The sequence below is a fragment of the Colwellia sp. C1TZA3 genome, assembly GCF_007954265.1.
Lineage (GTDB): Bacteria > Pseudomonadota > Gammaproteobacteria > Enterobacterales > Alteromonadaceae > Cognaticolwellia.
In genome coordinates this window covers 1-57,671 of record NZ_VOLS01000023.1, presented here as the reverse complement: position 1 = coordinate 57,671, position 57,671 = coordinate 1, and the positions used below count along the sequence as shown (strand labels likewise).

Annotated in this window: 38 protein-coding genes and 1 pseudogene (1 of these 39 running past the window's edge); 20 read left to right on the top strand and 19 right to left on the bottom strand. The window is 38.7% G+C overall.

Annotated features, from left to right (window positions below):
- The 8 genes from ESZ39_RS08860 to ESZ39_RS08825 form a co-directional block, all read right to left on the bottom strand.
- Positions 1 to 638 carry the beginning of a M14 metallopeptidase family protein gene (locus ESZ39_RS08860; protein ID WP_146879555.1) on the bottom strand. Its footprint begins 2,068 nt before the window's first position, so only the first 638 of its 2,706 coding nucleotides appear in the window; it begins with the start codon at positions 636 to 638; its stop codon lies off the left edge, out of view.
- 512 nt (positions 639 to 1,150) lie between these two features.
- On the bottom strand, positions 1,151 to 2,740 hold the full coding sequence (locus ESZ39_RS08855; protein ID WP_146879554.1) for a glycogen synthase: 1,590 nt from the start codon (positions 2,738 to 2,740) through the stop codon (positions 1,151 to 1,153).
- A 257-nt stretch (positions 2,741 to 2,997) separates the two neighbouring features.
- Entirely contained in the window at positions 2,998 to 4,659 is a 1,662-nt protein-coding gene (locus ESZ39_RS08850; protein ID WP_146879553.1) for an alpha-D-glucose phosphate-specific phosphoglucomutase, read from the bottom strand.
- A 550-nt stretch (positions 4,660 to 5,209) separates the two neighbouring features.
- Positions 5,210 to 7,453: a 1,4-alpha-glucan branching protein GlgB gene (gene glgB, locus ESZ39_RS08845; protein WP_146879552.1), complete on the bottom strand. Its 2,244-nt coding sequence runs from the start codon at positions 7,451 to 7,453 to the stop codon at positions 5,210 to 5,212.
- Between the two features lie 404 nt (positions 7,454 to 7,857).
- Positions 7,858 to 9,129 (bottom strand): glucose-1-phosphate adenylyltransferase, encoded by a 1,272-nt coding sequence (gene glgC, locus ESZ39_RS08840; protein WP_146879551.1) that lies wholly within the window; start codon positions 9,127 to 9,129, stop codon positions 7,858 to 7,860.
- 70 nt (positions 9,130 to 9,199) lie between these two features.
- A complete protein-coding gene (locus ESZ39_RS08835) occupies positions 9,200 to 11,665 on the bottom strand; it encodes a glycogen/starch/alpha-glucan phosphorylase (RefSeq protein ID WP_411266868.1) in 2,466 nt (821 codons plus the stop codon).
- Between the two features lie 19 nt (positions 11,666 to 11,684).
- Positions 11,685 to 13,769: a glycogen debranching protein GlgX gene (gene glgX, locus ESZ39_RS08830; protein ID WP_146879550.1), complete on the bottom strand. Its 2,085-nt coding sequence runs from the start codon at positions 13,767 to 13,769 to the stop codon at positions 11,685 to 11,687.
- A 304-nt stretch (positions 13,770 to 14,073) separates the two neighbouring features.
- Complete coding sequence (locus tag ESZ39_RS08825; protein WP_146879549.1) at positions 14,074 to 14,370, bottom strand: isoamylase early set domain-containing protein; 297 nt, start codon at positions 14,368 to 14,370, stop codon at positions 14,074 to 14,076.
- A gap of 207 nt (positions 14,371 to 14,577) precedes the next feature.
- Here ESZ39_RS08825 and malQ point away from each other — a divergent pair, with 207 nt between their 5' ends.
- Positions 14,578 to 16,776 carry a 4-alpha-glucanotransferase gene (gene malQ / locus ESZ39_RS08820; RefSeq protein ID WP_146879548.1) on the top strand — a complete coding sequence of 733 codons (2,199 nt, stop codon included), beginning with the start codon at positions 14,578 to 14,580 and terminating at the stop codon, positions 16,774 to 16,776.
- Positions 16,777 to 16,864: 88 nt separating this feature from the next.
- On the opposite strand, the gene ESZ39_RS08815 is transcribed toward malQ, so the two are convergent.
- Positions 16,865 to 17,563, bottom strand: coding sequence for a FadR/GntR family transcriptional regulator (locus ESZ39_RS08815; protein ID WP_146879547.1), 699 nt, complete (start codon positions 17,561 to 17,563; stop codon positions 16,865 to 16,867).
- A gap of 148 nt (positions 17,564 to 17,711) precedes the next feature.
- Here ESZ39_RS08815 and ESZ39_RS08810 point away from each other — a divergent pair, with 148 nt between their 5' ends.
- The 5 genes from ESZ39_RS08810 (at position 17,712) to ESZ39_RS08790 (ending at position 22,008) form a co-directional block, all read left to right on the top strand.
- Complete coding sequence (locus tag ESZ39_RS08810) at positions 17,712 to 18,479, top strand: SDR family NAD(P)-dependent oxidoreductase (RefSeq protein ID WP_146879546.1); 768 nt, start codon at positions 17,712 to 17,714, stop codon at positions 18,477 to 18,479.
- The gene (locus ESZ39_RS08805) at positions 18,480 to 19,439 is read left to right on the top strand and encodes a 2-dehydro-3-deoxygalactonokinase (protein WP_146879545.1); all 960 of its coding nucleotides are present in this window, start codon (positions 18,480 to 18,482) and stop codon (positions 19,437 to 19,439) included.
- A gap of 31 nt (positions 19,440 to 19,470) precedes the next feature.
- Positions 19,471 to 20,103 carry a 2-dehydro-3-deoxy-6-phosphogalactonate aldolase gene (locus tag ESZ39_RS08800; protein ID WP_146879544.1) on the top strand — a complete coding sequence of 211 codons (633 nt, stop codon included), beginning with the start codon at positions 19,471 to 19,473 and terminating at the stop codon, positions 20,101 to 20,103.
- Complete coding sequence (locus ESZ39_RS08795) at positions 20,093 to 20,992, top strand: SMP-30/gluconolactonase/LRE family protein (protein WP_146879543.1); 900 nt, start codon at positions 20,093 to 20,095, stop codon at positions 20,990 to 20,992. The genes ESZ39_RS08800 and ESZ39_RS08795 overlap by 11 nt, the downstream gene beginning before the upstream one ends.
- Positions 20,993 to 21,117: 125 nt before the next feature.
- Positions 21,118 to 22,008: an aldose 1-epimerase gene (locus tag ESZ39_RS08790; protein WP_146879542.1), complete on the top strand. Its 891-nt coding sequence runs from the start codon at positions 21,118 to 21,120 to the stop codon at positions 22,006 to 22,008.
- Positions 22,009 to 22,243: 235 nt separating this feature from the next.
- Here ESZ39_RS08790 and ESZ39_RS08785 read toward each other — a convergent pair whose 3' ends face one another.
- Positions 22,244 to 24,382 carry an alpha-galactosidase gene (locus ESZ39_RS08785; protein WP_146879541.1) on the bottom strand — a complete coding sequence of 713 codons (2,139 nt, stop codon included), beginning with the start codon at positions 24,380 to 24,382 and terminating at the stop codon, positions 22,244 to 22,246.
- 221 nt (positions 24,383 to 24,603) lie between these two features.
- On the opposite strand from ESZ39_RS08785, the gene ESZ39_RS08780 reads away from it, so the two are divergent.
- Positions 24,604 to 26,568 carry a beta-galactosidase gene (locus tag ESZ39_RS08780; protein WP_146879540.1) on the top strand — a complete coding sequence of 655 codons (1,965 nt, stop codon included), beginning with the start codon at positions 24,604 to 24,606 and terminating at the stop codon, positions 26,566 to 26,568.
- 71 nt (positions 26,569 to 26,639) lie between these two features.
- Complete coding sequence (locus tag ESZ39_RS08775; RefSeq protein ID WP_223270306.1) at positions 26,640 to 28,103, top strand: SLC5 family protein; 1,464 nt, start codon at positions 26,640 to 26,642, stop codon at positions 28,101 to 28,103.
- 98 nt (positions 28,104 to 28,201) lie between these two features.
- On the opposite strand, the gene ESZ39_RS08770 is transcribed toward ESZ39_RS08775, so the two are convergent.
- The 4 genes from ESZ39_RS08770 to glpK form a co-directional block, all read right to left on the bottom strand.
- Positions 28,202 to 28,948, bottom strand: a complete 747-nt coding sequence (locus tag ESZ39_RS08770; protein WP_146879539.1) for a SapC family protein — start codon at positions 28,946 to 28,948, stop codon at positions 28,202 to 28,204.
- 9 nt (positions 28,949 to 28,957) lie between these two features.
- Positions 28,958 to 30,478 (bottom strand): tryptophan halogenase family protein, encoded by a 1,521-nt coding sequence (locus tag ESZ39_RS08765; RefSeq protein WP_146879538.1) that lies wholly within the window; start codon positions 30,476 to 30,478, stop codon positions 28,958 to 28,960.
- Between the two features lie 207 nt (positions 30,479 to 30,685).
- A complete protein-coding gene (locus ESZ39_RS08760) occupies positions 30,686 to 33,430 on the bottom strand; it encodes a TonB-dependent receptor (protein ID WP_146879537.1) in 2,745 nt (914 codons plus the stop codon).
- Positions 33,431 to 34,007: 577 nt separating this feature from the next.
- Positions 34,008 to 35,486 (bottom strand): glycerol kinase GlpK, encoded by a 1,479-nt coding sequence (glpK, locus tag ESZ39_RS08755; protein ID WP_146879536.1) that lies wholly within the window; start codon positions 35,484 to 35,486, stop codon positions 34,008 to 34,010.
- A 175-nt stretch (positions 35,487 to 35,661) separates the two neighbouring features.
- Here glpK and ESZ39_RS08750 point away from each other — a divergent pair, with 175 nt between their 5' ends.
- From ESZ39_RS08750 to ESZ39_RS08715, 8 genes and pseudogenes are all read left to right on the top strand, one after another.
- A complete protein-coding gene (locus ESZ39_RS08750) occupies positions 35,662 to 36,420 on the top strand; it encodes a DeoR/GlpR family transcriptional regulator (protein ID WP_146879535.1) in 759 nt (252 codons plus the stop codon).
- A 182-nt stretch (positions 36,421 to 36,602) separates the two neighbouring features.
- Positions 36,603 to 38,135, top strand: coding sequence for a glycerol-3-phosphate dehydrogenase (glpD, locus tag ESZ39_RS08745; RefSeq protein ID WP_146879534.1), 1,533 nt, complete (start codon positions 36,603 to 36,605; stop codon positions 38,133 to 38,135).
- Positions 38,136 to 38,438: 303 nt separating this feature from the next.
- On the top strand, positions 38,439 to 39,449 hold the full coding sequence (galE, locus tag ESZ39_RS08740; RefSeq protein WP_146879533.1) for a UDP-glucose 4-epimerase GalE: 1,011 nt from the start codon (positions 38,439 to 38,441) through the stop codon (positions 39,447 to 39,449).
- Positions 39,450 to 39,453: 4 nt separating this feature from the next.
- Entirely contained in the window at positions 39,454 to 40,509 is a 1,056-nt protein-coding gene (locus ESZ39_RS08735; RefSeq protein ID WP_146879532.1) for a UDP-glucose--hexose-1-phosphate uridylyltransferase, read from the top strand.
- Positions 40,499 to 41,647, top strand: a complete 1,149-nt coding sequence (gene galK, locus ESZ39_RS08730) for a galactokinase (RefSeq protein ID WP_146879531.1) — start codon at positions 40,499 to 40,501, stop codon at positions 41,645 to 41,647. Before ESZ39_RS08735 ends, galK begins: the two co-directional genes overlap by 11 nt.
- Positions 41,648 to 41,777: 130 nt before the next feature.
- Positions 41,778 to 42,761 (top strand): Gfo/Idh/MocA family protein, encoded by a 984-nt coding sequence (locus ESZ39_RS08725; protein WP_146879530.1) that lies wholly within the window; start codon positions 41,778 to 41,780, stop codon positions 42,759 to 42,761.
- A 99-nt stretch (positions 42,762 to 42,860) separates the two neighbouring features.
- Entirely contained in the window at positions 42,861 to 44,204 is a 1,344-nt protein-coding gene (locus ESZ39_RS08720) for an alpha/beta hydrolase family protein (protein ID WP_146879529.1), read from the top strand.
- 893 nt (positions 44,205 to 45,097) lie between these two features.
- Positions 45,098 to 45,457, top strand: a pseudogene (locus tag ESZ39_RS08715) (IS1595 family transposase); the annotation flags it as partial.
- Between the two features lie 201 nt (positions 45,458 to 45,658).
- Here the strand turns inward: ESZ39_RS08715 and ESZ39_RS08710 are convergent.
- The 3 genes from ESZ39_RS08710 to ESZ39_RS08700 form a co-directional block, all read right to left on the bottom strand.
- Entirely contained in the window at positions 45,659 to 46,150 is a 492-nt protein-coding gene (locus ESZ39_RS08710) for a hypothetical protein (RefSeq protein WP_146879527.1), read from the bottom strand.
- Between the two features lie 637 nt (positions 46,151 to 46,787).
- A complete protein-coding gene (locus ESZ39_RS08705) occupies positions 46,788 to 48,206 on the bottom strand; it encodes an aldehyde dehydrogenase family protein (RefSeq protein ID WP_146879526.1) in 1,419 nt (472 codons plus the stop codon).
- Positions 48,207 to 49,112: 906 nt separating this feature from the next.
- Positions 49,113 to 50,294, bottom strand: coding sequence for an acyl-CoA dehydrogenase (locus ESZ39_RS08700; RefSeq protein WP_146879525.1), 1,182 nt, complete (start codon positions 50,292 to 50,294; stop codon positions 49,113 to 49,115).
- Positions 50,295 to 50,424: 130 nt separating this feature from the next.
- On the opposite strand from ESZ39_RS08700, the gene ESZ39_RS08695 reads away from it, so the two are divergent.
- Entirely contained in the window at positions 50,425 to 51,306 is an 882-nt protein-coding gene (locus ESZ39_RS08695; RefSeq protein WP_146879524.1) for a LysR family transcriptional regulator, read from the top strand.
- Between the two features lie 704 nt (positions 51,307 to 52,010).
- Here the strand turns inward: ESZ39_RS08695 and ESZ39_RS08690 are convergent.
- Positions 52,011 to 52,844, bottom strand: coding sequence for a mechanosensitive ion channel family protein (locus ESZ39_RS08690; RefSeq protein ID WP_146879523.1), 834 nt, complete (start codon positions 52,842 to 52,844; stop codon positions 52,011 to 52,013).
- Between the two features lie 645 nt (positions 52,845 to 53,489).
- Between ESZ39_RS08690 and ESZ39_RS08685 the strand changes: the two genes are divergently transcribed.
- The 3 genes from ESZ39_RS08685 to ESZ39_RS08675 all read left to right on the top strand — a co-directional run bounded on the left by ESZ39_RS08685 (position 53,490) and on the right by ESZ39_RS08675 (position 56,563).
- Complete coding sequence (locus ESZ39_RS08685; RefSeq protein ID WP_146879522.1) at positions 53,490 to 54,554, top strand: C4-dicarboxylate TRAP transporter substrate-binding protein; 1,065 nt, start codon at positions 53,490 to 53,492, stop codon at positions 54,552 to 54,554.
- 134 nt (positions 54,555 to 54,688) lie between these two features.
- Entirely contained in the window at positions 54,689 to 55,219 is a 531-nt protein-coding gene (locus ESZ39_RS08680) for a TRAP transporter small permease (RefSeq protein WP_146879521.1), read from the top strand.
- Between the two features lie 3 nt (positions 55,220 to 55,222).
- On the top strand, positions 55,223 to 56,563 hold the full coding sequence (locus ESZ39_RS08675; protein ID WP_146879520.1) for a TRAP transporter large permease: 1,341 nt from the start codon (positions 55,223 to 55,225) through the stop codon (positions 56,561 to 56,563).
- A gap of 482 nt (positions 56,564 to 57,045) precedes the next feature.
- Here the strand turns inward: ESZ39_RS08675 and ESZ39_RS08670 are convergent, their stop codons facing one another.
- The gene (locus tag ESZ39_RS08670; protein WP_223270305.1) at positions 57,046 to 57,612 is read right to left on the bottom strand and encodes a hypothetical protein; all 567 of its coding nucleotides are present in this window, start codon (positions 57,610 to 57,612) and stop codon (positions 57,046 to 57,048) included.
- Positions 57,613 to 57,671 lie beyond the last annotated feature (59 nt).

Sequence of the window (57,671 nt, the reverse complement as noted above, 5' to 3'; positions counted from 1 at the left end):
TGCTCAGCGCTTAACCTATCCGCACTGTGTTGCATGCCCACCGTGGCGTAATAACGACTGGTAAATCGGCTGCGCCCGTCTGGGTTTTGTAAAGGGTCAATAAAAACGATGGTGTTTTTTAATATTTTACGATTAGTCGCTTCATTGGGCGCAGCTAATAAATGATAGGCGGTCATCATTGCCGCATCTGTGCTACTAATTTCATTGCCATGAACGCCATAACCTAACCATACTGAGGAAGGTAGTTGAGCGATTAACTGTTTAGCCGCCTTTTTATCTGTAATGCGTGGATCAGAGAGCTTTTGCATTTTATCGGCAAAGTCATCGAGATTATCAACAACATCACTTTTACCGATGGCGGCATAAATAAGCTTACGCCCTTCCCATGTACGGCCGTATTCAAACAGTTTAATCTGCGTTGGCGCCGCTCGTTCAAGCGCTTCAAAGTAGCGCAACATATCACCATAGTTAGTAATTTTTTCGCCCACGTCATAACCTAAAACGTCTGAAAAAGTAGGAATTGAGCGGTCATATTCACTGCCAGGCCACATCTGCTGAGCACTATTGGCTAAAAGTGTAAACGAGCAAACAAAGCTGATAAGAAGTGAAAGCAGTAATGGTGAGCATTTTTTTAGCATATTATTTCTCGGGCATGAGTCCTGAATTAAAATCAGAAGTTAAGTTTTGGTGACTTAACTAAAATACTACGCCAAAAAATAACCTAAGTACTCAATTTATCGATGAAATTTATAAAATATCAGCTGAATGCCCTTCTCGCTCCACAGCACAGTCCTAAAACTAAAACATTGAAATATTTGGCTGATAGCCACTCCATTAAACGCTGGCCACTTAGAGAGCTGAGTGGTGCGGGTATAATACCCATTCCACACCACTTCAGTTTTCAGTTTTCAGTTTTCAGTTTTCAGTTTTCAGTTTTCAGTTTTCAGTTTCTACACTAAGCGAGTAAGTCAGCTCAAGGGGCAACAATATGGCTTAATCACTATATAATACCAATCCCATTAAGTTATTGCTCACTTGTACTCGTTAAAATAGCTCAAGGCTGTGTTGCTCTCACTCCCAATAGCCAGCTATTGCTCAATCGAGCGCCTTACCTTGAGTTATTTTTCTTGCGCACTACAAGATCACAAACTTAATGGAACTGGTATAAATGTTTAACGTAGTCATGTGCAACGTCACTCCATAAATACCTTGACTTTAAGGCATTAGTTGCGATTTTAGCCCACTTTTTTGGACTTATTTGTTTGGTTGCTAATGTCGATTTAAAACAGCTGAGCATATTTTCAGCTTGTTGTAGCGGGTTATCGCCATTGAAGGTAAAGCCGTTTATATCATCAGTTATCGTGTCACTCAAACCACCCACGCTGTGCGCTAAACATGGCTGTCCTGCTCTCATTGCCAACATTTGACTGATACCACAAGGTTCAAATGAGCTTGGCATTAAAAATAAATCGCCAGAATTGTACATACTATTCGATAACGCTTCTGAATAACCTTTTAAGAAAATAAAATTACTATGCTTCGAGGCTAACTGTGCTAAAAATGCTTCTAGCTCATTATCGCCACTGCCTAATAGGATAAAAACGCCGTCATCAGACAATAGTGTTAGCAACTGTTCTAAGGCCGTTTCGCCATTGGCCATCACTTGTTGAAAAAGCCGCACTTTTTGATCGGTAATACGTCCAACCGACGTTAATACTAAAGGCTGTTTTTTATACTTTTTCACGGCAAGTTGTTTTAACCGCGTTATTGCGATTAAACGCGCGTTATCAACTAAAGGTTTATCAGCTAACCACTTCATCACCTCTTGATCACAAAGCGTTATTAAGTCAGTTAATTTAAGGCGACCACTGACTTTTTCTGGGTATTCACAACCATTTAATATACCGTGCAACCGGCCTGTTTTAGCGGCATGGCGTAAATCATTTTCTAAACCTTCACCACCAAAATATCCATGTTGGTCATTGCTAGGTAATAATATTTCTTTCGCGTAAGTAGGTGAAACTGCATGGACTTTATCTGATAGATTAATACCAGAACGCATCGGGTTATAACAGTTATAATATCTAGGGTCGTTGATTTGGCTTTCATCAAAAGCTAAGTCAGGAAACCAAGACTTTAGCGATGATTCATCACCATCAATCGGTCTAATACCTTGCAGGGCTATATTGTGAATAGTATAAACAGTTTTAATGGCTTTTAATGCTTGATATTGAGGATCGTAAGCGCGCAATACTGACACCATAGCGGTATGCCAGTCGTGTAAGTGTATTACATCAATTTTACCAAAAACATCACTAATAATAGCCTTAGCGACCGCGGCGCTAAATAATGCAAACTTACTAGCATCAGAGGCAAAAGGTCGATTACTGGGGTCATCACAATAAATTTTACCTATACCGCCGATAGCAAACAAAGGATGTTCAATCACCCATTGGCTGACTTTTTTTGCTGATGTGTCTAGTAAAGTGGTTGGCGAAGGTGTTAGTGAAATTTTAAAAATATCAACAGTTTGTACTTGTCCACCAAACATAACCTCTAATGAAGTCACCTGTTGAGCGCCTGCAAGCTTAGAAAAGCTGCCATAACCCGGCATGACTACATCAAGCTCTTGACCAATTTTAGCTAAGGCGAGCGGAATATCTCGAACTACGTCACCAATACCACCAACCTTGCCACGCGGTAATGCATCATTTTCTGCCGCCGCCATTAATATTTTCATTTCAATACCTTTCACTTTTTCTTATATTATTGATTATTTTCTTGAGCGCTCTACTTAAGAGCATACCTAAAAACTATGCTTAATTTCTATACTTAAGTTCTATGCTTAGCTTAAAGACTATGTTTAAAAAATATGTTTAAGAATTATACCTAAAAAATGTACCTAAAAAATATACCTAAAAGATATACCTAAAAGATAAGCCAAAGAACTGATTGTAGTCCTCAGCTTATTTCTTTATCGAGATCACATTATAAGCCTTATGTGATCACATCAGGCTGTTCTCTGCCGGTAAATTGTTTAATACCTGCTACCGTTTCTGCCACTTGAATTAACTCACTCAGGGCTTGCTGTGTTTCTTGTGCTAACAGCGTTGGGTCTTGCTGGTAACAATCTAAGTAAACCCTTAAGGTTGCCCCTTGCGTACCGGTACCTGAAAGCCTAAAAACAATACGGCCGCCATTTTCTAAATAAAGTCGAACACCTTGCGCGCTAGTTTTACTGTTATCAACGGGATCAATATATTGAAAGTCATCCGCAGAGGCTATTTTAATGCCTGCAATAACTTGACCTGGTAACAACGCTAGTTTTGCTTTTAATTGACCGATCATTTCCTCTGCACTGGCACTGTCAACCGCTTCATAATCATGGCGAGTAAAATAATCACGGCCATATTGCAACCAATGGTTTTTAACAATTTCACTGACCGGCTGTTTTTTTACTGCCATTAAGTTTAGCCAAAACAATACCGCCCAAATACCATCTTTTTCTCTAATATGGTCAGATCCCGTACCAAAACTTTCTTCACCGCATAAGGTGATTTTGCCGGCATCTAATAAATTACCAAAAAATTTCCAGCCAGTAGGTGTTTCATAACAGGGTATATTCATCGCTTTTGCTACTCGATCAACCGCTCTACTGGTTGGCATTGAACGAGCAACACCAGCAATACCTTTCGCATAAGCCGGTATCAAATTAGCATTAGCGGTTAATATCGCTAAACTGTCGCAAGGATTAATATAAAAAGCCTTACCCAACACCATATTACGATCGCCATCACCATCTGAAGCTGCGCCAAAATCAAAGGGGTCATCACCATAGAGTAAAGCAACAAGCTCATGAGCATGCACTAGATTAGGATCTGGATGACCACCACCAAAGTCAGTTAATGGCACACCATTAATGACAGAGCCGGCTGGTGCACCTAAGCGTTTTTCAAATATTTCTTTGGCATAAGGGCCATTAACCGCATGCATAGCATCGAAACACAAACGAAAGTCGCCTTGTCTCAGCAAGCCTCTCATTGCTGTAAAATCAAACATCGACGCCATCAAATCGGCATAATCATTAACGGGATCAATAATATCGATTTTACACTGTGCTATTTGTACTGTGCCTAATTGGTCCAGTTCAACGTCATCAGCGTCAATACTCAGGTATTGTTCCATAGATAAGGTTTGTTTAAATATTGCCTCAGTTAACTTTTCGGGAGCAGGTCCACCATTTTCTCCGTTGAATTTAATCCCAAAGTCTTCATCTGGTCCTCCGGGGTTATGGCTAGCCGATAAAATAATACCACCACAGGCTTTATTTTTTCTGATCACACAAGAGGCTGCCGGTGTTGATAAAATACCGCCCTGACCGACTAAAATATGAGTAAAGCCATTGGCAACCGCCATGCGAATAATCACCTGAATCGCTTCGCGGTTATAAAATCGTCCATCACCGCCTAAGACCAGTTTTTGTCCGGTACAAGGCGCAATGGTATTAAATACTGCTTGTACAAAGTTTTCTAAGTAGCCGGTTTGCTGAAATTGCGTAACTTTTTTTCTTAAGCCTGAAGTACCTGGTTTTTGATCGGTAAATGCTTGAGTCTTTACTTGCTTGGTTTGCTTAGCTTGCTTGCTTTGCTCAGTTGTCATAACTTACCCTTAAAAATAATATGCCATGTGCTTGAATCACCTGTAGGTCAGGCTTTGCTCATCAGGTTATTTGCCTGCATCACAATTGACGGACTGAAGTCCGACCTGCAAAAGACCTGCAAAAAATTGCCTGTCTATCGCGTTAATCACCGGCTATAAAGTTGACGGACTGAAGTCCGACCTACAAAAGATCTGCAAAAAAATTGCCTGTCTATCGCGTTAATCACCGGCTATAAGGTTGACGGACTGAAGTCCGACCTACAAAAGACCTGCAAAAAAATTGCCTGTCTATCGCGTTAATCGCCCGCTATAAAGTTGACGGATTGAAGTCCGACCTACAAAAGATCTGCAAAAAATTGTCTGTCTATCGCGTTAATCGCCGGCTATAAGGTTGACGGACTGAAGTCCGACCTACAAAAGATCTGCAAAAAATTGTCTGTCCATCGCGTTAATCGCCGGCTATAAAGTTGACGGACTGAAGTCCGACCTACAAAAGATCTGCAAAAGACCTGCAAAAATCTGCAAAAACCTGCAAAATAACTATCTTGATTTATTCATTTGCTTGCCATTGAAAAATCATGGTGGCTAAAGGAGGAACAGACAGGATAAGCAAATTATCTTGTCCCGCATACGGCTCATTGACCGAGTTGACACCACCACCATTACCGATATTACTGCCGCCATAGATGCTGCTGTCAGTATTTAAACATTCTCGATAAAAACCTGACAAAGGTACACCAACATAAAAATTTTCGTAACTGGTTGGTGTCAAATTAACAACCACCAAAGCGGGTGCCGTACCTGCTTGCCCTTTTCTTAAATAAATCAATATTGATTGTTTATTATTTTGTGAGTCTAGCCATTCAAAGCCACTACCATCACAATCAAGCTCGTGTAATGCTGGAATGCTTTTATAAGTGCGGTTAAGATCTTTTATTAGCGTTTGTACGCCTTTATGGTTGCTCTGTTCAAGCAAATGCCAATCTAAACTTTGATCATGATTCCATTCGTCACGTTGAGCAAATTCACAGCCCATAAACAATAGTTTTTTCCCCGGATGAGTCCACATAAAGCCGTAGTATGCCCTCAAATTGGCGAATTTTTGCCAATCATCGCCCGGCATTTTATTAAGCAATGAGCCTTTACCATGCACGACTTCGTCATGACTGATCGGTAAAACAAAGTTTTCACTAAAACTGTAAACTAAACCGAAGGTCATTTCGCTGTGGTGGTGTTGACGATGAATGGGATCACGTGCCATAAAGTTTAACGTGTCGTTCATCCAGCCCATGTTCCATTTAAAGCCAAAGCCTAAGCCACCACCGTCAACCGGTTTAGATACACCAGGCCAAGCGGTTGATTCTTCAGCAATCATCATAACACCGGGATGTTTTGCATAAGAGCGAGTATTAACTTGTTGTAATAATTCAATGGCTTCTAAGTTTTCTCGACCACCATGAACGTTTGGTAGCCACTCTCCCGCTGCCCGGCTGTAATCTAAATACAGCATAGAGGCAACGGCATCAACACGTAAGCCATCAATATGGAATTGATCTAACCAATAAATAGCGTTACTGATCAAGTAGCTTTGTACTTCTGCACGACCGTAGTTATAAATAAGGGTCTGCCAATCGGGATGGAAACCTTTGCGAACATCTTCGTGTTCATAAAGACAAGTACCATCAAATTTACCCGTACCATGTTCATCGGTCGGAAAGTGTCCTGGCACCCAATCAAGTAGCAAACCAATACCCGCGCGGTGACAACAATCGACAAAAAATTTAAAGTCTTCCGCACTACCAAAACGTGCGGTAGGTGCGAAAAGTCCAATCGGTTGATAACCCCATGAACCGTCAAAAGGGTATTCACTTACTGGCATTAGTTGCAGATGGGTAAAGCCCATTTCTACAACATACGGTACTAATTGCTCGGCTAATTCACGGTAAGTTAAATAACTTGGCGCGTGAGTGTTATCAGCATTATTTTCTGCGTTTCTTTTCCAAGAACCTAAATGCACTTCGTAAATAGCAACCGCTCCATTATAATGATTTGATGAGCTGTCGCGTTCATTTATCCACTGCTCGTCTTGCCATTGATAGTCACTGTTTTGAATAACTTTAGACGCAGTTCCGGGGGCAAGTTGCATAGAAAAAGTATAGGGATCGGCTTTTAAAGCTTGAATTTCACCGTTTCTATCGGCTATTTCATATTTATAACTGGCGCTAGCAGTAACATTGGGGAGAAATATTTCCCAAACGCCTGAGCCTGGATGTTTGCGCATGACGTGGCGTCGACCATCCCAAAAGTTAAAATCCCCCACCACAGAAACACGAGACGCGTCAGGAGCCCATAAAACAAAATGCGTTCCTTGAGCATTATTGACAGTAATTTCATGAGAGCCCATCCATTGATAGGTTTGCTCGTGCGTACCTTCACAAAAAAGGTATAAGTCTTGAGGCTTTAATAAGGAAGGATAACGATATGGGTCATCAACAATCACGCTTTCATTTTTATAGTGAACGCGTAAACGGTAATCAAATATATTTCTTCTTCGCCCTAGTTTTCCTTCAAAAAGTCCAGCTTGATCAACTATATTTAGCGTTGCCACCAATTTATTGTTTTTGCTATCTATTACCTCGACACTCATTGCCTCAGGTAAAAAAGCTCGTACAATTAATCCACTTACTGTTGGGTGGTTATGCATGCCTAAGACAGAAAAAATATTTTGATGCTGCACATTAACTATGGCTTTAACTGTTTCGTTATCTAACAAGCTTTTTGCTAGGTTATTCATTACGTCTTCCTAGTATATCGTTAACTCTTTGTGTCATTACTTTTTAACAACTTGAATTTAAATTAAAATATCAAAAAAGGTGTCAAACATAACCCATCAAAAGAAAACCCTAAATATTCACTTACAATAATTCAGTACAAACTGACCTTTGTAAACTGCTATAAAAGTTAAGTAAAATTGATAATAACGGGTAATTTCATCCATGTTAGAAATTACCCGTAAAATGAATAATGCTTATTATACCAATCCCATTAAGTTATTGCTCACTTGTACTAGTTAAAATAGCGCAAGGCTGTGTTGCTCTCAATCCCAATAGCCAGCTATTGCTCAATCGAGCGCCTTACCTTGAGTTATTTTTCCTGCGCACAACAAGATCACAAACTTAATGGAACTGGTATTACTCACTAGTCAGCGTGCTTCTCTAGTTTTTCAAGCATATCTCTAGTAACTAAAACCACACCTTTGCTAGTAACCCTGAAGCCCTTAGCCCGGTCATCGTCATGATTTATACCAATTTCCATGCCTTCTGGAATAACGCAACTGCGATCGATAATAGCTTTTTTAATTTTACTGTTACGATTAATAATCACCCCAGGTAAAATAACTGATTCATCAATATCACAGTAAGAATTAACTCTTACTTTTGAAAATAACAAAGAGCGTTTCACTGTAGAACCAGAGACAACAACGCCGCCAGATACTGTAGAGTCAATGGCTATACCACGACGGTTATCTTGGTCAAATACAAATTTAGCCGGTGCTGTTTGTTCTTGAAAAGTCCAGATAGGCCAATTTTCATCGTACATATTAAGTTGCGGCTCAGGAGCCACTAATTCCATATTAGCTTCCCAGAAAGAGTCTAAAGTACCCACATCACGCCAGTAGGGTTGCTTCTCGCTATCAGGGTCTTTAAATGGAAAAGCAAATACCCGATGAGACTCAATTATTTTAGGAATAATGTCATTACCAAAATCACCACTTGAGCCTTCTGCCGCCGCATCTTTCTCTAGTTGTTCAAATAAGAACTCAGTATTAAAAACATAATTGCCCATTGACGCTAAGGTAATGCCGGGTTTACCGGGTACTTCAGATGGATTGGCCGGTTTTTCATCAAATCGACAAACACGACTCTCTTCATCAACAGTCATGACACCGAACTGACCCGCAGCCTCTTCAACAGAGGTTTCAATACAACAAACGGTCATATCAGCGCCATTAGCAACATGCTGAGCGAGTAGTGGACCGTAATCCATGCGATAAACGTGATCACCTGATAAAATCATGACATATTTTGGTAATTCATGTCTGATGATATCGATGTTTTGAAAAACAGCGTCTGCCGTACCTAAATACCAACCATCACCCTTTTGTTGTGATGCCGGTAAAATTTCAATTGATTCACCTAATTCTTTTTTAAAGTGTCCCCAACCACGGCTAATATGACGAATTAGCGAGTGCGATTTATATTGAGTAGCAATACCTACACGCCTAATACCTGAGTTAATACAGTTTGATAAAGGAAAATCGATGATCCTAAATTTACCACCAAAAAACGTTGCCGGTTTCGCTCTTCTGTCTGTTAATTCATAGAGTCGTGAACCTCGGCCCCCCGCCAAAACCAACGCATAAGTTTCTTTTGTTAAACTACTTATTCTTCTTTCTACATAATTAGGCATAACGTATCCTATCCTTTATCAACATTTGTTAACGTTCAATAAATAGCGTTTTACTTTTTATAGTAAATTACTAAAGCTTCCATATTTCATCTCGATACTGCCTGATCGTATGATCGCTCGAAAACACACCGCTGGCTGCCGTGTTTAAAATACTCATTTTGGTCCACAACGTTTGGTTTTGATAAGCTTTATCAACACGGCGTTGTGCTTGAAAATAGCTATCAAAATCATAAGCTGTTAACCACATATCATCTGGGTCACGAATAGTATTTATGATTGAATCAAAAATACAGGGTTCAAATAAATTAAAGTGACCACTTTCTAACAAGTGCATTACTGCCGATAACGTTGCAGAATTGGCGATAATTTCATTAGGTTGATAATTTTCTCGAATGCCTGAAATTTCATGCGCTTGAGCGCCAAACAAGAAAAAGTTATCCGCGCCAACGGCATCTCTAATTTCAATATTTGCCCCATCTAACGTACCAATGGTCAGCGCACCATTCATCATGAACTTCATGTTTCCCGTACCCGATGCTTCTTTACCCGCCGTTGATATTTGCTCAGATAAATCAGTCGCTGGGCAAATAATTTCCATCGCAGAAACATTGTAATTTGGCACGAAAGCCACTTTTAAGAATTTCGCTGCTTTAGGGTCTAAATTAATGGTGTCAGCGACATTATTAATCAGTTTAATAATCTCTTTCGCCATAACATAGCCTGGCGCTGCTTTACCGCCAATGAGTACACAACGCGGTGTAATATCTGCTGTATCGCCTTTGCGAATACGATCGTACAGACCAATAACATGCAAAATATTCAGGAGTTGACGTTTGTATTCATGAATGCGTTTAACTTGCACATCAAACATCATATCAAGGTTAAATTTGACACCTGTTGCTTGCTCAACATAGTCAGCTAAAACGGCTTTGTTGGCCTTTTTACTTTCTCGCCATTGTTTTTGAAAGGCTTTTTCTTCAGCAAATTTAGCTAATTGATCGACATTGGAAAAATCAGCAACCCAGCCTTTATCAATTTTACTTGAGATGAGTTCAGCTAAACTTGTGTTGCAATGAGATAACCAACGACGTGGTGTAACACCGTTCGTTTTGTTATTAAATTTTTCAGGCCAAAGTTGATAGAAGTCGTTAAATAACCCGGCTTTTAAAAGTTTGGTATGCAAGGCTGCTACTCCATTAACTGAATAACTGCCAACAATTGCTAAGTGTGCCATGCGCACCTGTGGTTCATGCCCTTCTTCAATTAATGACAATGCTTGCTGCTTAGTCGAATCTCCAGGCCATGCAACAGCAACCTGTTGCAGAAAGCGGGCGTTAATTTCATAGATAATTTCTAAAATACGCGGTATTAGCTTGGCAAATAAACTCACCGGCCATTTTTCTAACGCTTCAGGTAATAGCGTATGGTTGGTATACGCCATCGTTTGTGAGGTGATATTCCATGCGTCATCCCATGGGATACGATAGTCATCCATCAAAATACGCATCAATTCGGCAACAGCAATGCTTGGATGGGTATCATTTAGTTGAAAACTATTCAGTTCAACAAATTGATCAAAGTTGTCACCACAGTTTTCAACATAACTATTAATGGTGTCTTGTAGGGATGCTGAAGATAAAAAGTACTGTTGTCTTAGACGCAGCTCTTTACCATTTTCACTACTGTCATTTGGATAAAGCACCATAGTGATTTGTTCGGCTAGATTTTTTTTAGCGACCGACTCGGTATAACTACCGGCGTTAAATTCATCCAGATCAAATTCATCTGTCGCTTCAGACTTCCATAACCTTAAGGTATTAACAATACCATTTTGATAGCCAGGAATTGGCATATCATAGGGTACGGCAAGCACATCTTGGGTATTATTCCATTGGCGATATTGCTGACCATTACGTTTTTTAATCACATCAACATGACCAAAAAATTTCACTCTGATGGTTTTTTCTGGTGCGGCAATTTCCCATGGATTACCATTACGTAACCAATTATCCGGGTGCTCAATTTGAGCGCCATTTTTAATTTCTTGATTGAACATGCCGTATTCGTAACGAATACCGTAACCAATAACCGGTAAAGACAAACTGGCACAGCTATCTAAAAAACAGGCAGCTAAACGTCCTAAACCACCGTTACCTAGGCCAGCATCATGCTCTGATTGCTCAACATCTTCTAAATCACAGCAATAGCCTTTTAAAGCATCACGAACCGTATCATCTAAATCTAAATTCAAAATGGCGTTATTAAGGGTTCGCCCCATTAAAAATTCTAACGAAATATAACCCACTCGACGTTGATGGCCACGAGATTCTCTGGTTTTTTTCCATTGAGCCACTAAATGGTCACGAATGGTGACGGCAAGTGCGTTATAAAGGTATAAGTGAGAGTCTTGAACCTTGTCACGACCTAATGAAAAATGGAAATGTCGGGCTAAATCTTCTGAGAAAGTGTCTTCATTCATCAAAACACTGCCACTTGATGCAGTAATTTCACATTGGGTATTTTCTTTATTCACAATCAGTACATCCTATTTATTTTTATAAACAATCATTTAATAAAACAATTGTTGAAAATGGTGCCATGGTGATCATTCGCTCTGCCGGTATATTTCGAACTTCCTGTTGCTCACTGCTCGACGTTGTATCAACCATCACTTGCCAGTGTTTTATGGTGTCAATCTCTGGCAGTTGAAACTCAATTGATTCTGCTCCGGCATGAAAAAGGCATAAAATTACCGGCGTATCTGGCGCTTTTTCTTCGATCAAATAACCTAACGTTGCCGCATGATGAGAATGCCAATGCTCTTTTTGCATAGCAAAGCCTGATGGATGGAACCAGGTAATATCCACGGCAGATTTTTTATCATCTTTATGAATAAAGCGATCATGGGATAACATAGAGAAACGTTTTCTAAGTTCAGCCAAACTAGCGGTAAACGATTTAAGTTCTTGCGCGTATAGGACGTTTTCATCCCAATTTAACCAATTTATTTCATTGTCTTGGCAATAAGCATTATTATTGCCCTGTTGACTGCGCCCTATTTCATCTCCAGCAAGTATCATAGGTACGCCTTGAGACAACATAAGGGTTGCCATCATATTTTTTATTTGCCGCAATCGAAGTGACAAAATATCTTTATCGGTAGTTTCGCCTTCTATACCCTGATTATGTGCAAAATTATCAGAATGGCCATCCCTATTATTTTCACCATTGGCTTCATTATGGCGATCTTGATAACTCACCAAATCACGTAACGTATTACCATCATGGCTGCAAAGAAAATTGATGCTAGCAAAAGGTTGGCGTCCACTGTGTTCAAAAATATCACTTGAGCCATGAATTCTCCGGGCAAATTCAGGCAACAGGCCTTTATCTCCTCGCCAATAACGTCTCATGGTATCTCGATAACGATCGTTCCATTCAGACCACGGCGATGGGAACCCGCCTAATTGATAGCCTCCTGGACCAATATCCCAAGGCTCAGCAATAACTTTGACACTATTGAGAATGGGATCTTGTAAAATAGCATCCAAGAAGCCATTACTTTTATCAAAACCATGTAACTCTCGACCTAAAATAGGGGCTAAATCAAATCTAAAACCATCAACACCCATCACTTGAACCCAGTAACGTAAGCTGTCCATGACCATTTGCAATACCCGAGGGTGACTAATGTTTATGGTATTTCCGCAGCCAGTATCATTAATATAATATCGTGGCTCAGCAGAATTTAAGCGGTAGTAAGACTTATTGTCTATGCCTCTAAAGCTTAGTGTTGGTCCTAATCTATTACCTTCACAAGTGTGGTTGTAAACCACATCAATGAGCACTTCAAAACCGGCTTGATGGAGTTCATCAACCATGCGTTGAAAATCAAGTATTTGATCTTGGTTTAGATAATCTTGATGGGGAACAAAAAACGCCATTGAGTTATAGCCCCAATAATTAGTTAGCTTTTTGTCGGTTAAAAATTGCTCTGAAATGAATTGCTGTACCGGTAATAATTCTATCGTTGTAATCCCAATAGCACGATAATGAGCGATCATCGCAGGATGACTGAGGCCTAAAAATGAACCTCGTAAATGTTCAGGCACTTTAGGGTTTAGTGCGGTTAAGCCTTTAACATGACCTTCATAAATAACGGTATTTTTCCACGCTATTGGCTGCCTTGGAATAAGCGGAGCAGAGGGGTCCATAACAACAGCTTTAAGCATAACATCGGCATTATCTCTAGCGTCAAAAGACAAGTCTTGTTTAGGATCATGAACATTATAAGCAAAGTGGCGTTCTGACCATGAAAAGTTACCTTTTAATGCTTTGGCATAAGGGTCTAACAATAATTTATGATGATTAAAGCGATGACCAAACTCTGGTGTATAAGGTCCATAAACGCGATAACCATAGACTAAACCTGCTTTAGCACCTTTAAGGAAACCATGCCAAATATTATGTTCACATTGTGGTAAAACAAAGCGTTTTAATTCTTGGCAACCATGTTCGTCAAAAATACACAGTTCAATTTTTTCAGCATGAGCTGAAAAAATAGCAAAATTAACCCCGGTCTCAGCAACAGTTGCCCCTATTGGATAGACACTGCCGGGCTCCATTCTATATTGTTCCATGTTTCTCCAGTAACGAAAGATAGCTGACTATCGTTTAATTTATCGTAAAATGCCATCTTGCATAAAGTATTTAATACCAAAAAGACTAATTAATTGATCATCCTCAAATGCTTTACATAGTAAACTTCATTGAGTGCAATCATACAGGCTCGCTATTACTCGTAATTGCTCCTGCATTATTCTACTTACGGGCTCCATACCCTAATCAATTACAGCCATTGAATTTTGGTCAATAATTTAATTCATTTAGTATATGAAATAAAAACAAAGGCTTAATGAACATATTTATAACATTATTTGCGTTTTAAACTGTTGTATCTACTACACTATTCTCAGTGCCAAATTCATTAGCTAGGTATTGGTCAGCTTGATAATCATTTTCCCACTCAGTATTATTTAAAAGGTAACGAAAATGGAAAATGCCCCCTTTAGGTAATCTCAGCTTGGTTTTAAAACTCTTTGATTTTTTATTAAACTTCATTTCAATAGCTTGCCAGTCATTAAAATCACCAACCAATGCAGCTGTAGTTACATCACTTCTATTAAATTCAAAAGTTACTTCAGCTTCATCTTTGGTTTTAAAAAATTTCTTAGTTAGCATTGTTATTCTCCATTAATCATGCACTAATTAATTTAACATCACTGATTGTGCTTTATTTTTGTTGTAAATTTATGTAAAAAAATTACATTTAATAAATATACCGCTAATAAACGTCAAAATCAAAGCTTTATTTGTTGTAATTCTAACCTATACATTGTTAAAATTACAACAATATGTAATTTTATTTCACAATTAAAGAGAGTTTGCATGAGTCTCATCGAACAGTTAGCCGATATAGTAGGTTTTCACTCAAGTTACACCGGAGCATTTGGCGATCGTGTACACGCTAAAGACCAAGCTAAACGAGCCTTGTTAAAAGCAATGGGCTTCGAATTGGATGACGATTCATTAACTACATCAATTGAATATTTAAAGCAAAGTCAGTGGCTTAATATATTACCCGTTGTTCATATTGCCAAACTTGAAGACCAACAACATGCGATTAAAGTAAGTCTGCCTAAAATTGGCAAGTTACTACTCAATTGGAAGGTAACACCTGAAGTAGGAAGTGAAATAGGCAATGAAGTTGTAGGCTCTATTAACGTTGACAACATGCAAGTTATTGCGGAGACAAAAATAGGTAAAACACAATATTGCCAATATTTATTAATTTTACCTACATTTGAACAAGGTTATTACCAACTGACTATCAGCTTTGGTGATGATCAAGCTAGTTGTCCGCTACTCTATGCACCTAAAACCTGTTACAGCGCTCAAGAGGCTTCAGTTAATAAAGTATGGGGTTACACAGCCCAATTATATTCACTGCGTAGTAAAAAAAACTGGGGAATGGGAGATTTTACTGATTTATATAATCTTGTTGAAAAATCAGCGCAGCATCAAGCCTCGACTATTGGATTAAATCCATTGCATCCGCTTTATCAACAAAATCCTGCACACCGAAGCCCTTATTCGCCATCGAGTCGTTGCTTTTTAAACCCGCTTTATATTGATGTAAGCAAAATACCAAACTTTGAGCGCTGTGAACTCGCACAAACAAAAGTAAAAAGTAAAGCCTTTCAACAAAACGTTGCTGATGCTAAAGCAAGTAATTTAATTGATTATCCTGCGGTCGCAAAACTTAAGTTTGAAATCACCGAATTATTGTTTGAAGATTTTTATCACCAAGATACCCGTGCCAATAAAACCGATTGTTATAAAAAAATGTCAGTAGAGTTTGAGCATTTTAAAAAAACAAATGGTCATGACTTACAACGTTTTGCAACGTTTGATACCTTGTATGAATATTTTAATTTGGCTGATGAAAATACCTATGGTTGGCCCGATTGGCCAACCAATTTTCAAGATCCAGATAGTGAAGAAGTACATAAATTTCAACTCTCTCATGCGACACGCATTGAGTATTTTTGTTTCTTACAATGGATAGCACATAAACAATTGAGTGCAGTCACTCAATATACAATCGACAAAGATATGGCGATTGGCTTATATCTCGACTTAGCCGTGGGCTGCGATGGCTCAGGTTTTGATGTTTGGTCTGATAAAGAGGTTTATGTTGCTGGCGCTTCAATTGGCGCCCCACCAGATGGTATGAACCCGCTAGGACAAAATTGGGGATTAACGCCTATCAACCCTGTCGCATTACAAAAACAGGGCTATCAGCCGTTAGTAAAAGCACTTCGTAGCAGTATGCAATATGCCGGTGCTTTGCGTATTGACCATATATTAGGCTTAATGCGTCAATATTGGGTAGCACCTGGCATGGCAGCCAATGAAGGTGTTTATATTAATTTTCCTTGGGATGATATTTTACGGGTTATCGCCTTAGAGTCTCGTCGTAATAAGTGCGTAGTGATTGGTGAAGACCTGGGTAATGTGCCTGAAGGGTTTAGTGAAACTATTCAAAATGCAGGCCTTTTATCCTTCAAGGTATTGTTTTTTGAGCGTTGGCAGTCTGGTTTATTCAAACGCCCTGAAAATTTCCCCACTCAATCAGTGATAACTGTTGCCACACATGACACCGCAACATTAGCTGGTTGGTGGCAAGGGCGAGATTTACAGTGGCGTCAACAACTTAATCTTTATCCTAATGATGAAGCCGGAGATGCTGACAGACATGCACGAGCCAGTGAACGTGAAAACCTGCTTGCGGCTTTAGCCGATCTACAGGTAATCGATATGAGCCAAGCACCACAACTTGAGCCTGCAATGATGAACACTGAACTAAGCACTGCTGTACAAAAGTATTTAGCCACTTCACCTAGCCATATTCAACTTATTCCACTGGAAGATGCCTTGGAAGTACCAGAACAAGTGAATATTCCAGGCACCATAGATCAACACCCTAATTGGCTACAAAAGTTACCGGTAGCACTAGAAGATTTTTCTCAAACAAGTTCAGTAAAGAAAATAGCCCAAGCGATGAATATAGCGAGGCCAAAATAAATAGAGTTACTCATTGCGATATTATTTACGTAAAAATGCTTCGATCACTCATTAGCAATGAAAATGTCTAATGAGTGATTTCAAAAGATTAAAGCTGTGAATCAATTAGCTCCAAGGCTTCGTCTAAAATTGCTGTCACGGCATCGCGTGCTCGATCTGGGTTACGCGATTTAATAGTATTTAGAATGTCTGCATGTTTTTTTACATCAGCTCCTGGCACACCCTTAATTTTATTGGTATATCGAATACTCACCCTTAATGCGGTACCGATAAACTCAGTAAGCTGCACAAAAAACCGATTGCCACTAGCAACGAGTATACTGGTATGAAAAGCAATATCAGCATCGAGTGGATCATCTAAACCTTGATCGGCTTCAACCATTCGAGACAAGGCTTTTTCAATATCTTCCAATTGCTCGTAAGTTGCGTTCATTGCTGCAAGTGCTGCTGCTTGAGGCTCTATAGCCAATCTAACCTGAGTGAATTCTTTTAATAAAGCTAGTGATGGCTTGCTACTCAATATCCAGGTTAATACGTCAGTATCAAACATGTTCCAGCTGTTTTCAGGTAACACCCTAATGCCTTGCTTAGGACGAGAAGAAATCAGCCCTTTTGCAGAGAGCATTTTTACTGCTTCACGAGTAGAGCTGCGGCTAACATTATACTGCACACATAAATCAGCTTCTGAAGGCAAACCTCCACCAACAGGGTAAGTACCCTCAACAATCGCAATGCCTAAATCGTAGGTAAGTTGATGTGTTAAATTTTGTCTAGGTGACGGTTTCATTTAATAGTGTTCCGACTGGTATCATTAATAAGTTATATCTTATTTAATTCTATACAATTATGATATAACTTTATCTAGCTAAAAAATAGTAATGAAAAATTAAAGCTATAAAATTATTTTAAATACATTAAATGTTTGGAGCATGATAATGAGTTTATCAACTCAATATAAAAGTTTGAAAGATAAGGTAGTTTTTATTACCGGAGGTGCCGGTGGCATTGGCGCCTCGATGGTTAAAGCCTTTAGAGCACAAGGAGCCAAAGTAGCATTTATCGACTCAAACAAAGAAATGGCAGAAGCATTAATCACCGACTTATCACCATTATCAGACAATACACTATGGTATAAAACCGTTGATGTTACAGATTCAATTGCCTTACAAGAGTCAATATACCAAGCAGTGACACACTTTGGCGGCTTAGATGTGCTAGTCAATAATGTTGGCAATGATCATCGTCAAGATATTGAGAACATTTCAGCTTATGATTGGCATAAGTGTATGCAAGTCAATTTGGATCCTGCTTTTTTTGCTGCACAAGCTGCCTATAAAACAATGAAAAAAAATTCAACAGGTAGCATCATCAACTTTAGTTCTATTAATGCCTTGATTGGCCTACAACATATGACCGGATACGTTACCGCCAAAGCAGGATTAATAGGTATGACTAAAGCGTTATCAAAAGAATTTGGTGAACACAATATAAGAGTCAATGCGATTGTCCCTGGTTGGGTGGCAACTGAACGCCAATTATCAACTTGGTTAACAAGCAAAGAAGAACAAAAATGGACAGAATCTATGGCATTAAAAAAGAGAATATTGCCTGAAGACGTCGCTAATTTGGCATTATTTTTAGCCTCAAATGACAGTGCTCTTATCACCGGACAAGGCATTGTAATTGACGGTGGGAGAACATAATTGTCAGCTTATAACTATATTATTACCGTTGATTGGGGCACAAGCCATTTACGTGCATTTCTATGTGAAGTAAATACAGATAAAACCCTAACCCTTAAGGATGATGCAAATGGTTTAGGTGTCAATAAAGTTGTTAATAGCTTTGAACAGACGCTATTTGACTGCATTGACCACTGGGTTGTACAACACGGCAAGCTGCCAATCTATATGATGGGGCAAATTGGCTCAAGTATTGGTTGGAAAGAAACCGAGTATCTCCCCTGTCCAACCAAACTTGGAAATTTATCATCAAAATGTACTAACTTTGTTTGTTCTGGTCATAAAATCACCATTTTACCCGGGTTAAGTTGTCGCTTAAAAAATGATAACTACGATGTTATGCGTGGCGAAGAATTACAAGTATTAGGATGGCTACAACTTAATTTACAGCATTTTTCTGGTACCCATTTACTTTGTTTACCCGGGACTCATACAAAATGGGTCTTCATTAAAGCGGGGGCAATTGAACTATTTAAAACAGCAATGACCGGCGAGCTCTTTGATTTATTGACTAACCATAGTATTTTAATTAAAAAAAATCATGCTACATTCGATAGTGCATCTTTTAAAAAAGGTGCAGACTTTACCTTAAAAAGTGAATTGGGTAGCTTTACTCACGGTTTATTTAGCGTCAGGAGTAAGCAACTTTTTGGTGAGTTAACCGATTCACAAGCCTCTTCGTATCTATCAGGTTTACTTATTGGTAGCGATGTTCGCGCGGCAATGAATGCAGAAGAATGGCAACTCTCAGAGCTAGGTGAAATAACTATCATAGGTACTACACATTTAAGTCAGCAATTTTCTCAAGTACTCAATATGCATGGCATCAAAACTAATATATGCAAAATGACAGAGATGACCTTGTTAGGATTTAATGCTGTTTATCAAAAAATAATGGCATTATCCTCCACAAAAATCTAAAAACTGATTATAGATATAGTAAGGATTTACGTTGAAAACGTTTATTAAAAAACACCCTGTTATTGCTATTTTACGTGGTGTAATTCCAAGCGAAGTTGTCGAAATAGCCCAATGCTTATATACCCAAGGTATTCGAGTCATTGAAGTGCCCCTGAACTCACCTCAAGCGCTAGAGTCTATTGCCAGACTCGTAATGACATTACCAAAAGATTGTTTAGTTGGTGCCGGCACTGTGCTCAGTTTAGAGCAGATTAAACAAGTTGAAAACATAGGAGCTAAACTCATTTTTTCTCCTCATTGTGACCCGGAATTGATTGAGTATTGTACCGTAAATAATTTGTATGTCGTGCCCGGCATAGCGACCGCTACCGAGGCTTTGTCAGCGTATAAAGCCGGTGCAAGGTGGTTGAAAATTTTTCCTGCACAGACTTATGGCTTCACTCATATTAGAGCCCTTAAATCAGTTTTACCAAATGACGTCCATATTATTCCAGTTGGTGGTGTTTCACAAAGTAATGCCCTGCAATGGCTAACATCTGACGCAAGTGCACTTGGCATAGGTAATAGCCTATATCAGCGTAATGACACCCTTGATATGGTAAAAAATAAAGCCATCTTATTAAACGACACCTTAAATGCAATTAAAATAAATAATGATCAATAAAACCGTAACCGCTCAGCTAATTCAGATTATTCCTTGCCAATGTCAGTTAGGAGAAAGCGTTTTATGGCATGTAGAGCAGCAGGCTATATATTGGTTAGACATTGAAAAATGTAATTTATACCGATTTTTTATCGTTAATCAAGCGGTAGAAAAGTTTGCTTTACCACAACGTATGGGCAGTTTTTCATTCACTAAAAATGATAATCAAATTATTGCAGCCTTTGAGCAAGGCATTGCTCGATATGATCTCAATACATCACAATTAATCTGGCTTACTCAGCCAGAATACCACGTTGTAGGTAACCGTTTTAATGATGGAAAAACAGATCGCCAAGGACGATTTTGGGCCGGTACCATGGTAGAAAGCGCAACAATATCAACACAGTCTGCTGCTTTGTACTGTATTGACCATCAGTTAGATTGTCATAAAAAAATAACTAATTTGCAGATATCAAATGGTTTATGCTGGAATAAAACAGGTGATATCCTTTATCACTCAGATTCATTAACACATGAAATCTTTCAATACGATTTTTGTAAGTATACCGCCAAAATCACTAATAAGCGCCTATTTGCTAGGACAGACGCATCCGCATTCCCTGACGGTTCAACGATAGATGCACAAGGATACTTATGGAATGCACAATGGGGCAGTAGCAAAGTGGTAAGATATAACGACGATGGTGAAATTGACTTTTCAATAACGCTACCCGTATCACAACCTTCTTGCGTTGCGCTAGGCGGGCCTAACTTAGATTGGTTAATTATAACAAGTGCAAAGCAAGGCTTGTCACAACATGATCTTACTCAAAAACCACTGTCAGGCGATGTATTCATTTATCAGTTGCAAGGAGTAACTGGTTTAGTCGAGCCAAAATGTACTATTTAACTGCTAGCTCAGAGCACTATAACTAGCATATGTAGCTCAATGGAACCTTTGCAAGTAGTATCACTAGACAAAAACAAGGCTTAATGCTTTAATTATTTTATCTTATAAATAATATTTATTTTCTTATGACTTCTATATTTTTAACTAATAATGTCGCCAACGTAGAGATATCTGCTGAATTTGGTGGTGCTATTTTGGCTTATAATGTCAAATTGAACAACAAATTCGTGGCCATTTTAAGAAACGCTAGCAAAGCAAAATCAGTGCTAGACAGCAGCTGTTTTCCTTTGGTGCCATATTCTAACCGTATCAGGCATGGTCAATTTAAATGGCAAGAAACGAATGTTTCCCTTGGGCTTAATCACTTGCCAGAAAAACACAGTATTCACGGTCATGGTTGGCAATTACCTTGGACGATAACCGATCAAACAGATAACAGTTTAACCTTGCAATATCATTATAAAACCGCTGATTGGCCTTATTCTTATAGTGCTAAGCAAGTTTTTACACTTGAAGATAAGGTGTTATATATTGCCTTAACGATTATTAATACGGCTGATTATTCAATGCCTGCCGGTTTAGGGCTACATCCTTATTTTAGCTTAACTAAAAATACATCGATTAAATGCGCGGTAGAGCAAATGTGGGCAGTAGATGATGAATGTATGCCAACAGCTTTAGTTAGCAAACCATTAACGATGGATAGTTCAGAAGGTTTACCTATACAAGGTAGCAATTTAGACAATGTATTTACCGGTTTTACTGGCGACGCAACGGTGACATGGCCTGAATTCAAAGCAAAAGCTACCATTAGCACAAGTTCAAATTGTAATTTCATGGTCATATACAGCCCAGAAGGAAAGGACTATTTTTGCTTAGAACCTGTAACTCATTGTACCGACGCAATTAACATGATGGGTAAAGGTATAAAAAACACTGGAATGGTGTCCTTAGCACCTCAAGAAAAAATGACTGTATCAATGCGAATTACACCTGAAGAATTAACAGAAATATAATCAAAAGCTAAACATAAAAAAGCTTTTTTTAACTTGTTATCTTTAGAAAATCTAGACAAGTTTACCTTATGATGAAGCTAGTGTTTGCTGTTGACGTTCTGAGCAGCTAAGTTTTATAAGCAAAAAAATGCGAATGTCGTGATACTTTATTTAATCACGACACTCGCATTTTTTGTTAGAGAGTTACAAGCATATAAATGCCTGTAAAATTCAACATTTTCCGGTTAGTTTTTCGTTAGCTACTCACTGCATTCAATTCAAAAATTAGTGACGATTGCGGGAATAATACCGGCAATTGCTTACCCATTTGCATCAGTGCTGCCCCTGTAAATTTTTGCTGATCAATAATACTTAATACGGAAGGTGAATATTCCTTTAGCTGAGTTGGCCAAACCAGTGATAGTTGGTAAGTTTTTTCAGCATCTAGTCCAACAAAACGATATTTAGGTGGAGTAGTTCGCTTGGTTTCCTTGACACTGTTGTAAGCAAAAAGTGCTTGCGATTTAGCTTCATTAATCAACCCAAAATTAATTGAATCACCATCATTATTTAACCGTAACAACTTACCGCTGTGAATTAACTGACGATGCTTTTTATGTAAAGCAATAATGGCAGTTAATTGCTCACATTCTAATTCAGTCAGTTCTCTTGGGTCCATCTCAAGTCCCATATGACCAAAAAATGCTACCGCAGCGCGCATTTCCATACTTACGATTCGACCGGTAATATGACATTCTCTTGGGCCAATATGTGCACCCATAACTTCGCTAGGAAAGAAGAATGAACAACCGCGTTGAATAGACAATCTATCTAGGGCGTCATTAGAATCAGAAGTCCATACACGGTCCGTGTGAGCAAGCACACCGTAGTCAACTCTAGCGCCTCCTGATGAACAGCTTTCAATTTCAACATGCGCATGCTTGTTTTTAATGCGATCAATTAACTGGTATAACGCTTTCGTTTGCTGATGAATAGCAGGCTTACCTAAGGCATTGCCGGCATGATTTATATCTCGATTCATATCCCATTTAATGTAAACTATTTTCGGATACTCTGTGAGGATGTCATCAATGGCGTGAAATAAATACTCAACCACCTCGGTGCGGGTTAAATCCAGCACTAATTGATTGCGAAAATTTAACTGCTCATTACCTATCGTAGCTAATACCCAATCAGGATGTGCACGGTATAAATCGCTATCAGGGTTAACCATCTCAGGTTCAAACCATAAGCCAAATTCCATACCTTGTTGATTAACATGATCAATAATAGGCGATAAACCGTCTGGATAAATTTCTTTGTCGACAACCCAATCACCTAAACCAGCAAAGTCTCCGCGACGACCTTTAAACCAACCATCGTCTAAAACAAAGCGTTCAGCCCCTAATCCTGCAACTTTATTAGCCAAGCTTTTTAAGGTGTCTACATCGTGATCAAAGTATATGCCTTCCCATGTATTGTAATGAATCGGGCGAGGCTTTTGACTTAGTTTCTCTGAAAGCAGTTCACGGCGAACAAACTGATGGAAACAATGAGATAAACCACTAAAGCCTTTATCAGAATAAGCGGCATAAAGTATAGGGCTTTCATACGATTCGTTTGGCGCCAGTTCAACTTCACCCGGCATAAGTAGTTCACCTAGTTGCACATAGCTGCGCCCTTCAGGCAATAGCTCTGCACGCATTTTATGATTGCCACTCCATCCAATATGAAATCCATAACACTCCCCTGCTTGTTCGTGGGTAAAGTTGTTATGCATCACCATACCTGGGAAATTATCATGCGATGTTTTGCCTTTACGATTTTCTCTAACGAAACTGCCAAGAAACAGATCAAGTGAATGGCATTGAAACTCATTAGACCAACGCCCTTCAAATGACATGATTTTATTCATTTGATCGGGTAAAGTTATCGTTGGCGCCGCGCACCAATTAACGGCTAATGATTGTTCACTTAGGTTAACAACTTTTGTTGATGCCGTTAAAACATCAGTATCTTTATGTAATGACAGAGTATGCACTACTTTAATATGGCGAAGTTCATCAATACTTTCAAAGCATACATTTTGCTCATCAGGCTGGATAATATTGACCAAATCACCACCAACCGACCAGCCATAATCATGATTATTAAGCTCAAGGCCGGGAGCTCCCGTAAAACCTTGACCTAACAAGGGCGACAGAGAAATAGGCGCTTCAACAACCAACGAACATTTAGCTTCTTGTCTGGTCGACAACAGGCTTAACATTTGTGCAGAAGTTTGCTCAGATAAAAGCTTTCCCCAATAAAGAATGGCTGGCGTTCTATTTTGACAATCAACAATTAAGCTAGAATTAGTACTATTAAGTTGAACATAGTGCTGGGATGGTTTCATGGTAAGCGTCCTTCATCTTGAAATATTTTTCTGATATTTTATTAGCTGCTATTAGCATTATTATATTTGTAGACCTAAAATTGCACTATTTAAGTTACAAAGCCAAATCTCATTTTAAATTGACTAATATAATTAGCTCAATGTAAATACCACTGGAATATATCATATAAATAAGGTTAGTATGTATAAAAGAATTTAAATAAAATAGCGGAATATAGTAAATGTTAGGTGTTTGTTATTACCCAGAGCATTGGCCAGAATCAATGTGGGCACAAGATGCTAAAGAAATGCGTGAACTAGGTTTACGTTATGTGCGCATTGGTGAATTTGCGTGGTCAAGAATAGAATCAAGTGAAGGTGTTTATACTTTCGCTTGGTTAGACCGCGCAATTAAAACTTTAGCAAGCGCAGGCTTAGAGGTGATCATGTGTACGCCTACCGCGACGCCTCCTAAATGGTTAATTGATAAGTATCCTGATATTTTGCCTGTCGATATTAATACCGGTGCAACGCGTGGCTTTGGTTCACGACGTCATTATGACTTTTCCAGTAAAGACTATTTTCGTGAAGCAATGCGTATTTCAGCAGTATTGGCGAAAAGATATGGCGAACACCCGGCAATTTGCGGTTGGCAAACAGACAACGAATTAGCTTGTCATGATACTACGCATAGTGGTTCACTCGCTGCAAAAGAGGCATTTCAAACCTGGTGTAAAGCGCGTTATCAGACTATTGATAAACTCAATACCGAATGGGGCACCATTTTTTGGTCAATGGAATATCAAAATTTTGCACAAATTGAGCTACCTATTCTAGCGGTGACTGAAACCCACCCTGCGCACCAATTAGCTTATCGACGATTTAGCTCTGATCAAGTGATCAGTTTTCACAACCGTATGATAGACATCATTCGCCAATATGCGCCTAATAGGTTTGTAACACACAATTTTATCCCTATGGTTGATACGCAAACCGATAATTACGCGCTCGCTGAAAATTTAGACTTTGTCAGTTATGACAATTATCCATTGGGCCGTTCAGACTTATTTTTTGCCGACAAACCCGCTGAAGAATTTAAGTCATACATGCGTACGGGCCACCCCGACTTTGCCAGTTATGACTTTGACCAAAGCCGTGGCATTAGTAAAAAGAATTTTTGGATTATGGAGCAACAGCCTGGCCCAGTTAATTGGGCACACCATAATCCTCGCCCTGAAAAAGGTATGGTACGTTTATGGTCTTGGCAAGCTTTTGCTCATGGTGCTGATTGCGTATGTTATTTCCGTTGGCGCCAAGCTCCATTTGCTCAAGAGCAAATGCATGCAGGAGTTAAACGCAACGACAATTCAAGGGCTGCGGCGTGGGCTGAAATTGAGCAAATGCGTGATGAGTTAACCGCAGTAGATTTTTCAATTGATGCACCTGTACAAGCAAAAGTGGCCATAATTTCAGGTACAGTTAATCAATGGGTCAGCGAAATTGAACGCCAAGGTGATAGTTATAACCATCAACAAACAGAATTTTCATACTATTCTGCGTTACGTCAGTTAGGCCTAGCAGTAGATTTTATTGCTACCAACAGTGATTTTGAGCCCTACGACTTAATTATTGCGCCATGTTTACCGATTGTAGATGATGCTTTTATTAAAAAATGTCAGCAAGCAAGTGCTCATATCGTTTTTGGCCCACGCTCTGGTAGCAAAACCGATGAACTTTCTTTAGCGCCTAACCTTCCTCCGGGTAAGCTGCAAACACTATTACCCATTAAAGTGTTATCTACCGAAACTATACGACCAGATTGTAGTGAAAAATTACATTATAAAGGAAAAGTATACGAGAGTAGATGTTGGCGCGAAGAGCTTGATGTGCCCAAGGAAGTTATTGTAGTTGCACAATACCATGATCATACGCCAGCCGTTGTGCGTCATGGCAATACAAGCTACATAGCGTCGTTAACGTGTGATGCATTTTTATTGAGCTTATTTGAACACTTGGTAAATGAGTGTGAAATACCTACGGTACGCTTACCAAAAGATATGCGTGTTGTTCATCGCGGAGATCTTGCTTATGTTTTTAACTACGCAAGTTATCCGCAAACATTTCCTGATCTCAACATGGGCACCTTTATATTAGGTCAGGCACAACTAAACGCTTTTGACGTTGCAATAATTAAAATAAATAAATAGATAAAAACTGTTGGGCTGCGCTAAATAGCTTGTAGCTTTATATAAAACTAGTAAATATCGGGGAAGTATTCGTGGAAAACCAATCAATACAAATAATGGTGTTTTGTTTGATCACTGCACTGATTGCATTTTTAACCTATTTAAAATGCAAAGGTGCAGCGAGATCAAAATCAGATTCAAATAAGGAATATTTTCTCGCCGGTGGAGGTCTGTCATGGGTCTTTATTGCGGGGTCTATTACTTTAACCAACCTAAGTACTGACCAACTTATCGGCATGAATGGTAATCAAATGGTACTTCTCGCATGGTGGGAAATTGCCGCATTTTTCGGGTTAATGATTCTAGCCAAAGTGTTTTTACCTATTTACTACAAAAATAATTGTACTACAACAACCGAACTGCTTGAACGTCGCTATAACGACCCTCATATTCGAGCAGTTATTGCCTGCCTATTCTTATTGGGTAATTTGTTTATTTTTCTTCCGGCCATTTTATACGGCGGTTCGTTGTTTATGAAAGCCATGTTCAATGTTGATCTATCAATAATGTCGCTATCAATTATCTTCACCATTGCAGGTGCCAGTTATGCAATTTTTGGTGGTTTAAGAGCGGTTGCAGTCTCAGATACTTATAGTGGTATTGGCCTCTTGTCACTTGGCATGCTTGTTGTTGTGCTCTCAATGGCGGCAATTAATTTTGACTTTAGTGGTATACCAGCAGAGCGTTTAACCTTAATTGGTGGTAACGACTCGCCACTTCCTTGGCATACGTTATTAACTGGCATGATTTTCATTCAGACATTTTACTGGAGTACCAACCAAACCATAACCCAACGCGCCATGGCAGCTCCAAATATTAAAGAAGCCCAAAAAGGTGTATTCGCCGCCGCACTGATTCGTATTTTAGTGATACCACCCATGATTGTTATACCGGGCGTGGTTTCTTATAAATTATTTGGTGACGTGGGTGATTTGGCCTACGGTAAAATTGTTGCTGAAGTATTACCTACTTGGTTATCAGGCGCCTTTGCCGCCATGATGGCAGCGGCAGTATTAACCACATTTAATAGTATTTTAAATTCGTCAGCAGCTTTATATGTTTGTGATATTCATGAATTATATTTTCAAAAAGAGAAAAAAATCAAAGTGCATGTTGTCAGTAATATTGCTTCTATTATCTTTTGTGTACTTGCGCTACTTTTAGTACCTTTTTACTCTTCAGCAGAAAGTATTATTAATTTAGTGCAAGAGCTTTACGGCATGTTAAGTATGCCCATTTTATCTGTATTCATTGTTGGCTTATTGTTTAATAACGTTGCCTCAAAAGCTGCTATTGCCGCGGTAATTACTGGCACATGCACTTATGCATTTTTTGTCTTTGTGTGGGCACCGTTCCATTATATTCACATGATGACAATTACCTTGTTTATTTGTATTTTCATGGCGTTATTCATTAACCGATTTGTATTTAATAATCGTGCAACCTTGGTTTTTAGCAAGAAGGCAGCACCGGTAGTACCGGCAGAAACGGCTTAATAAGTTTGGTTAATTGCAGATAAATTTCAAATATTAAAAAAGCCATTCATGTGAATGGCTTTTTTAATTATTTTGTTTTTTTTTCGTGGGTTAATGCTTTATTCAAGGGCTAATTTAACTTGTGATATTGTTTTGTTACTTTCAACATTATTATGCTTTTGAATTAGGTTATTTAATTGAATAATAGACATTAGCATCGCATGAATCGGCATAAGATAACCTAACTTATTTAACCCTGCCAATTCGTCATTTGTTAGTTGCTGTAACTTCGCTTCATCAATGCTGTTCATACCTTTTAACGTTTTTACTGTGCCATCAGCATACTGTACAACTAGGTTAATACGCTTAATCAATTGCATAGCTTCCAACTTCTCAGCAAACTGATAACTTTGTATGTCATTTTTGATATCGGCTTCTAATAATGTTTTCACTCGGCTTAACAGCAAACTTGGTTTGCCAGTAGACTCAAATATACTCTGCCCTTCTATTGTTGAAAAAGCCAGATCATTAGGTGCAATACCCATAGTATAGCCTTGATTTTCTCCGGCTAAATTCATCAAGAAAAAAGGAAACGTTTGCATACTAGTTGGGGTGAAAATAGCATGCCATTTATCATCACGAACAAACAAATTCTGCCCCATTTCGAAACTCGATAGTGCCGCAATGTTCCACAGCCCTGTGTGTGGGTTTTTCACTAAAAACACTGGAAAGCTACTTATAGCTTGAGTTATTTCTTTCACACGTATCGTTAAAATATGTTGCTGTTTTACAAAAACAACCGCTGCGTTATCAGTCACTTTCAATGTACCGTGTTCACTATTACTCAGTTCTACTAATTCAGTCATTATTATTCTCTAAGTTGAAGTCGCCAGCCATTTTTCAATATAATCACGATGGGGTGGTAAACTTTGTAACATTTGTTGGGTTAATTGTTCATTACGATTAATCACTTGTTCTGCTTTTTGTTGCTGGTTATGTAAATAACCTTGGCGAGAAAAGTCAGGTTTAAATTCCATACCGTAAAGTACATACTGGTAACTTGCCGCTGGAAATAGTTCCATAGCGCTGGTAAAATCATTCGTTGTTGGACCACGATACTGCCACAACGAAAGATCTTCTTTTAAACTATCTGGGAATGTGGTTGGATCGCAGTGCGCTTGCCAATAAGGCTCTGTGCGCTTAGTAAGCATGTAATGAAACTTTAAAAAATCAACAATACGTTGCCAACGATATGCCATTTGCTTATTAAAGCGTTTTGCCACTAACGGCATTAGACTCTCGTCAGCGGGTAAATTTTCCGCTACATAGCGCGCCGATAGCTCAACCAGCATAATAGCGGTAGCTTCAAGCGGCTCTACAAAACCAGCAGCCATACCAATGGCAACACAATTACCTTTCCACCATTGCTCTCGATGGCCTGGTTCAAAACTAATTTTGCGTGCTACAAGACCATTCGCTGCTTCACCCAAATAATTACGTAAATTTTGCTCAGCCTCTTCATCAGTTAAAAAATCACTAGCATAAACATGTCCAACGCCACGTCGACTCGTTAGGCCAATATCCCATATCCAACCTGCATTTTGTGCAGTTGCAATAGTGTGGCTGGCAAGGGGCATGTCTTCACTTTCGTAAGGCACTTGCATCGCTAGTGCTCGGTTGTTAAACAACACGTGATCAACTTTTTTAAACGGAACATTTAAGGTTTGTCCTAACAGTAATGAACGTGAACCTGAGCAATCAACAAACAAATTCGCCGTTAGTTTTCCCTGTTTATTTAAGACGACTGCATCAATGCGCTCACCGTTCTCACTAATACATTCATCAAGCGTATCAACAATGTGCTCAACATTAAGCTTATCAATACAGTGTCTTTTCAATAACTCGGCAAGCGCACCTGCATCGAGGTGATAACCGTAATTACATTGTCCTTGATATTCTGATTCAGCCAAATTTCGCGGTGCTAAACCCGCTTCACAAATGTCATATTGAAAATTAGATTCTCGAGCAAAATTTTCAATATTAGAGACATACGGCGCTAAATCAATATGACCATAACCTAAAGGCACAGTAAACGGATGATAATAAAAATCACCATTACCATGAACCCATTCAACAAACTTAGCGCCTTGCTTAAAGGCCGCATGACATTTTTTAAAAACATCACTCTCTTTAAGGCCAATTTTGTGAAAGGTGTTTTTCATGGTGGGCCATGTACCTTCACCAACACCTATAGTTGGAATATCTGAAGATTCAACCAGTGTAATTTTAAGTTCGGTTTTTTTAGCATCTTTATGATGCGCCGCAATAATGGCTGCGGTTAACCAGCCCGCAGTACCACCACCAATAATAATAATATTTTTTACAGTTTTTGACATTTTCAGATTTTCCTAACCTAAAATCGTTGATGAGAATAACTTACGATAAGTTAATTGTGCAGAAATATAAATTTACTTAATACTTTACATTTTTTTAGTAAAAATATACCCACTATTTTTACTAAAAAAATGGCCTGCTTGTTAACAAGTCAGGCCAAGTTACTTCTTTTTAAACTGAAAGCTTAAACTAAAAAATTAAGCTTTCATTTAGAACTTACCACGTACGCCAACGGCATAACGAGAACCGTTATCTTCAATGTTATACGTTTGATTAGCAAAACGACCGTTTTGAACTAACTCTTCTTCAGTAACGTTAATACCTTCAAAAAACACTGAAATATTTTCGTTTACTTCGTAGCTTGCACTGACATCCCATTGACCAAATGTTTCAGTATTCACTGGTTCACCGTTAAAGCCATTATCAACTAGGCGAAGGAAACCTTCACGGTTGTTGTAGGCTACACGAGCTTGCCAAGTATCAGCTTCATAGAACATGATAAGGTTTTGAGAATCACCTAAACCTTCAAGCGCAAATGCGCGAGTTGGATCATCACCAAGCTCTTGATCACTATCTACAACCGTTGCATTTGCTGTAAAACCAAAGCCATTTTCAAAAATATGTGTCAGGGCAACTTCATAACCTGATACAGTAATTTCTTCCGTATTTTGCGGACGAGTAACCGTATAAGTTTCTTGCTCACCATTTAATTCATCAGCATCGGTACAGTCATCACCGACACAAGAAAAATTTGGCCCTGTTCTAGCCGCCAACTTATAAGCTTCAGCACCGGTTGATGTAACAATAAAGTCATCTACTTTTTTATTGAAGAACGCAAAACTAAATAAACTTGCATCTGAGTAGTACCACTCGTAAGAAATATCCCAGTTTGATGATGTAAACGGTTTAAGGTTTGGATTACCACCTTGCGCGGTTAAGTTTTGACGACGCGGTTCATTATATGTCGTTGCTGGTGAAAGCTGTGACAATGTTGGACGTGTTAATGAGTCATATACCGCAAATCGTAACACCATATCGTCTTGTAATTCTAATTTAACATTTACGCTAGGTAATAAGTTTGAGTAAGAGCCTGATTCAGTAATATTGTTAGCCGGTCCAAATACATTACTAAATAATGTTTGATCCGATGTTGGAACCACATTAGCAATATCGCTTTGTACAGCTTTAGCATCAACACTAGTGGTTGAATAACGCGCACCAACATTCACAGTTAAAGGCATATCACCTACTTCATAACCAAAGGTAAAATCGGCATATAATGACGTAATATCTTCACTTACAACATAACGGTTATTTTGTAATGATGGCTGAATTGGGAAACCTTGATCGGCTAAGAAATCAACATAAGCGTCACCGTCATAAGCATAGAAGGTATCAATTAAACCCGGGAAGTAATTACTTGCGGTGAACGGTTTGAAATCTAACAAATCATTGGGAGCAGCGGTACCATAACCACAGTATTCACACTGGCTACCAAAAATTTGAAAACTTTCTTTTTCACGTTCTTGACGATAAAAACCAAAACGCGCCTCTTCAAAAACATCGCCATCTGCAGCATAAACAAAATCAGCTTTAAATTCACTAATGTCATCTTTGTCAGTAAATTGATTACCTTTCTCGTTGTAATGTAAACGAGAAAGGTTTGCATCTAGTAAGTTACCATTTTCAAAACCATCATGAAGAACAGTTGGCAAGCTGCCAGTGCCATCAAACGCATAATTGTTAATAATTCCTACAACATTAAAACGGTCACGGCCAGCACGATCGTTTTCTGCTGATGAAGTAGAAAGGTCAAACGTTGAAACTAATTGCTCAGTAATATCCCACTTAACATTGATACCAAAACCACTGTTAGTGACATCACGAGAATTACGAGTATGTGAAACAAAATCAGTGGCTGGGTTACCACTGCCATTAGGACCACTTAAACCAATACCTTGGTTAAATGATGTTAATGTGCCTGTTGCTGCATCTATAGTTGCAGAGTCAACACGATCAGGTTCAAACCAAGAGGCTAAATCAGTAGCTTCTGATTTAACTTCAAATTTTGACATATAACCATCAACAACAATTTCGATTTCATCAGTTGGCGCATACTGCAAAACTAAACTTGCATTAGTACGTGTACGCTCTTGTTTGTCGACAATTTGATCCCAATTACGTGGGATGTATGCATTGGTAAAAAGCACATTTGCTTCGCCATCTCCATCTGCATCATTAGAGATAGTTTGACCTGGACGCCAACCCGCTGTTTCAATACGGTTAATTTGTACATCACGCTCTGAGTGACTAACCGCCAATAACACACCTAATCTGTTATCGTTAAAAGTATTACTCAATAACAATGATGCTGCTGGTGAAGTTTCTTCTGAAAGGCTTTCATACATGCCCTTTAATGAACCAACAACTTGAAAGCCTTCATAATCGAATGGACGTGCTGTACTAACATTAATTGTACCGCCAATACCACCTTCTTGTAGATTAGCAGCGGAGGTTTTATAAACATCTGCACCCGTAATTTGGTCTGCAGCTAAAACATCAAAGTTAAATTCACGACCAGCACTATCAGTTGCCAATTGGCGACCGTTAACGAGTACCGTGTTGAATTGAGGTCCAAAACCACGAACGGTTACTGCTTGTCCTTCACCACCACTGCGGTCAATCGATACACCAGTAATACGCTGTAATGATTCTGCAACGTTTAAATCTGGGAATTTACCCAAATCTTCCGCTGATATACCATCAGAAACAACATTTGATTCTTTCTTATCAAGCATTGAAGCTTTCAAACTACTCAGCATGCCAGTTACAGTGATAACTTCTGTTTTTTGTGGTGCTTCTTCTGCAAAAACACTTGCATTGGCAAAAGTGCTGGCAACAGCTAACGCAATTGCGGTTCGCTTACCTAACGTTGAAATAATTTTTGTAGACATCTTCTTCCCCTGTTTTTAATGTTTGTTTTTAACGTTTGCTTTATTATTTAACCTATTTATCTTATAAATACCTTGAATAGGATAAAACTTCAACCTTTTTTCAGTAATTAAGTTATGTTTTTTAGCAATAAAACGACTAAAAAAACACACACCCTTACGTAATCACACCTAAAAAAATAAATTTTAAACAATAAAAACAGAATCTTATAAATTAATAACCTTTATTTAAGGCCAACTGATTACAGTAGATTTTAATTGAGATAAATTATTAAATTTGCACACAGTAATTAACTTATATTTAGCGCTTCAATAATTTTTTTAAAAAACGTTTAACCAAATAGCATCATTTTATGTGGCAGTATTCCGCTCAATAATACTATCTGCCAGCAAGTTAATTACTTAGATAACCAAAAAAAGTATAGTTAAATCATCTGTTTTCACTAACAAGCTAGTATTAAACTAAAGCCAAGATTAAAGTAAAAAAATCAATCGGCTATAAACGAAAAATACCAGTAGAAACTGGCATTTATTAAGGTTTAAAAGTAATCGCACAATAGTCGACTCAACTCACTGCCCGTTAGCTTTTCACTCTTTTAACAGCTGCTAGCCATTTTCCATATAAATAGTTACGTTGCTCATTATCAATTTTTGGAGTGAAGCGTTTCCCACAATGCCACATTTTAGCTAATTCTTCCGTTGAACTAAAAACTCCTGCTTTAAGCCCAGCTAAATACGCAACACCTAATGCGGTGGTTTCGATAATCTCTGGGCGATCTACCGTTGATCCTAAAATATTGGATAGAAAACTAAGTAACCAGTTGTTAGCCACCATTCCGCCATCAACACGAATTAAGCTTGGCCTAAGCCCATCATTTTCCATTGCTTTTTGTAAGTCTTTTGTTTGATAGCAAACAGATTGTAGGCCAGCAGTAACAATTTCATTAATCCCCGAGTCGCGTGTTAGTCCTAATATGGCCCCTCTAGCATTGGGATCCCAATAAGGTGCCCCTAAACCGGTAAACGCAGGCACAAGAAAAACACCATGATCCAAAGGCATTTTTTCTGCGATAGATTCAGTTTCACATGCAGAGCCGATTAATTTTAATCCATCTCGAATCCATTGAATCGTCGCGCCCGCCATAAAAATACTACCTTCAATGGCATAAGTGGGCTGACCATTTAAACGATAGGCAACAGTCGTTAATAGTTTGTTTTTAGATTTAAGTGCTCTACTGCCTGTGTTCAACATTAAGAAGCAGCCAGTGCCATAAGTACTTTTCGCCATTCCTTCATCAAAACATGCTTGGCCAAATAAAGCCGCTTGTTGATCTCCTGCCATACCTAATACGGCAATCTCATTACCGAGTAACGCACTGTCGACATAACCAAAATCATCTGATGAGTCCATTACTTCAGGTAACATAGAAGCTGGAATATTGAATAACTCAAGTAGTTCTTGATCCCATACTTGCTGATGAATGTTAAAAATCATGGTTCGAGAGGCATTGGTTGCGTCTGTTCTATGCACTTTTCCGCTAGTAAGATGCCATAACAAAAAGCTATCCACGGTACCAAAAGCTAATTCACCCTTTTCTGCTTTTGCTTGTGCGCCCTCAACATTATCAAGTATCCATCTAATTTTAGTTGCTGAAAAATACGGGTCGAGCAATAAGCCGGTTTTATTATTAATCAGCTCTTCTACATGAGGACTCGATATCGATTCACAATACTTTGAAGTACGTCTGTCTTGCCAAACAATAGCATTATATAAAGGCTCACCCGTATTACGGTCCCACACCAAGGTGGTTTCCCTTTGGTTGGTGATCCCTATCGCAATGATCTCTGTTGCCGAGACGTTATTATCAGTAAGTACTTTACGACAAGTACGCAAAACCGTTTGCCATATATCACTAGGAATATGTTCTACCCAACCATCTTGAGGAAAATATTGTTCAAACTCTTCTTGTGCTGAGGCGTGTACTTTCCCTTGTTTAGTAAAAAGTATCGCTCTTGAGCTTGTAGTACCTTGGTCGATGGCTAATAAGTATTTCAATATGAATCCTATTTATCTTACTTAATAATTAAATATTATCTGATAATGCACATACCTTTGTGAATTGGCAACAACTATATTCATATTCGAACATTTGATTAAAACAATTAATTTTGGAAAACATCTAATATGTGGGATAATTTTAATTTGTTGTAAACTTTAAATAGAGGTAGCCTTTATGGCGCTAAACCAACGCCAAACTGAACTTATTGACCTAATACATAAGAAGGGTTTTATTACTATAGATGAGTTGGTACAGTCTTTTAAAGTTACCCCTCAAACGATACGAAGAGATCTTAATTCACTCGCTCAGTTGGGTGTCATTATTCGTCATCATGGTGGTGCTGAAAGTATTTCAACAACAGAAAATACCTCATATCAATCACGTAAAATTTTAAATTTATCAGCAAAAGAAAGCATCGCGAAAGAGTTGGTTAAAATGATCCCCAACGGCTCATCATTATTTATCAATATTGGCACAACAACAGAAACAATAGCTCGCGCTCTACTTAACCATAGCTCATTAAATATAGTGACTAACAATATTCACGTCGCGACTATTCTTTCTGCTAAAGAAGACTTTACAGTTATTATTGCCGCCGGCGAAGTTCGTCATAGAGATGGCGGTATCATAGGCGAAGCGACTTGTGATTTTATGAGTCAGTTCCAAATGGACTTTGGAATTATCGGTATCAGTGGTATCAGTAACAATGGCTCTTTATTAGACTTTGATCTGAGAGAAGTGCGAGTTGCACAAGCCATCATTAATAACTCAACCAATGTATTACTCGCAGCTGACCACTCTAAATTTGGTCGTAACGCGATGATAAAGCAAGGTAACATCTCTCAAATCAATCATTTATTTACTGATCAAGAGCCACCTGAAGCAATTAAAGAAATACTCACCTCTAATGCTATCTCAACGCATGTAATCTAAATTTTTTAAAATTAATTTTTATAAATAAACTAGCTAATTAACAACTAGCTAGCTAATTTTTTGTAGCTAAATAAAACAACCCATCTACTACAAGCACAATTACCACTTGAAACGAACATAAACGAACATTATAATTCGTTATCGAACATTGGATTTGTCATAAAAATATCAAGGCACATTATATGAATGGAACAAATGAAGTATTTGACGTTGCGGTTATTGGCGGTGGTATCAATGGCGCTGGCGTCGCAGCAGACGCGGCAGGCAGAGGGCTAAAAGTTGTCCTGTGTGAACAAAATGATCTTGCCTCTGCTACCTCTTCGAACAGCAGCAAACTCATTCATGGTGGTTTACGGTATTTGGAACATTATGAATTTAAGCTCGTTAAACAAGCTTTGGCAGAACGTGAAATCTTATTGAAAAATGCGCCACACATTATTACACCCTTAGTATTTCGCTTGCCTCATCAGCGGCACTTAAGACCCGCTTGGCTTATCAGAATTGGGTTGTTTCTTTACGACAACCTAGCAAAGCGCGTAACTTTACCGGCTTCAAAAGGTATTAAATTCTCTGATGACAGTCCATTAGTAAGTCGCATAACTAAAGGTTTTGAATATTCAGATGGTTGGGTAGATGATGCAAGGCTAGTTGTTTTAAACGCACTGGCAGCGCAAGACCATGGTGCCACTATCAAAACACAAACCAAATGTATAAAAGCGGTACGCGAAAATAATATATGGGTCATTACACTAAAAGACAGTTTAAGCGGTGATGTTAGTATTATACGTGCTAACAGTGTTATTAATGCCTCTGGACCTTGGGTAGCTAAATTGTTTTCAGATGCTTTAACCCTTAAGTCGCCTCAAAATATTAGATTAGTAAAAGGTAGCCATATCGTCGTGCCACGTATTCATGAGCAGCCGGAAGCTTATATGCTGCAAAATGCTGATCAACGTATTGTTTTTGTCATTCCTTTTGAAGATGATTTTTCTTTAATAGGTACAACTGATGTTGAATATCAAGGCAATCCATCTGAGGTAAAAATATCTGATGATGAAATTGACTACCTAGTAAACATTACTAATGAGTATTTTAAGAAAAAAATATCACGAGAAGATATTATCACTACATACTCTGGCGTTAGACCATTATTAGACGATGAGTCAGTTAATGCACAAGCTGTTACCCGTGATTATACATTAGAGCTAGAAGATATTGATAAAAAAGCACCTATCTTATCAATTTTTGGTGGTAAAATAACAACTTACCGAAAACTAGCGGAAGCCGCTGTTAATAAAATAAGTCCTTACTTTGCTAACATTGGGCCTAAATGGACCGCGAACAAACCCCTACCAGGAGGTAACTTTGCTAATATAGGATTACTAACTGAAGGGATTAAAAAAGAGTTTCCATGGTTGCCATCAAAGCTTCGCACTCGATTGATCCGTAGCTACGGCACGAGGATTTTTGCCTTATTAAGTAATATAAACAGTATTGAGGCCATGGGTTATTGCTTTGGTGCTGATCTATATGAGCAAGAAGTCAACTTTTTAATCCAACAAGAATGGGCGGTTGAAATAGACGATGTTATTTGGCGAAGAACCAAAAGAGGCCTTTATTTATCAGAACAACAAGTGGCTAAATTAAAACAGCACCTTGATGATCATCCGGCTATTTTAGCTCGTAAGTCTTTACGAACTGCAAAAGTAGCTTAAAAATTTAGCCATTGAATTAATTTTTATTTTGCTACTTATTAATACTAAGTAGCAAAGCTAACTCTATTGCATTGAACAAAAGTAATTAAAATATAGTGCTTCACATAAAAATAATCAAAGCTCTTTGATTATTTTTTGCCATTCTAATACCTTTATTTATTTAAAGCAGTCATGTTGATTCGCTTTAAGGTTAACCTAAATCAATACGAACTACTCATAAATCAATCAAGTTGTTCAAATAAAAGTTGCATTTTTCGACAGTTTTATTTATCTTATAAATAAGATTTATGTATGGAGATTTAGATGAACGTTTTAGTGACAGGTGGCACTGGTTATATAGGCAGCCACACATGTTTGGCATTATATGGGGCTGGTTTCACGCCCGTGATATATGATAATTTATCTAACTCAAGTATTAAGGTATTAGAGCAATTAAGTACAATAACTAATCAGACCTTTGAATTTATTGAAGGTGATGTCGCTGACAGCAAAAAGCTCAAAGCGACTTTCGTGCAATATAATATTCAAGCAGTTTTTCATTTTGCATCATTGAAAGCGGTGGGTGAATCGACAGAACAGCCTTTACGCTATTACCAAAATAATGTTTCAGGCACAATAACTTTGCTTGAAACCATGCAAAGTTGTGGCATTAATAAAATAATATTTAGTTCTTCAGCCACTGTTTATGGTGACCCACAATACTTGCCTATCGATGAGCAACATCCTATATCTGCAACTAACCCTTATGGTTGGACCAAAGTCATGGTGGAACAGATTTTAGTTGATTGGTGTCAAACCAATGACCAATACTTGGCAATTGCTTTGCGCTACTTTAACCCTGTTGGTGCTCATCCAAGTGGTTTGTTAGGAGAAAGTCCTAACGGTATACCCAATAATCTCATGCCATATATTGCTCAAACAGCCGTAGGTAAACGTGAATTTGTCAGTGTTTTTGGCAACGACTATAATACCCAAGACGGTACTGGCGTACGAGACTATATTCATATTACCGACTTAGCCGCTGGGCATGTTGCAGCATTTTCAGCACACCAAAACGATTCTGGCTCTTTGGTTTATAACTTAGGTACGGGTAAAGGCTATTCTGTTTTAGAAATAATCGCTGCTTTTTCTACCTCTGCAAACGTAAAGGTTAATTACCAATTCGCTCCTCGACGAGCCGGTGATATTGCCAGTAATTATGCAGACGCTTCACTGGCTAAAAAGCAGTTGGGCTGGACAGCACAACTCAATATTAAAGCGATGACTGACGACACTTGGCGCTGGCAATCGAAATACCCTAATGGTCTGGAATAATTTAATGAACAATTTAGAATTTACTCATCGTAGAAAAAACCCACTCACAGGTAATTGGGTGTTAGTTTCTCCACATAGAAACAATCGTCCTTGGTTAGGTGCTACAGAAGCACCCTCAACAGTAGAATTACCGGTATATGATGAAAACTGTCCATTATGCCCAGGAAACGAACGGGCAAAAGATGCCATAAATCCTGATTATCAACATACCCATGTTTTTGTTAATGACTTTGGCGCTTTAACTGAAGAACCGAGTGAACCGCTGCAAATAAAAAGCGAACAACATCCTTTATTTGAAGCCAATGTAGCTAATGGTGAGTGTCGAGTCGTTTGTTTTTCTCCTGATCATAATAAATCGTTGCCTGAACTCACCATTGCAGAAATAGAAGCTGTGGTTAATAGCTGGCAATCAAACTATGTCGAGTTGGCAAAGACTTATGCTTGCGTCAATATATTTGAAAACAAAGGCGCTGTTATGGGCTGTTCTCAGCCCCATCCACATGGACAAATATGGGCGCATGAACATCTATCCACTGAAATAGAAAAAGAAAATATTCAGCAACTTGCTTATCAAGATAAACATGGTAAATCCCTATTAGCTGATTATGTTGAACACGAAACGTCAAAAAAAGATCGCATTGTTGTAGAAAATGAACATTGGCTTGTTGTGGTACCTTTTTGGGCGGCTTGGCCTTTTGAAACATTATTAATTGCAAAAGATGACGTTCAGCATTTTGGCCAATTAAACTCACAACAAAAACACAGTTTAGCGCAAGCATTGCAAGAACTAACCATACGTTACGATAACGTGTTCAATTGCAGTTTTCCTTATTCAATGGGCTGGCACAATGCGCCAGTAAATAAAGAAAATAACGGCCATTGGCGGCTTCATGCTCATTTTTACCCACCACTATTGCGCTCTGCTACCGTGAAAAAACACATGGTTGGTTATGAAATGTTAGCCGAGAGTCAACGCGACTTAACCGCTGAAACAGCCGCTAATATATTACGCTCAGCGAGTACAACACATTATAAGAAGGAACAGCCTCATGGTAACTGATAATTTCTGTGAACTATTTGAAGAAATTTATCAACATCCCGCTCAAGCAATGTCAGCGGCTCCAGGGCGTGTTAATTTAATTGGTGAGTTTACTGACTACAACAACGGCTTTGTTTTACCCTGTGCGTTAGAGTTTTATACCCGCATTCTTTATAGAAAGCGTAATGACAATAAAGTTGTTGTGCACTCTTTACATTACCCCGGTGAATGTGATGAATTTGCTCTCGACACTGAGATCACTCGCGGTGACTCTCAGTGGGGCAACTATATTCGCGCTGTTGCTTATGTTTTCAAACGTCAAGGTCATCAGTTAAGTGGTGTTGATCTATTGATAGACAGTAATGTACCTCAAGGTAGTGGCTTATCTTCTTCTGCAGCTTTAGAAGTTGCCGTTGGTGGTGTTTTCAACCAAGCCTGTCAATTGAATTTGTCTAATGAAACCATTGCGTTATTGGGCCAAGAGGCTGAAAATGACTTTATGGATTGCCAATGCGGCATTATGGATCAGCTCGTTTCTGCCAATGGCAAAAAAGCCCATGCACTGCTCATTGATTGTCAAAGTTTAGCCACTGAAGCTATCGGTATTCCAGACGATTTATCTATTGTTATTGTGAATTCTAATTACCCTAGAAAGCTGGTCGACAGTGAATATAACCAGCGCCGAATAGATTGCGAACAAGCAGCAAATAAAATGTCAGTGGCTAGTTTACGTGATGCCGATATTGATATGCTAGATAACGCCCGCTCATCGATGACAGAAAATGAATATAAACGCGCGCACCACGTTATTACAGAAAATAGTCGGGTACTAAACGCCACGCAAGCATTAAAAAATAATGATATGCAAATGCTGAGAGCGTTAATGACGGCTTCTCATTTATCATTAAGAGATGATTTTGAAGTGACAATTCCTGAAACCGACGGTTTGGTTGAAATATGTCAAACTGCACTGGGCAATGCAGGTGCTGTGCGAATGACAGGTGGTGGGTTTGGCGGTGCGATTGTTTGCTTATGTCGTCATGATGATATCGACAAGATTAAAGCGGCTGTTTCAGCACATTATTTTTCTCGCTTTAATATTCAGGCTTCACTTTATGTCGGCAAAGCAGGCAATGGACTACAAGTCACTGAGTTTTAAAATTATGATAGGAAAGAGTTAATTTAGCTTTTCGTACTAGGTTTAGTCATAAGTATAACTATTGAACACTTAACTTGTTATTTAAGGCTGATACTTATAACCAACAGGTATCAGCCTTAAAAGGATCATTATGCAAAATATAAATTGGGGAATAATGGCTTGTGGTGGTATTGCTCATCAATTTGCCCTCGCCATTAAAAAACTAGATAACTGCACCATACTCGCCAGCGCTTCTAACACCGTCGGCCGTGCTAAAGATTTCACTAAAAAGCATCAAATACCACGCTCATACAATGATTATCAGTCCTTAGTCAATGACCCAGATATTGATGCTATTTATATCGCTAGCACGCATAACTTCCATTTTGAAAATATTAAACTTTGCCTCAAGCATGGTAAAAATGTACTTTGTGAAAAGCCTTTTACCATTAACGCTCAGCAGGCAAAAATACTCATTCGCTTAGCCAAAACGCATAATTGTTTTATGATGGAATGTGTATGGACACGATTTTTACCTGCTATTGAACATTTAAAACAGTTATTAGCACAAAATATTATTGGCGATGTACACACCGTTAAAGCAAATTTCAGTATTTGTGATAACTTTCCTCCTGAGCATCGATTACGTAACAAAAATCTTGCCGGTGGCGCTTTACTCGACCTGGGTATTTACCCATTAACGTTAGCCGCAATTGTCTTTGGTGAGCACCCAAGTCGCATACAAAGCTCTGCTGTTATCGGTAAAGGCGGTGTTGATGAAAGCTCATGTTATTTACTTGAATACGAACATCATCAACGTGCTATTTTATCAGCGTCTTTTATTGAAGAAGCACCTACAGAAGGTGTCATAAGTGGTAGTAAAGGTTACATCAGAATCCCTGACTTTATTGGTGCTCAAGAACTGCACATCAAGCTGGAGAATCAAACAGAAAAAGTATTTAGCTTCCCATTTGATGAAGATGAAAACTTCACATTTGAAGTGTCTCACGCCATGCACTGTATGCGTGAAAACAAAAAGCAAAGTGATATTTTACCCCTTGATAAAACTACGGCTATGATGACCCTGATGGATACAATACGAAGTCAATGGGGACTTAAATACCCCGATGAATAGAGATTGATATTTTTAGACATATTCAAACGCTTACAGCTTGGTAGATACAGCTTAAAACATTACTTAAAATAACTGAATATAATACAAAGGAATGGAAGTATGCTACAAATTACAAAAAAAAAATTACTACTAATTAGCGCCTTAACATGCGGCTTCTTTCAATTTATAAGTACAGTAAATGCCTCAGTACTACCTAACAACAAAACGGCAAGCGCGCCAGAACAATTGCAAAGTAACCTGCCTAGCGATGTGGTTCCTGAACTTGCTGAAAAAGGACCTTTTAATGTTGGTGTAAGAACAATAAGTATTACTAACCCTGATCAATTTGATCCCACAACACAATCAACAAAAGACAGAGAACTAACGCTTGAAGTTTGGTACCCCAGCGTTGTAGATGCTAATAGTGCTAAAACCAGTTATGAAAACATCACCCGAAGCGGTGTAAACTTCACAATTCAAGCCGATGCTTTTCGTGACGCTACAGTAGTGCCCTCCTCCAATGGTGATAAATTCCCCTTGGTGGTAATTTCACATGGTTATACTGGCTATAGAACCTTAATGTATTATTTGGCAGAACATTTAGCCTCACATGGATATATTGTTGCTGCTATTGATCACACCGATTCTACCAACGCTGAAATAGATATGATAAACAGTCCTTACGCAGGCTTTTTCAGTACCTTAATAAACCGTTCACGTGACCAACAATTTACCCTCAACTATCTTACCTCAACACCTAACTTTGCCTCAACAGCTATCGACAACACTGAGGCTGGTCTTATTGGTTATTCGATGGGCGGATATGGCGCCATTAATACAGTGGGTGGTTGTTATAACTTCAACAGTGCAAGTGCATCAACTTTTACCGGTATAAAGGATCCAAAGCAACTGCAAAAGGTAGTAACATTACTTAACAGCTGCGCGGGCGGACAATATGAAAATATTGAGGTGGACCCAAGATGGCAAGCCGTTATTGCCATGGCGCCTTGGGGTGGACAACACAAACTATTTAGCCCAGAAGCACTATCCACAATAAATACGCCTATATTATATGTTGCAGGAGATTTAGATGACGTTTCTGGTTACGATGGCATAAAATCACTTTATAAACAAACCGGTAGCAAAGATAAATATCTGCTAACCTATAAAAATGCTCGACATAATATTGCCCCACATCCTGCGCCAAAAGTTGCAAAGATAAGTGAGTTAGACATTGGGCACTATTATGAAGGGGCTTGGGATAGCACAGTGTTAAATAACAACAACAAACACTTCACACTCGCGATGATGGACTGCTATTTGAAGCAGCAACTAGATAAATGCACATACCTTGATTTATCCAGTAATTCTAATCAAGTTACCATTGATGGTAAAATACCTAAACCTTGGCAAGGATTTGATCACCGTTACTCTGTTGGCATGGGTTGGCATAAAAACCAGTAAATTTGTCTTCAGGTAGTTACATAAAGCAAAAAAAAACAAGAAGGCTGCATTAGCTAGCTTTCTTTTTTTTACTTTAGTGGCTATCTTTTGATGAGTAGGAACAACAATATTACTTTCTAAAAAATTATTAGACACTGTAATTAGCCACTAAATTCAATTACACAACGCCTCAAGTTGCCACAAAAAAGCCAGTAAACCTTTAATTTAATTAACTATTAACTATTAACTATTAACTACACAAATAGCTAACTAACGCTATTTGTTAGTAACAAGCCTATTGTTCGTTATTTTGTAACGTCTACAATATTTATGGTGTTATGCCAATTTGATTGGCTATGTCGTAGTTAATTGATGTGAGATTGTATATGAATAATTCATTTGAGCAACTCGAACAATTAACTAGCCAGCTAGCGATAGAGCAAAAAAACTTTTAATCAACTTACTTGAAGGTCAAGTCTCAGGTCAAAGTTGTCTCGATGTTTTAAGCATGCATCGAGACAAAGCCAATAATTGCCCTCATTGCCACGCTCAAAAAATAAAGCTCAACGGGATTATAAATATGCGTCAACGTTATGTTTGTAATGCCTGTAAAAAGAGCTTTATGTCAACGTTCAACACGCCATTTTATCGCCTAAGAACACCTGAAAAATGGTTACTTGCATGATTAACAGTTTACCCATACGCCGCAGCGTTCAAGCGTGCCAGGTGACTAAAAATACGTCTTTGTTGTGGAGACATAAGTTTCTTAAGCTGTTAAATAGACAGTCAGAGACGCGTTTGTCAGGCATTGTTAAAATGGATGAAACCCTATTTTGTTACTCTGAAAAAGGAAGTCGTCATTTGACGCGTCCAAGTCATAAACCCGGTGAGATAAAGCGAGTAAAGGACGATCCAAAGGCGACTGGGTAACGGTATTAGTGGCTAGAAATAGACAGCAACAAAAATTCGATAAGAAACTTGAGCGCTCAACAGGCGCAAGTTTTTACCAATTACTCAATAAACATGTAGAGAAAGACGCTATTATTTGCAGTGATGGGTTTCGTTCTTATGGGGTGTTGGCGAGAAAGTTGAATATGGCGCATAAACCCATTAATCTCACGAAAAAGAGTAGAGTAAGAGAAAAAGTATTTCATATTCAGAATGTTAACGCTTATCACGGCTGGATAGCTCGGTTTCACGGCGTAGCAACGAAATACCTCGATAATTACCTAAATTGGTATAGGTTTATTGAATCAAGTGATAATCCCAATTAAAACAGCCTATTGTTATCACAGACACAGTTAATTGGGACATAGCCAATTTGACTAATTAAGTGATCACCTTTTCGTCAGGAAAAATGAATAAGTAAAAGGCATAAAATTTAATCAGTCGCTAGGCTACTTATAAATTTATAACACTGTAGTTATTCATTTTAACCATTAAAAATGAACGATAATCAATCAACTTAGTATTAGTTAGTGAAGCGCTGGTGCATGTTGTTTTAATAAACCTTTCAGTGACGTAAAGTTTTCTAAGCAGCTATCACAAATAGGGTATTTTTTAGCAAACATTAAAATGGGTGACAAGGTTAACCTAAGGCCATCAAAAGCGGTAACTTTAGCATCTTCTTCTGCGGTTTCAGAGTTAGCTATATTGAGTAAGTATTCATGTGGAACTGTCAGAAATTTTAGTGATAATTCCAAGTGGTCTGTAGTCTCATATAACGCTGACAAATTATGACAAGCGCAAATCCAAGCCATCAGGGTTTGAGTACACATAAGATGATTACTATAAGATACTGCCAATAAATTATAAGCTTCACTATAAAAAAACTCGGCTTGGCTCCACTGTTGTTCATGAAAAAAATTATTACCCTGTTGTAATAATGACTGCCACTGTTTATCTTCCATTTGCGAATCCTTAATGTTTTTGATATCTGTAACAACGTGTTGCTTACTTGTCTCCATGACAGCTCCTTTTATTCAGTAATTAATCTCTCATCTTTTATCATTGTTCTTCCGAACAAATGACAATACAAATGATAATCATTATCATTTGTATTGTCAAGCAAAGTGAAGACCTTTTTAATCTAATTTTAGCCACTGACTTATTAAGTGCGTTTAAATATGCTGGATGCTCTTAAAAAAACGAATAAAAACTGAAGAGTTTTATTCATAACTAATCACTAAAAGTTACCAACGACATTATAAATAAAAGCTCTGTATCTAATAGATTATACCAATCCCATTAAGTTATTGCTCACTTGTACTAGTTAAAATAGCTCAAGGCTGTGTTGCTCTCACTCCCAATAGCCAGCTATTGCTCAATCGAGCGCCTTACCTTGAGTTATTTTTCCTGCGCACAACAAGATCACAAACTTAATGGAACTGGTATTACTATTGAATAATGGCGTGAGTAAAAACTTAAATTTAGGTGGAAAGTAAATTAATAAAATCGCTGATTTATATCAAAATATAGTTTACCGGCAATAAAAAAGCAGGGTATTATATGTTATTAACACATATAAAACCCTGCTTTGATTATACCAATAAGCATAATGTTCTGGGAATCAGTTGCTAGTTAGGGATATTGATATTCAATGAATTAGCTACTGATTGCTTTAGTTTCCAGAAAATCATCAAAACCGAATTCACCCCACTCTCGGCCATTACCCGACTGTTTAAAACCACCAAAGGGTGAACTAAAACCATGCGCAGCACCGTTAATACAGATCATACCTGCGCGCAATTTTCTGGCTACTTTTTGTGCTCGCTCAGGACTTGCCGATTGAATAAAGGCGGCCAATCCATAAGCGGTATCATTGGCAATACTAATCGCTTCGGCTTCATCTGCATAAGGGATCATCACTAAAACTGGGCCAAAAATTTCCTCTTGAGCAATACTCATATCATTAGTAACATCGCTAAAAATAGTTACCTGAGTAAAGTAACCCGTTTCAAAACCTGCCGGTTTACCTACCCCGCCAGCAAGCAATGTTGCCCCTTCATCAATACCCGCCTGGATCATCGTTTGAACTTTTTCAAAATGAACCGCACTGACTAATGGGCCAATATGATTTCCGTGCTCAGCCGGACTAGCTACTTTTACTTTTGCTGCCGCGGCTTTTGCCGCAATAACCGCTTGTTGATATTTACTAGCAGGTATCAACATACGTGTCGGTGCGTTACAAGATTGGCCAGTATTGCTCATGCAATGAAATACGCCTTTTGTTACCGCTTTATCGATATTGGCATCATCTAAAATAATGTTCGGTGATTTTCCACCCAGCTCTTGTACAACACGTTTAACGGTATTAGCTGCAGATTTTGCAATGGCAATACCCGCACGAGTTGAGCCGGTAAATGACACCATATCGATATCTTTATGAGCAGAAATGGCTGAGCCAACCCCCATACCATCACCATTAACCATATTATATACGCCTGCGGGATAACCAGCATCATGAATCATTTGTGAAAACAATTGCGCTGATAAAGGCGCAATCTCACTTGGTTTAAGAAGCATGGTACAACCGGTGGCTAGCGCTGGTAATACTTTACAGGCGATTTGGTTAATCGGCCAATTCCAAGGCGTGATAAAGCCACAAACTCCAATAGGCTCTTTAATGATCTGAGCATTGTCTACAGTACGTGAAAATTTAAAGGTTTTTAGTGTCGCTAATGCTGATTCAATATGAGCTTTACCCGCATACGCTTGTGCCTTAGTAGAGAAGTCGATAGGCGCACCCATCTCTAATGAAATAACATGAGCCATGGCGTCATAATTATCCATGTACTGCTTTAATAACGCTTCTAATAATGAAATACGCTCTTCGACGCTGCTGTAACCAAAAGTAGCAAAGGCATTTTTTGCTGCGCTAACAGCTAAATCAACATCTTGGCTTGAACCTAAAGAAATGGTGGCTATTGCTTGTTCAGTTGCCGGATTAAGCACAGCATAATCTTGCTTTACTAATGGCTTAACCCATTGACCATTAATATAAAATTGACGGTAATCTTTCATCTAAATCTCCAAATTAATCGTGTACGCCTATTTATAGCTAGCTTATTTTTATCAATAAATAGCTCTGTTGTAGTTATATCAATCTCACTAATTATCTGATCATTTCACCTAGTTAAAGCAACAAACTACGGCGTTATTTATTTAATCATTATCGCTGCATAGATGCCGCTTATTAGAGAATGCAGGCGCCTATTGTCCTGAACAACGAGTGATTAAAATAAATACCTTATATTGGGTCGTTTTTCCTGCGTATAAAGTAGACCACCTAATTAATCAAATTGGTATTAATAGCTGTTGTCTCAGGTGAAGCAAACTTGGCTAGACATGTTTGCCCCATGACAGTAATCGCCCACTTAACAGTTGACCTGTGTAGGTTAGACTTTAGTCCATCAAGTTAAATAAAATTTAACCGTTCTCGACACATAAATGCTAAATGACAAAACAATACGCGCGGTAGATTCTCATTACTCCCGCATTGATTGCTCGCTAAAGGTTTGACGGACTGAAGTCCGACCTACAAAACAGCTGGAACAAGTACAATATGGAGACTTAATTGTCATGAAAAAAAAGGGCATGCCAACTTTCATTGGCATGCCCTTAGGTTATTCTGTGGCCGTGCTTATTGAGCAGATATATAGTAAGACCGTCAAGCTCTGCTACACAGGCCGGTTTAATCGTCCTTTAAAGCGTTCTTTAAACACTCTTTAAAACGATAGTGCTAATCTACTCTAATACCAATTTGATTAATTAAGTGATCTACTTTTTCATGAGGAAAAATGGATAAATACAAGGCATAAAGTTTAGTCAGTAGTTATTCTACTTATAAACTTTATAACGCTGTAGTTATTCATTTTAACCATTAAAAATGAGCAGGTAATTAATCAACTTGGTATAATACCTGAGTGATTAACAAAAAGCCTGAAGACCTGTAATGGCACGACCTAAAATTAGGGCATGCACATCATGTGTACCTTCATAAGTATTAACTGCTTCAAGGTTCATCATATGGCGAATAACGCCATATTCATCACTAATACCATTACCACCGTGCATATCACGCGCAACACGAGCAATATCAAGAGATTTGCCACAGTTATTACGTTTCATTAATGAGATTAATTCAACCGGACATTGATCCGCATCCATTAAGCGACCCATTTGTAAGCAGCCCTGTAAACCAAGCGATATCTCAGTTTGCATATCAGCGAGTTTCTTTTGAATTAACTGATTAGCCGATAGCGGGCGACCAAATTGTTCGCGATCTGCGGTATAGTTTCTCGCTGAGTTAAAACAAAACTCTGCCGCTCCTAATGAGCCCCAAGCAATACCATAACGCGCTTTATTTAAACAACCAAAAGGCCCAGCTAAACCTGTAATTTCAGGGAACATATTTTCAGCGGGGACAAAAACGTTATCCATGACAATTTCGCCAGTTATTGAGGCACGTAAAGAAAATTTACCTTCAATTTTGGGCGCAGACAAACCTGCCATACCTTTTTCAAGTACAAAGCCACGAATTTTACCCTCAAGTTTTGCCCAAACAACAAAAACATCAGCGATGGGTGAATTCGTGATCCACATTTTATTACCCGTCATGCTGTAACCACCGTCCACTTTCTTAGCGTGGGTGGTCATAGAAGCTGGATCACTACCTGAATTAGGCTCAGTCAAACCAAAACAGCCCACCCATTCGCCCGAAGCAAGTTTAGGTAAATACTTCATGCGTTGTTCTTCACTGCCGTAAGCATAAATAGGGTGCATAACCAATGAAGATTGCACACTCATCGCGCTGCGGTAACCACTATCGACACGCTCTACTTCACGAGCAATTAAACCATAACTCACATAATTAACTTCACTACCACCATATTGAGCCGGTAAAGTAGCCCCCAATAAGCCTAACTGACCTAATTCACGCATAATTTCACGATCAAAGTGTTCGTGTCTATTGGCTTCAAGCACACGTGGTTGAAGTTTTTCTTGGCAATAATCATAGGCAGAATCGCGGATCATACGCTCTTCTTCAGTGAGTTGACTATCGAGAAACATCGGATCTTGCCAGTTAAAAGCAGTTAATTTTTGGCTCATAGGATTACCTTGTATGTAATGTTTTGCAGTAATAGTTTTATTTATGCTCTTACTCTATCCTCAAAACAGAAATAAATATAATATATAGTTATTATATTTTTCATAACTTTTACTTATAGCACTTACTCATATGAATTTAAAGCGTCTGGAATATTTTTGTCAATTAGCTGTGCTCGGTAACTTTACGCGGGCAGCACATAAAATAGGTATTGCCCAACCAGCATTAACTATCGCCATTCAAAAACTAGAGCAAGAAGTTGGACTAAAGTTAATTAACCGTGCGGAAAAAAACGCTTTATTAACTGCTGAAGGTGAAGTGCTATATAAACTAGCCACCCAACTATTAAGCCAAGTAAAACAAGTCGAATTAGAACTACAAGAGTTAAAAAATCTCGAACGAGGTACTATTCGTTTTGGTGTTTCTGCGATGATGGGGTCTTATTACTTTCCAAAAATATTGACCGCCTTTAAGCAAAAATATCCAAAAATAAAAATACACTTGGTTGACCAAGGCACAGCAGCATTAGAGAAAATGTTACTGAACGGCGAACTTGATTTAGCTTTAGTACGTGGAGATTTAGAAAATTCACAACTACGTTACACTGAACTTATTAATGAAGAAATTGTTGCTGGTATGGTCAGAACGCACCCACTAGCTGCTGAGCAAACCCTATCACTGGCACAGTTTTGCCAACAGCCACTAGTGTTATTTCATGAAGGATATTTTTTACGTGAAGTTGTTAGTCAATATTCAAAAAAACATCACTTAGCATTAGATGTTCGTATGGAAACTAATCTTATTGAATTGCAAAAGTCACTGGTTCGCAATGGCGTGGGTATTACCACTTGTTTATCACGTATTTTACAAAACGAACAGCAGATGACATCAATCCCCTTTGAGCCAAAAATTGAGTTTAAGTTGAGTTTAGCGTGGAAAAAAAACCATTCGGTTTCTCAAGCAAGTAAGGCTTTTATGACTTACCTAAGCTCAATGGTCGAGCCTTTGGATTAAGTCTAATTATTTTTATCTACCTGAATGTATTTAATATGACTTAGTGCATATCAAAAGTCACTATAAGTACTGAAACTACTTTTTTTATACTTATTAACGGTATCAGCCTGATTAGATACTGATACCAATCCCATTAAGTTATTGCTCACTTGTACTAGTTAAAATAGCTCAAGGCTGTGTTGCTCTGAATCCCAATAGCCAGCTATTGCTCAATCGAGCGCCTTACCTTGAGTTATTTTTCCTGCGCACAACAAGATCACAAACTTAATGGAACTGGTATGATACGCTTTTGTGCGAATTCAACACTATTTAAACCCAGCTGTAACAAAAGTAAGGGTAAAATAAAACAGACTGACGGCCCTAAAACCTTATTATTAATAAAGCCAAGCGGTATGGGGAGTAAAATAATATTGTAATAATACCAATTTGATTAATTAAGTGGTCACCTTTTTTATGAGGAAAAACGAAGACATACAAGACATAAAATTTAGTCAGTAGTTATTCATCTTATAAGTTTTATAACGCCATAGTTTTTTATTTTAACCATTAAAAATGAGCAGATAATTAATCAATTTAGTATAAGTGCTTGTCAACGCCCGTTGTTGCTTTCAATGCTTTGCATTAAGGCCACTTCGACACCGTGCCACTAAATGTCAGTTTAGTGGCACCTGTGCAAAATTTGCATCATAGTATAGCTTTAGCGATCACTCAGACTTATAAACATGAAGGTCTCGTTGAGGGTAGGGAATGGTAATACCTTCTTTATCAAAGGCCTTTTTTACTTTTTCGTGCATGTCCCAGTAGTATGGCCACAGGTTGTCGGTGGCAACCCAAGGTCGGAACATCAAATTGACTGAGTTATCACCAAGGCTACCAACACAGATTAGTGGCTCAGGATCTTTCAAAGAACGTTCGTCCTCATCACATAGGCGTTGAAGAATAGCTTTAGCTTTGTCGATGTCGTCATTGTAGTGAATACCGAAGATCATGTCGCAGCGACGATTTTCATAAATACTGACGTTTACCAAGGTAGCATTAGATAGGCTACCATTGGGAATGACAATACGCCGGTTATCGAAGGTATTCACCACAGTATAGAGGATCTGGATCTCGGCAACAGCACCATGAAAACCTTGAGCTTCGATTGTATCGCCGACTTTAAAAGGTTTGAAGATCAGGATCAGCACACCGCCAGCAAAATTCGCTAAGCTTCCCTGTAACGCAAACCCTATTGCTAGGCCAGCAGCACCGATAACCGCAATAAACGAGGTTGTTGCAATGCCGATCATCGAGGCGACTGAAATAAGCAGCATAACTTTCGAAATTGCACTGATGAGTCCACACAGGAACTTGTTCAATGTTGGGTCTTTAGCGCCAATTTTTTTGTCTAGCACCGCAACAAAGCGGTTGATCAGCCATAGACCCACCACTAATGTAATAATAGCGAGCACTAACTTAGGTGCGTAAGTTATAACCAGTGATATACCTTGGTCTATTAATTGGGTCGCATTTATATTTGTTCCAAGAATTTCTTCCATTCAGTGGTTCCTTGTTTGTGATGAGTTACTGTTTGAATAGTATAAGGATAAACACGATAACACATCTATGCAACAGACTTAGATTGTAGTGAGCTTAAACAGACACATGACCTGAGTTGAAGAGGTATATTGACTCCTACCTTTGCAGAAAAGTGCATAATCGACAGAAAATGGATTTGAGCTGATATAGATTAATTATTCATACAATTACTGTTGGAAACCCTGCCACTAGATAAATAAAAACTACCGTCTACTTTAGTATATAACTGAACATTAACTAGGATAATTTTAACAACAAAAACTGACCGCTTTGTGGCATAAATCAATAGTGTTTAATAAGAACCAATCGTACTTTTATCTCTGGAAGTCCTCCCCACAAGTTTATTAACAATGTTTGGATTATGGCGTTTATCAACCGACTCAATAAAACCACATCAAAACACCGCTAGTATATTCAACACATTTTTCATTATTCAAAATTCAAAAAAACTTGATAACAACCGACAGGTTAAGAGAAGACATTTAATTTCTAATGCGCTTTTTTATGCTTGCAGCACCTTGTTTGTTATTGTACAGTGATAAACTTTAGCGGACCACAAGTTCCGCCAAGCGAAACGCAGGATATTATTTTGAAGAGTTATAACAATGAATAAAATTAGCAACTTTTTCAAAGTAGCCACATTAACAGCAGCAGCTTTAAGTGCAATCCCTGCTGTTGCAGCAACGGTACTCACCTATGGTGAGCCTGGACCAAACCGAGGCGCCCGTGCAGGTGCCACTAAATGGTTTGCACAGGAAGTTAATAAGCGCTCTGGTGGTGATTTAAAAATTGATATTATGTGGGGCGGCGCCTTATTTAAATCAAATGCTTCGCGACAATCTATTGCTGCTGGGGTGGTAGACATGGGCACGATTATTCCAGATTACTTCCCCAAAGAAATGGTCTCTGCTTCACTAACTAACCTGCCCTTTGAAAATTTAGATCCCTGGGTGGGACTCAAAGCGAATTATGAGCACATGCAATCGCCTGAAGTTATAAACAGTTTAGCTGAGCAAAACTTAGCCTTCGTCTCTTCATACATGCTTTCTAGCGTTATTATCTTATGCAAAGGCGACGCTGTTCGTTCAATAAATGATATAAAAAATAAAAAAATACGTGGTGTAGGTACCTTCGGAAAAATATTTGGCGACTTAGGTGCAAACTTGGTTAGCATGAGTATTTATAAGGCTTATCAAGGACTAGGCAACGGTTTACTCGATTGTAGTCAAGGTTATATGAGCGCCACAATCGCTCTAAAGCAACATGAAGCGGCAGACAGTTTAACCAAACTCAATTGGGGAATTTATACTGGATTGGGCATGTATATCAATAAAAAATCACTAGCAAAATTGAGTCCATCTCAGAGAAAAGTGTTAGATGAAGTTGGCGCTGATTTTATCAACCACATTGGTCAAAATGTAGTCAAGGCTGACAACAAAGCAGAGCATTTATTAACCCAAGGGATTAATGGCCACAAGTTGGAAATTATTAATCTGCCTGCCGAAGATTCTGCAAAATTATATTTAGCTAGTCAATCACACATTACCAAATGGAAAAACGAAGCCCAAAAAAGTGGTCTTGATGGCAAAGCCATGATTGAAAACTACAGAAAATTCCTAACTAAATACAGCCAAGAGCGCGATCTAAAAGGCTACCCTTGGACCCGTTAATTTAATTACACCTGGTTCGTTAATGAGCTGATGCATTTTATACACAGTAAAAATGGCCACCGATAAGGCCTTTATTTTAAGCCGTATAAATGGTCACTAACTAGTGAAATTGGTATTACATAGAGTTAATTATTATGTTGAAAAAAATGGAACAGGGAGCATTGATTGTAGCTGGCACGTGTATTGTCACTCTCGGCCTAATGATCACCCTAACAGTTGTGACACGTAACCTTTTTGGCTGGGGAGTTACTGACGATGTGGTTATCGTTCGAGAACTTATGGTAGGGGCGGTTTTTCTACCGTTAGCTTATGTCACCGCAGATTATAGCCACATTACTATAGAGTTTTTATTTAAACGCCTAGGTAAACACAGTAAATTATGGCTACTTGCCATTGGCTCTTTTATCAGTCTATTAATATTACTGCCACTTGTATTCGCCGCTTGGAAAGGCTTTTTTCATGCTGCCAGCAGTGGCGCTTATTTCTTTAGCGAGTTAGACCTACCTGAATGGCCGGGGCGATTGGCTTTTTTCGTTGGCGCCGCGTTATTTATTATCCGTTTATTGGTAATTTTTATTGCTGATTTTCGAGCAGCCATTTCTGGTAATACTGAACATCTGGTGCAGCGCTCTGACGCTGCATACAATACAACTGAAGAGGATTAATCTGTGGATCCATTAATGCTTGGGCTCGTCGGGTTTGCCTGTACGTTGCTGTTACTTATGTTTCGTGTGCCAATCGCCTTTAGCTTGGCTGGTGTGTCATCGGTATTTATCTTTATATTTTTTGCCATGCGCTCTGGTGGCTTTGACATTGAATCAGCGATAGCACCAACACTGACCATGATTTCATCCAATGCTTTTGACTTGGTGCATTCTTATGATCTGAGCATGATACCGTTATTCGTGCTGTTAGGTCATATCGCCTACCATACCGGTATCACTACTGATATTTATCATGCAGCGCGAGTTTGGCTAAAACGCTTACCTGGCGGTGTGGCTATGGCCTCTGTTTTTGGCTGTGGTGGCTTCTCCGCGATTACTGGCTCGAGCATCGCTTGCGCGTCAGCTATGGGTAAAATTTGCGTACCGGAAATGTTGCGCATGGGCTACGATAAGCGCCTAGCGACTTCTACTGTCGCGGTTGGTGGTACGCTAGGTTCGCTGATCCCACCCAGTGTACTCTTTATTGTTTACGGTATTTTTACCGAAATGTCAGTCAGTCGCCTGTTCTTGGCTGGTGTGATCCCAGGTCTAATATCGCTAGTGGGTTTTTTAGTGGTGATCTACATCTGGGTAAAACGTAATCCAAAAGATGCACCCGCCGATACCACCCTACTTATTAAGGGCGATCGCCGCAAAGCTGCCATAAGATGCTGGCCGGCGATGTTACTTTTTACCATTATTATTGGTGGTATTTATGGCGGTCTATTCACCGCAACTGAAGCGGCAGCGATCAGTGCATTTTCAGTCATCGTTATTGGTTCATTGCAAAAGCGCCTTAATTGGCAGCAGTTTATGCAATCAATTAAAGAAACCTGTACTCAAACCACTTCTATCTTCTTTATCGCAGCTGGCGCCAAAATATTTGTTGGCTTTGTTGCGCTAACCGGTATGGCACCTGCACTGGTTGGCCTTATCGAGGCTGCCGATGTCTCTTTATGGTTATTGCTAATAATGATCGCAGGGGTATATTTTCTACTGGGCATGTTTCTTGACCCACTAGGTATTATGGTACTTACCCTGCCTTTTTTAATTCCGATGGTAGAAGGTTATGGCTTAGACTTAATTTGGTTTGGCGTAGTAATAATCAAGTTGCTTGAAATAAGCTTGATCACCCCGCCGGTAGGATTAAACGTTTTTGTTATCGCCAGTGTCACTAAACCTTCGGTCGCGGTATATGATATTTTTATGGGCGTGACAAGATTTCTAGTCATGGACATTTTAGTACTGGTAGCAATTATTGCCTTCCCTATACTATCGTTGCTCTTGCCTAATCTTATGATGTAGCCGTTATTATTCGGGCTTTGGCCAATATATTAACCACGAAAGCGAACATTTAGTTTCATAACTTATGTTCGCTGTTCAAAAAATAATAAAATAACAATGCCATAAAATAACTTGGATTCAAATAGTAAGTGCATAACTTGAATAGGTAGAAAAAGTGGTCAGCTGAATATATGCTTATCGCTTTTTCTCCAGCAAGAGATGCAACAATGAATAAAATAACAATGCCACCCATGATAATAAAATAACAATGCCACCCATGATAAATACAAACCATAATAATAAATAACAATGCCACCCATGATAAATACAAACCATAATGATATGAAGATTGGTACCTTTCTGGTTTATTAAAATACCCATTTATTAAATAAAGTGAGTCCAGGTAGGCGTTATCTATTTAAACTTGCCAAGTCCTTGAATTTTAGTCAAGTTGAATCCGTCACGCTAAAATGACATCAGTCAAAGGCCGATTAATAAAGGGGTTATGCGCTATTCAAAAACGCTTGAGCATTGGCTAATCCGTGTGTTCGTTGCAACCCCACATGCTTACTAAATTCACTTAAGTGCTCTGCTGTACCGGCGGCTCCAGTGAAGACACATTCAAAATTAGTCGTCAGCTTTAACCAACTTTTATCACTCATGTGAAGTCTTGCGAGGATCTTTGCTGTTTTAGGGTTAATAACACCCGGTTTATCGTCTCTAAATATACGTCCCGTTTCATCAACGAGTGTTAAGTAGTCTGGTAAACTAAAGCGAATACCCACTGCTTTGTTTTGATTTTCATTACCCCTAAAGGGTAATAACGCCATTGGTTGCTCACCTGTTATCGCGGCTTTGATGCGTAATTGAATACTGGTAAAATTTGACCGCTCTGGCGTCGCAGCAATACCGGCCCTTACGGGGTTTAAATCTACATAAGCCATGCACGACAGTAGTGCCGATTCATCAAGCAGTGCCTGAGATTTAAAGCGTCCTTCCCAAGTGCGACACGATGTCGCTGGATGAGTTGTTCTACTCAGCAAGGATGCTGCAAGAACCACCTGTGCCATCAGGTGAATCTACGGGCATGAATAAAGAGCTGCCCAGACAATGTAACGAAGGTGGTGTT

Coding starts and splice junctions, on each gene's coding strand:
- ESZ39_RS08780 (WP_146879540.1), top strand. CDS start 24,604: ATGTTAGGTGTTTGTTATTACCCAGAGCATTGGCCAGAATCAATGTGG.
- ESZ39_RS08810 (WP_146879546.1), top strand. CDS start 17,712: ATGAGTTTATCAACTCAATATAAAAGTTTGAAAGATAAGGTAGTTTTT.
- ESZ39_RS08770 (WP_146879539.1), bottom strand. CDS start 28,948: ATGACTGAATTAGTAGAACTGAGTAATAGTGAACACGGTACATTGAAA.
- ESZ39_RS08690 (WP_146879523.1), bottom strand. CDS start 52,844: ATGGAAGAAATTCTTGGAACAAATATAAATGCGACCCAATTAATAGAC.
- glpD (WP_146879534.1), top strand. CDS start 36,603: ATGAATGGAACAAATGAAGTATTTGACGTTGCGGTTATTGGCGGTGGT.
- ESZ39_RS08760 (WP_146879537.1), bottom strand. CDS start 33,430: ATGTCTACAAAAATTATTTCAACGTTAGGTAAGCGAACCGCAATTGCG.
- ESZ39_RS08710 (WP_146879527.1), bottom strand. CDS start 46,150: ATGGAGACAAGTAAGCAACACGTTGTTACAGATATCAAAAACATTAAG.
- ESZ39_RS08850 (WP_146879553.1), bottom strand. CDS start 4,659: ATGACAACTGAGCAAAGCAAGCAAGCTAAGCAAACCAAGCAAGTAAAG.
- ESZ39_RS08670 (WP_223270305.1), bottom strand. CDS start 57,612: ATGGCACAGGTGGTTCTTGCAGCATCCTTGCTGAGTAGAACAACTCAT.
- ESZ39_RS08785 (WP_146879541.1), bottom strand. CDS start 24,382: ATGAAACCATCCCAGCACTATGTTCAACTTAATAGTACTAATTCTAGC.
- ESZ39_RS08750 (WP_146879535.1), top strand. CDS start 35,662: ATGGCGCTAAACCAACGCCAAACTGAACTTATTGACCTAATACATAAG.
- ESZ39_RS08765 (WP_146879538.1), bottom strand. CDS start 30,478: ATGTCAAAAACTGTAAAAAATATTATTATTATTGGTGGTGGTACTGCG.
- ESZ39_RS08720 (WP_146879529.1), top strand. CDS start 42,861: ATGCTACAAATTACAAAAAAAAAATTACTACTAATTAGCGCCTTAACA.
- galE (WP_146879533.1), top strand. CDS start 38,439: ATGAACGTTTTAGTGACAGGTGGCACTGGTTATATAGGCAGCCACACA.
- glgX (WP_146879550.1), bottom strand. CDS start 13,769: ATGGAACAATATAGAATGGAGCCCGGCAGTGTCTATCCAATAGGGGCA.
- ESZ39_RS08790 (WP_146879542.1), top strand. CDS start 21,118: ATGACTTCTATATTTTTAACTAATAATGTCGCCAACGTAGAGATATCT.
- galK (WP_146879531.1), top strand. CDS start 40,499: ATGGTAACTGATAATTTCTGTGAACTATTTGAAGAAATTTATCAACAT.
- glgC (WP_146879551.1), bottom strand. CDS start 9,129: ATGCCTAATTATGTAGAAAGAAGAATAAGTAGTTTAACAAAAGAAACT.
- ESZ39_RS08855 (WP_146879554.1), bottom strand. CDS start 2,740: ATGAAAATATTAATGGCGGCGGCAGAAAATGATGCATTACCGCGTGGC.
- ESZ39_RS08705 (WP_146879526.1), bottom strand. CDS start 48,206: ATGAAAGATTACCGTCAATTTTATATTAATGGTCAATGGGTTAAGCCA.
- ESZ39_RS08700 (WP_146879525.1), bottom strand. CDS start 50,294: ATGAGCCAAAAATTAACTGCTTTTAACTGGCAAGATCCGATGTTTCTC.
- glgB (WP_146879552.1), bottom strand. CDS start 7,453: ATGAATAACCTAGCAAAAAGCTTGTTAGATAACGAAACAGTTAAAGCC.
- ESZ39_RS08825 (WP_146879549.1), bottom strand. CDS start 14,370: ATGCTAACTAAGAAATTTTTTAAAACCAAAGATGAAGCTGAAGTAACT.
- ESZ39_RS08695 (WP_146879524.1), top strand. CDS start 50,425: ATGAATTTAAAGCGTCTGGAATATTTTTGTCAATTAGCTGTGCTCGGT.
- ESZ39_RS08795 (WP_146879543.1), top strand. CDS start 20,093: ATGATCAATAAAACCGTAACCGCTCAGCTAATTCAGATTATTCCTTGC.
- ESZ39_RS08680 (WP_146879521.1), top strand. CDS start 54,689: ATGTTGAAAAAAATGGAACAGGGAGCATTGATTGTAGCTGGCACGTGT.
- malQ (WP_146879548.1), top strand. CDS start 14,578: ATGAGTCTCATCGAACAGTTAGCCGATATAGTAGGTTTTCACTCAAGT.
- ESZ39_RS08685 (WP_146879522.1), top strand. CDS start 53,490: ATGAATAAAATTAGCAACTTTTTCAAAGTAGCCACATTAACAGCAGCA.
- ESZ39_RS08815 (WP_146879547.1), bottom strand. CDS start 17,563: ATGAAACCGTCACCTAGACAAAATTTAACACATCAACTTACCTACGAT.
- ESZ39_RS08735 (WP_146879532.1), top strand. CDS start 39,454: ATGAACAATTTAGAATTTACTCATCGTAGAAAAAACCCACTCACAGGT.
- ESZ39_RS08725 (WP_146879530.1), top strand. CDS start 41,778: ATGCAAAATATAAATTGGGGAATAATGGCTTGTGGTGGTATTGCTCAT.